Origin of the sequence: Pseudoalteromonas sp. MMG012, from assembly GCF_018100875.1 — a bacterium.
Lineage (GTDB): Bacteria > Pseudomonadota > Gammaproteobacteria > Enterobacterales > Alteromonadaceae > Pseudoalteromonas > Pseudoalteromonas aurantia.
Genome location: NZ_JAGJEF010000031.1, coordinates 1 through 50,706, shown reverse-complemented (window position 1 = coordinate 50,706; position 50,706 = coordinate 1). Strand labels below are relative to the sequence as shown.

At 41.9% G+C, this 50,706-nt stretch carries 16 protein-coding genes; 8 read left to right on the top strand and 8 right to left on the bottom strand.

Annotated features, from left to right (window positions below; translation table 11 throughout):
* The 5 genes from J8L97_RS12060 to J8L97_RS12040 all read right to left on the bottom strand — a co-directional run.
* The coding region (locus tag J8L97_RS12060) for a hypothetical protein (RefSeq protein WP_211050000.1) at positions 1-194 on the bottom strand (194 nt) is incomplete at its 3' end.
* Complete coding sequence (locus tag J8L97_RS12055; RefSeq protein ID WP_211049998.1) at positions 194-10,474, bottom strand: non-ribosomal peptide synthetase; 10,281 nt, start codon at positions 10,472-10,474, stop codon at positions 194-196. The genes J8L97_RS12055 and J8L97_RS12060, both read right to left, overlap by 1 nt.
* On the bottom strand, positions 10,474-29,520 hold the full coding sequence (locus J8L97_RS12050) for a non-ribosomal peptide synthase/polyketide synthase (RefSeq protein WP_211049996.1): 19,047 nt from the start codon (positions 29,518-29,520) through the stop codon (positions 10,474-10,476). Before J8L97_RS12050 ends, J8L97_RS12055 begins: the two co-directional genes overlap by 1 nt.
* 39 nt (positions 29,521-29,559) lie before the next feature.
* The gene (locus tag J8L97_RS12045; protein WP_211049994.1) at positions 29,560-31,260 is read right to left on the bottom strand and encodes a cyclic peptide export ABC transporter; all 1,701 of its coding nucleotides are present in this window, start codon (positions 31,258-31,260) and stop codon (positions 29,560-29,562) included.
* A 63-nt stretch (positions 31,261-31,323) separates the two neighbouring features.
* Positions 31,324-33,753, bottom strand: a complete 2,430-nt coding sequence (locus J8L97_RS12040; protein ID WP_211049992.1) for a penicillin acylase family protein — start codon at positions 33,751-33,753, stop codon at positions 31,324-31,326.
* Between the two features lie 575 nt (positions 33,754-34,328).
* Here J8L97_RS12040 and J8L97_RS12035 point away from each other — a divergent pair.
* From J8L97_RS12035 to J8L97_RS12005, 7 genes are all read left to right on the top strand, one after another.
* Complete coding sequence (locus tag J8L97_RS12035) at positions 34,329-35,594, top strand: efflux RND transporter periplasmic adaptor subunit (protein ID WP_211049991.1); 1,266 nt, start codon at positions 34,329-34,331, stop codon at positions 35,592-35,594.
* A 10-nt stretch (positions 35,595-35,604) separates the two neighbouring features.
* The gene (locus J8L97_RS12030) at positions 35,605-36,318 is read left to right on the top strand and encodes an ABC transporter ATP-binding protein (RefSeq protein ID WP_211049990.1); all 714 of its coding nucleotides are present in this window, start codon (positions 35,605-35,607) and stop codon (positions 36,316-36,318) included.
* A 10-nt stretch (positions 36,319-36,328) separates the two neighbouring features.
* On the top strand, positions 36,329-38,749 hold the full coding sequence (locus J8L97_RS12025; RefSeq protein ID WP_211049989.1) for an FtsX-like permease family protein: 2,421 nt from the start codon (positions 36,329-36,331) through the stop codon (positions 38,747-38,749).
* Between the two features lie 44 nt (positions 38,750-38,793).
* Entirely contained in the window at positions 38,794-39,795 is a 1,002-nt protein-coding gene (locus tag J8L97_RS12020) for a hypothetical protein (protein WP_211049988.1), read from the top strand.
* Between the two features lie 306 nt (positions 39,796-40,101).
* Complete coding sequence (locus J8L97_RS12015; protein ID WP_211049987.1) at positions 40,102-41,484, top strand: sigma-54 dependent transcriptional regulator; 1,383 nt, start codon at positions 40,102-40,104, stop codon at positions 41,482-41,484.
* 99 nt (positions 41,485-41,583) lie between these two features.
* On the top strand, positions 41,584-42,798 hold the full coding sequence (locus J8L97_RS12010) for a PAS domain-containing sensor histidine kinase (RefSeq protein WP_211049986.1): 1,215 nt from the start codon (positions 41,584-41,586) through the stop codon (positions 42,796-42,798).
* A 250-nt stretch (positions 42,799-43,048) separates the two neighbouring features.
* Positions 43,049-43,504: a hypothetical protein gene (locus J8L97_RS12005; protein ID WP_211049985.1), complete on the top strand. Its 456-nt coding sequence runs from the start codon at positions 43,049-43,051 to the stop codon at positions 43,502-43,504.
* Between the two features lie 98 nt (positions 43,505-43,602).
* On the opposite strand, the gene J8L97_RS12000 is transcribed toward J8L97_RS12005, so the two are convergent.
* The 3 genes from J8L97_RS12000 to J8L97_RS11990 all read right to left on the bottom strand — a co-directional run bounded on the left by J8L97_RS12000 (position 43,603) and on the right by J8L97_RS11990 (position 47,745).
* On the bottom strand, positions 43,603-45,726 hold the full coding sequence (locus J8L97_RS12000) for a TonB-dependent receptor (protein ID WP_211049983.1): 2,124 nt from the start codon (positions 45,724-45,726) through the stop codon (positions 43,603-43,605).
* A 28-nt stretch (positions 45,727-45,754) separates the two neighbouring features.
* Positions 45,755-47,215 (bottom strand): PepSY domain-containing protein, encoded by a 1,461-nt coding sequence (locus J8L97_RS11995; protein ID WP_211049981.1) that lies wholly within the window; start codon positions 47,213-47,215, stop codon positions 45,755-45,757.
* A 152-nt stretch (positions 47,216-47,367) separates the two neighbouring features.
* The gene (locus J8L97_RS11990; RefSeq protein WP_210998470.1) at positions 47,368-47,745 is read right to left on the bottom strand and encodes a hypothetical protein; all 378 of its coding nucleotides are present in this window, start codon (positions 47,743-47,745) and stop codon (positions 47,368-47,370) included.
* A 1,889-nt stretch (positions 47,746-49,634) separates the two neighbouring features.
* On the opposite strand from J8L97_RS11990, the gene J8L97_RS11985 reads away from it, so the two are divergent.
* Positions 49,635-49,865: a helix-turn-helix transcriptional regulator gene (locus tag J8L97_RS11985; protein WP_211049979.1), complete on the top strand. Its 231-nt coding sequence runs from the start codon at positions 49,635-49,637 to the stop codon at positions 49,863-49,865.
* Positions 49,866-50,706 lie beyond the last annotated feature (841 nt).

The window sequence follows — 50,706 nt, the reverse complement described above, 5'->3', positions numbered from 1 at the left end:
GCGGTGATAGCCGAAGCACCATTTTTTTGTTGCGCTGTAAGTAACGCCACTAGTTCTGTTTTATGCGCCACTAACTCTGCTTTTAGCTCAGCACTGAGCTTGCCTGACTTTTTCCGAAACTTCAGTTGACCCTGATCATCCAGAAATAACGTTACGCCCTGTTGTTGTGCTTTTTTTAGCGTATCTAAAACCATTACAATACTCCCTCATCCTCAAACTCTTCATTATCAACGCCTGTCGTCAATAAAACTGATAGCTGCTCAATCAGCTCTGCCTGCTGCCTAACCGTCTGATAATTAAACAGTTGGCCAATTTGAATGACACAAGAAAATTGCTTTTGAAGCTCTACACTCAAGGTCATTACCAATAGTGAATTTCCACCAATATCAAAGAAATTACTATCAATACTCGGAGATTGCTCAAGTCGTAGTAGCTGTTGCCAAACACAGCAAAGCTGTTTTTCCAGTTCATTTGTCGCCGCCGCAAAAGGCTGAGCATCTTTTAAAGTTACAGATAGCAATGCCTTTTTATTGATTTTTCCATTAGCACTCAACGGTAATTTAGGTAAATCGACTAACTGTGCCGGACATAAGTAGTGTGGTAAATTTTGCCTCATTCGGGTTAACACCTGCATTAACACAGTCTCATCTTTAACTAACTCTGATCGCACCACATACGACACTAAACGCCGGTGTTCGCCTTCACCCACAATCAGTGACGCTGCCGCCTTAATTTCTGGTAGTGCCAGCAATTGTTGAGTAACCTCTCCTAACTCGATTCGAAAACCATGTAACTTAACCTGATCATCTGTACGGCCAACATAGTGCAGTTCGTTGTCAACAGAGTGTCGTGCAAGATCGCCAGTTCGATATAAACGCTCACCCAACTTAAACGGGTTAGCTACAAAATTGTGCTCCGTCAGCTCTGGGCGATTAAGGTAACCATTCGCTAAGCATTGCCCTGCAATATATAACTCTCCCACGACCCCTTTTGGCACAATTTGCATCGCTTCATCAAGTAAATACAACTGCGTATTCTCCATTGCATAGCCGATAGGCAAAGATTCTGTTCGTTCAAAATCTCGTCCGCTTACTTGGGCAATACAACAACCTATTACCGCTTCACTCGGTCCATAATGGTTATAAATGACGGCATTCGGAAAAGAGTGAGCAAGCTCTGCTAAAAGTGACACGGGAAAGAATTCACCACCAATCACAAATACATGTGCCTTTTGGTTTGATGTCGAGGTCATTAAATTAAGTAGTGCTCTGACATGCATTGGAGTTAATCTAAGTAACAAGCAGCCAACTCCTGACCCTGATAACAAATTAGCCAAATAAATCAACACATCCTCGCCTTGCGAAACATTCACAAACCCACCTCTCATTAGCGGTAGCAGTAATGCAGGAAGGCTAATGTCAAAACCATATGAGGTGGCTAGAAATGCGCCATTCAGATGCTCTTCATAGTAATTTTGCAAAGCGAACTGACAATAGTCTACAAGCGCCCGGTGAGCGACTTCTACGCCTTTAGGCTTACCTGTTGAGCCTGACGTATAGATAATGTACGCAGGTGCATCTGGCATATTTTCTAAAGGCGTGAGTATTTTACTATATTCACCAAATTGCCAATTGGATATGCTCAGTTCACATACTGTACAACGCTTTTCTTGCCAATGAGAGCTGTGTACATTAGTCACTAATACAATATCTAGTTCGGCATCTTCAATTATGCAGTCTAGCCTGTCCCCTTGATTTGATAGATCAATAGGCACAAAACACGCATTGATTTGGAATGCTGCAATAATAGCAATGACTATTTCAGGCCCGCGAGTTAAATATAAGCCAATACGACTGCCATGCCCCAATTGCTGCTGACGTAAATAGTCAGCCAATTGTGCCGACTTATCTGCGAGTGAACGATAGCTTAAATTCGAGCCATCATCGATTATTGCCGTTGCCTCTGGGGTGAGCATTTGCTGTTGATAAAAAGCATCTAATAATGGTACACCTCGACCATCGAGGTTAATTTCACCATGCTGTATGGCTAAATCAGCCGAGTTTTTCGTCAAACTCAATTTTGACAATGGCGTCATTGGGTGCGATAGCGTCTGGGACAACACATGTCCAAAGCTATTAACAACTCTTTGCATCGTTTCCTCTGCAAACAAACTCACATCATAATCAAACTCTAATTTGACGTGATCATCGTACTCAATGGCTCGAAGTGAAAGCTCAAATTTACTTTGTTGATTATTAAACTCAATCGGCTTAACCCATTGATCAAAATTCTTGCGGTCATCATTGTTTGCCTTTTGATAATTAAATAAAACTTGGATGAGTGGGTTGTAACTGGTGCTGCGCTTCGATGACAGCTGTTCAACCAACCACTCAAAGGGGGTTTCTTGATGACTTAACGCCGCAACAACAACCCCCTTCACGTGCTGCAAATACTCATTAAAGTTATCACTCGCATTGTAATCCGTGCGCAGTACCAATGTATTGACAAACAGTCCGACTAAATTATCCAATTCTTTACGGGGGCGATTCGCTACAGGTGTCCCAATGGCAATATCATCAACACCACTATAGCGGCAAATCACCACACTCAAAATAGCATGCAAATACATAAAGGAGGTTGTATCACTGGCTAATGTAGCCTGCTTCAAGGCTAGAAATTGATTACCATCTAACTTCATCGTCAATGTTTTACATTGATGAGATGCGAACTGCCCTCGACTGAAATCAAGCGGCAATGAGTTCAGTTCTGATAGGTTGTTTAATTGTTGTAGCCAATAATGGTTTTGCTGATCTATTTTCTCCTTCTGCTCGTGACTCTGCTGCCACAAAGCATAATCAGCATAATCTATCGGTAATTCGTTTAATTGGCTTTCACCGTTCTGACAAGCCGACGCATATAACGTACAAAATTCCTCTGCCAAAATCGCCATAGACCAAGCATCAGTCGCTATATGGTGTATACACAACATTAAGTAGCTACTTTTATCACTTTTATCACTTTTAATGTAGGTTGCTCTCAGTGGCAGTTGTTCTTGCAAATTAAAAGGCACTAACGCAAGCTCTGTAAAAATGTCACATATTGAACTCCACGACTGTGCTTGCGTTTCATCCAACAATAACCGCGTAATTTGAAAATGGGGCTTTGGCTCAATGACTTGCACAACGACACCATCCAAAGTTTGATACTTGGTACGTAATGTCCTATGTCGTAGAATTAACTCACCCAATACATGCTGCGCCAACACTAAATCAAACTGTTGACCCACTTCTAATACAACTTGCATGTTGTAATGTGCACTCTGGCCCTCATACAACTGATCAATAAACCACAAGCGCTGCTGCTGTAGTGATAGAGGCAAGCGGATCTCACTATGTTTGCGTGCTGAAATCATTTCATAAGGTGCTGTTTTTTGATTATCAATACACGTACTCAGAGCCGCTACGGTACTATTTTTGAAGATATCCCGCACAGTCAGCGCGCTAGAAAATTCTGCATTCAGTTCATTAACCAAACGAACACTCAGTAACGAGTGCCCACCTAAGGTAAAAAAACTATCATGTATAGACAGAGCAATAGTATGTTCCAACACGGCTTGGAAGTGCTGCATCACCTTTTTTTCGGTCTCTGTCGTTGCAGCTGCCAACTCTCCTGATCCTGCAACGACCTGATTCGCTAAAGACCGTTTATCGATTTTACCATTGGGCGTTAATGGGAAAGCATCTACACGTTTTATTCGTTCAGGGATAAGGTAACTCGGTGCCAGAGTCGATAACTTAAATCGCCATTGTTGCACCCAATCATCCGTTTCTCTATGCTCAGCCACGAACACCACAAATGCGACAAGCTGTTCTGAATTACCCATGCTTTGCTTTACGACCGCTACTTGCTCGCACTCTGTAAAACTACCGAGTAATCGTTCAACTTCCCCCAGTTCAATTCGATGTCCATTCACTTTGACTTGTTCATCATTACGGCCCAAACATATCAGCTCACCATTTGCATTCCAGCGAGCTAAATCGCCTGTTTTGTAAATACGTTCATTTGAATCTAACAATGGCAATGCCACAAAACGCTGCTGAGTAAGGTCAGAACGATGTAGATAACCAGGCGTAACGCCTTCTCCAGCTATACATAACTCCCCCACAGCTCCCAACGGGGCCAATTGCTGATATTCATCAAGAATGTATACCCGAGTGTTACCAACGGGCTTTCCGATACTCACAGCGTCAATAGTTACAGCGCCAACGCACGACCAAACCGTGCACTCTGTTGGGCCGTACATATTAAATACACGCTCAGGTAATAGTATATAAAGTTGTTGCGCAAGCTCATCACTGAGCGCTTCGCCACCTACCAGTAATAAATCAAGTTGACTTAACGCAAGCCGGCCCTCTTGGCTTTGTAGTAGTTCACGAACGAAACTCGGGGTTGATTGCAACCGGGATACATGCTGATTACATATTAAAGTAGCTGGGTTCCAATCTTGGCTAAATCGTTTAGCCATCATATCAGCTTGGCATTGGTATTGTTGCCGCCGCTCATCTAAAAATTGGATCCGTTGCGTGCGCTCTAATTGAGCATCAGAGCATGGCAACTTGCTGCCAACAACCAGAATATCATCAATGCCAATACGCGCAAAATCAGCAAGTTCTACAACACATGCTTCACGGTCTTTCAATTGGCCCAAAGCGCTTATTTTTTCATCCGCGGAACCATAAGAGATAAACAAAGAGATTCTAGGTTCATTATTATGTTGCGAGCTAAAAGCAGAAACCTTGTCTTTTAAATCAATCAACTCAGAACCTTGATAAAATATACCAAGTGAGAGACCACGTTGTGCAGCCTGCACATACTCCGTTAGCGAAGCAGTGCATGACAACACGACATCCCCCCCCCCCAACGACGAAGTATATCTAGTTACGCTACTTTGCGATCTTAGAGCCGCACAGTCGCTGGCCTCTAGCAAAGGTTTGTCATATTCATAAAACCCAAGCTTTGCCAGCTTATCCTCGATGTGTGCATGTGGGCGATCTGGTTGGATGATTATTTTCGAACCACACCTTAAGCTCCAAAATAACTCTAGTACTGAAATATCAAAACTAATGCTGGAGCTCGCCAACCAAGTATCTTGATGCCCAGTAGCTGGTAAAGCATTATCCATCGCAGCAAAAAAGTTAATGACATTGCGATGTGTCACTTTTACTCCTTTTGGTTGGCCGCTAGAACCACTTGTGTAGATAACATAAGCTAAATTATCTGCCGTACACTTCACTGGGTTAAGCACCATTTCAACACTTTCCTGCGGATTTAAAGCGTCAACCAAGTGCAGCTTGACCGCGGACTCATTACCAAATAACGGTCGCAAGTTTTCAGTAATAATAAGGTGTGCTAGAGCACTGTCATGAATAATGTAATTTAGGCGCTGTGCTGGGTAGCATGGATCTAATGGGACATACGCTGCCCCTACCTTTAAAATAGCCAACAGATTAACCAGCATTGACAATGAACGCTCTTGACAGAGCCCCACTAACTGACCAGGTAAAACACCTTGACGCCGTAATTGAGCTGCAACATTATCAGCTTGCTCGTTCAATTGAAAAAATGTCAGCGACTGCATATCAAACACTGCGGCTGTACTATGTGGATTAGCTAAACTCTGTGCTTCAATCCCATCTTGCAATAAAGCATCAGGGTTAAATTCTAATTTTGTTTCATTCAGCCGCTGGGTTAAATATACTCGCTGTGAAGCAGGCAATAAATCATAGCGATAACACGGTTGCTCAGCCGTTTTTGTCACCCCTTCAACTAACTGAACAAATTGACCCATGAGAGCATTAATATATTGCGCCTCAAACAGCTCGGTACGGTACTCAACAGTGAACTGTAAACCATTTTGGTCTTCTCGAGCATGCCAAGTAAGCTCATATTTTGCGACCGATTCCTGCTGAACTAATGGTTGAAACTCGAAAGGCAACTTAGCATCGTTTAATTGCTGTGCTTCAGTATTATCGAGAATCAACATGATTTGGAATAATGGCGAACAGTATAAGCTGCGTTCGGGTGCTAACTTTTCAACCAACAGCTCAAAGGGCGTTGTTTGCCGCGATAACGCATCCAGATTAATTTGCTTGACGTACGCTAACACTTCTTTGAAACTTAAAGATAAATCGCAATCTAACTTCAATATTAAGTTATTCACAAAAAAGCCAACTAAATTATCTAGTTGAGGGTGATTTCTATTTGCTACCGGCGTGCCTATTACAACTTGTTGATGTTGAGTATGCCGGCTAATCAAAATACTGAGCAAGGCATGCAGAACCATAAACAAAGTCACATTATGCTGAACAGCTAACTGCTTTAACCCATCTAACTGCTTCACCGAAAGGTGTGATTGCAGATTATTACCTGCAAATGTTTGTTGCTTTGATCTTGCCTGATAAATCGGTAGCTGATGCACGGCGTCCAGATCTTTAAGGTGTTCAAGCCAGTAATTTACCTGTTCAGCCTGAGCAGGTTTTGCCAGCTGGTCTCGTTGCCAGGCAGCATAGTCACTGTATTGAATCTCTACTTCCGCAAGCCCCTCTTTTACCCCATGCAAATTATTGTTATACAGTGCAAAGAAGTCCCGCAGCAGCAAATTCATTGACCAGCCATCAGTGGCAATATGATGGGTTGTAAGAAGTAAAACCCCACTTTCATCACTTCGGTTAATGTAGGTGCCACGTAATAGCACATCTTTCGTTAGATCAAATGGTACTGCTATCTCTTGCTGCTGCAAATTAGCAACAATGTGCTGTTGTTCCTCACTCGTGTAATTGCCAACCTCTACACGCGATAAAGCAAAGCGCTCTTTACTTGGTTGTAATTGTGGCTGTCCATGATGCGTTAGAATATTCATTTGTAATACTTGATGGCGCGCAATCAATGCCAGTAACGATTTTTCAGCGACATCAGTATCGAAATTACCTTTAATAGCAATGGCAAATGGCAAGTTGTACTGTGCTTGCTGAGTATCTATTTGGGTTAGTAACCAAAGTCGTTGCTGCGCCACAGATAAAGGCTTATTATCATCAGAGTCAATCACAGTGATAGGCTCAAATACTTCACTCTCACTGCTATCAATAAATAATGCTAAATCTTTAATACATGAATGACTAAAAATATCTTTTAATTGTAATTTCTTTCCAAGCAGCTTAGATACTTGGTTAATCAGTCGAACCGCCAATAAGGAATGGCCGCCTAACACAAAGAAATCGCTGGCAGCTGTTAGTTCATTAGTAGCAAGCAAGTCGCTGAAAATTTCAATCAGTTTAATTTCAGTGACACTTTGCGCGGCTTGCAGTATAGGCTTTTTAACTGTGTAAGGGCTAGGTAATGCTCGACGGTTTATTTTTCCATTTCGACTCAGAGGGAATGTAATAACAGACACATAGTATTGTGGCCTCATATAGGGTGGAAGTTGTGTGACTGCATGGTGCTCAAGTGTATTCTGTGTCTGCTCGGTATCATCACCACTAGACACAAAGTAGCAAACTAAATATTGATTTTCCTCATTTTCATGTAACAAGGTAACAGTTTGCTGTACCCCCTCACACTGGCTGAGTTGGGTATCAATTTCACCGAGTTCAACACGATGCCCTCGAATTTTGATTTGTTGGTCATTACGCCCTATAAACTCCAGCTGGCCTTCACAATTCCAACGTACCAAATCCCCTGACTTATAATAACGTAGAGAACTCCCTATATTTAGCACATCTGTTTTAAAGCACTGCTTATTAAGTTCGGCCCTTTGCCAATAGCCTTTAGCCACGCCAACACCACCAATCCACAACTCACCTATACCACCAGGCACTTGCAATTGTTGTTTGTCATCCAATACAACTAGCTGAGTATTCGTCATTGGCTTACCAATAGGTACCTGAGAAAAGCTTGCCAATGTCTCTACCTCTAAAGGATATAAACAACAGCCAACTACCGTCTCTGATGGACCATAGTGGTTAAATAATTGGCTATTAGGGAAAGCATGACACAATGCCGTAGCTAACTTTTGTGGTAGCGCCTCCCCCCCGATGACTAATACACACGTAGCGTGGACAGTTTTTCCTTCTAATATATGCAAAAGAGCGTGGCAATGGCTGGGGGTCATTCTCAGTAACACACCATTACCTTTTAGCTCCAAAAGCGTTGCTGCCAATTCAAAAATCACATCTTCTTCTGACAAGAACGTCACACAATCGCCGTTAAGTAGAGGAAGGTATAAGCTGGGTACACTGATATCAAAAGCCGGCTCTGTCACGAGCAACGCACCTAATAAGTTGCTTGTATAATAGTATTTATTCGCAAAAGCACAGTAATCCACTAACCCTAGCTGAGAAATTTCAACCCCTTTAGGCTTACCCGTTGATCCTGAGGTATAAATCAAATAAGCGATATCATCTAACTTAGGTACTGTTAAAGAAGCTTGCTCGAATTCGCATAACCAATCTGAGTCTAAACAATCATCCATTAACATGACATCGCAACCTTCACTCGATACCAATGTCATTAAGTTGCTTTGTGTTATAAGTAGTTCAGCATTAACGTCTTTCAATATTCCACCAAGCCGAGCTTCACCACTAGATTTATCTAACGGAACATAGGTTGCTCCAGATAACTGTACTGCCAATAATGCAATTAATAAGTCCACCTCTTTTGGCAGTAAAATCGCAACATGATCATCTAAACCAATTTCTTGATCCTCTAAATACCAGGCTAAATTTTTTGCTTTTTGCACTAGCTCTGAGTAATTTAATGAATTGTCGCCTGATCGAACGGCTATATTCTCTGGTGTTAACAATGCTTGTTGTAAAATTTGTTGGCTTATCGGTAAGTTTATTTGTTGTTGTTCTTTTCCTGTGCCCATCGCTAGTAGTGCTTGACTAGCTTGCTTGCTCAACAATGACGGAATAGGTTCGCCAGACTGATGAGTGGACAATGCTGACAAAAGCTGCACCATCGAGTCAGATAAACGTACAATAGACTCTTCATTAAACAGCTCGCACTTATAGTTCCAATCGAGCTGAAGTACACCATGTTCTTCGAACACAGTAAGGTCTAAATCATACCGTACTGAGTTCTCTTGCGACTTTAACGGCCGGATCTGTAAATCAGGTAAACTGAATTCAGACTGCTGATAATTTTGTAGTACAAATTTCACTTGTGCTAAAGGGTTATATGCCAAACTTCGTATTGGTTGTAGTGCGTCAACAACCTGATCGAAAGGTACTTCTTGATGTCCGAATGCTTGTTGGATCTGGTTTTTATTTGCAGCCAAGTATTGCCAAAAATCTCCTGCTTGCGGAATTGTCGAACGCAAAACTACCGTGTTCAAGAAACAGCCAATCAGTGACTGCACCTCTTCTCTTTCCCGTCCCGCAACAGGGGTTGCCATTACAATATCTTGCTCGCCACTAAAGCGAGACAAAATATAAGCAAATGCAGTCTGTAACAATATGAATAAAGTAACACTATGCGCCTTCGCCAACTCTCCTAATTGCTCGGTCAACTCAAGCCCTAATGGCACTTGCATCGTTTTTGATGTAAAGCTTTGTTGCTTAGGTCTCGGTCTATCAAGGGGTAAATTATGGATATCAGGTAAGTCAAAAAGGTATTCACGCCAAAAATCTAACTGCTGTGCTAAAGTTTGTTCATCCATTCGCTGAGTTTGCCAATGTGCATAATCAGCATATTGAATAGATAATGGCGTTAAACTCGACACTTGCCCTGTACTAATTTTCTGGTAGAGCTCTAAAAACTCTTTTGATAAAACCTCAATTGACCAACCATCAGAGGCGATATGGTGCATTGAAAATAATAAACAATGCAGCCCAGTCCCTCTATTTACACACGTCACCCGTAACATTATATCCGAGCTCAAATCAAACGAGTGGTACGCCTCAGCTTTAACCACATCTTGTAGCTGTGCGTGATAGTCCAAAGGCGTTAAATGGGAAAAATCCAAGACCTGTAATGGCACCTCAAAGTTATGATGTAAAAACTGTTGCGCTTGCCCATCCTGTTCATAATACCCGCATCTGAGTACCTCATGCCGTATAATTATTTCACGTAACGCAAGGCGAACTACATCAAGATCTAACTGGCCCTCTACATCAAATGCTGTAAATATGTTGTACTCGCTGCTGTTCCCTTCGCCCAGTTGGTGCAAAAACCAAAGCCGAGACTGAGATAACGATAAAGGCCTGTGCTCAATGTTTGGTCTAATCGAAATTGCATTTGTGACAGGTCGCTCTGCACTGTGATGCAAATAAGCAATGATTTGTTCTTTATGCTCTCCTATTGCTGCCTTTAACTCTGGTGTAAGCGCACCTTTTGGTGCAGTAAACTTCAGCTTTTGCTTTTCTAGGTACAGCTTAACGCCAGCGGCCAGTGCCATTTTTATTATTTTTTGAACCATTAAAACTCTCCAGATTCCATGTCTTCTTCAAGCTCAAACGCGTTATCTAAGCTGTTATTTTTTTGTGCCAGTTCAATTGCTAAAGCTATTTCAGCAACAGTTGGATAAGTAAACAAAAACAATAATTCCAACTGAGTAACAAAATGGGCTTCAATGGCATTTTTAAATGCAATCAATGAAATTGAACTACCCCCTAATTCAAAAAAGTTATCATGAATGCCTGGAGGCTCATGTAACCCAAGCGTAAGTTGCAATAGGTCAACTAATTCGACTTCAATTTCATTACTAGGAGCAACATAGCGACTGCCGCTACTCGCAATTGGGGAGGGTAAATTTGCTTTATCAATTTTGCCATTATTAGTAAGAGGTAACACTTTAAGGACGGCCCAACGACTCGGTTGCATATAGTTAGGTAATTGTGATTTCAACCAAGCTTTAATTTCATCAACCAACGCTTCCGTATCGCCACCTTCCTTGTTAATTAACCAAGCATCTAAGTGTTGTTGTGACTCGTCCACTTTAACAACCGCGCCATCCAAACGGTCATGTAAGGCCAATCGCAACTCAATTTCTGTTAACTCAATTCGGAACCCTTTAAATTTAACCTGAGCATCACGTCGCCCAAGAAATTCGATATTACCATCGCTTCGATAGCGTGCCATATCTCCGGTTTTATAAAGTTTACCCGCTTCTGATTGACACCATGGATCAGATAAAAAAGCCGCCGTTGTTAATTCGTTCTTGCGCCAATAACCTCGACCAACTTGCGTACCACCAATATAAATCTCTCCTTTTATACCAGGCGCTTGCAATCGTTGCTGTTCATCCAAAATATAAATTCGGTTATTCCCATCCGCTTGACCTATAGAGAGGAGTTCACCATAGTCTTTATCCTTCTCAACGATTAAATGTGAAACCGTCACTGTGGTTTCAGTTGGGCCATACGTATTCGTCAGCTGTGGTAATTTACCTTGCTGCGTAAACCACTGGTTAACACTGTGCAACTGTAACCCCTCTCCGCCTACAATGACGGTCTGTAACGTACTAGGAACAGATTGCGTTGGCACTTGCATCAGCTGGTGAAAAAATGCAGTTGGCAGGCTAACTAAGTTTATCTGATACTGTGCACAGAGCGCCCAAAACCCTGCGGTATCAGTTAGCCAAGTGTCATCACGTAATACGAGGGTCGCGCCAGTACTAAAAGTACCGAACACATCTTCAATAGAGATATCAAAACTGACAGCACTAAACTGCAAAATACGCATACCATTTTTGAGCTGATATCGGTCAACATGACCTGAAGTAAAATTCACCAGTTGCTGATGTTCAATCATTACTCCCTTAGGATTACCCGTTGATCCCGAGGTATACATTATATAAGCAAGTTGCCTACGCCCTATGTTAATAGCCGGTGCTTGACCCAGCTCGGAGTCAAATAGCACATTATTTTCATTCAAGCGCAATACTTGATAAAGCTTCTCTGGATGGATGTAACGCGACAGTTCAGCCTCTTCATTCAACAATAATAATGCTGGGTCGCAATCTTCTAATGTATACCGTAAACGGATATCAGGTTGCGTGATATCTATAGGTACATAAGCCGCACCCGCTTTCATTATCGCGAAGATAGCCACCATGAACATGGGCGTTCTCGGCAAGCAAATCGCGATTCTATCTTCTGATTGCACACCTTTACTTAGCAAATGATGTGCTAGCTGGTTTGATTTTGTCTCTAGCCAGTCATAGCTTAATGCGCGCTCACCCTCAATTAAGGCAATGCGTTCAGGGTAACGTAAAGCAATACATGTTAACTGCTCATGAAGTAAAGGAGCTAGATTATTTTGTACAGGCCTGTGATACGTTGATAATACATGCTGTTCTTGCGCAGGCGACAGCAATGACAATTCTGCCAGTGTGACATTCGCGTCCTCTGTACAATATTCCAGTACATTAAGAAAATAATCCCGCCACTGCTTCACAGCACAGCTGGCGTATAACTCATCTAAAAATTCAATTGTACAATTAAGGCCTGTGTGTGTTTCATCGACTATCAAGGAAATATCAAACTCAGATCGCCCCCCTGTTCTTGCCAATTCGGTGATGTGTAAATCAGGCAATTGAGTAGCTTCGTAAGCATAATGTAATGCAACCAGAGTTTGAAATACTGGGTGTTGATTTAAATTACGGTCTGGGTTTAAACGCTCAATTACTTGCTCTAATGGCGCATTTTGGTGTGCAAATGCTTTTGTACTGGTATCGCTAACTTGAGAAAACAGTTCAGATAGCGTCAATGTTGGCGTTACGTCTACTTTAAGTACAACCGTATTGACAAACAGTCCGATTAAATCAAAACATGCACGGTTATCTCTACCTGCAACTGGGATACCGATCTGTATCGTTTCGTTATCACTGAGTTTACTCAGTAATATTGCCCAGGCGGCGCTTAGTAACATATTTAAAGTTACTCCGTGCCTTTGAGCTGTTTGTTTTAAATCAAAGTACATTGAGGGTTCTAGAGTAAAGTGCTCTCGACTAGTAGTACCTGCAACTTTCGCAGACCGAGCGACGTCTGTAGGTAGTTTGAGGTCTTCACCCCGGACCTTCAAGGTTTCGCTCCAGTAATCCAAACTCGCTTGCAAAGCTTGTTTGTCTTGGTATTGCTGTTGCCACTGCGCATAATCAGCATATTGAATTGATAAAGGCGCTAATGTGGCTTTTGTTGCACTGCGCAGTGCTTGATAGTATTCAGTAAATTCTTGATGCAATACCTCGACCGACCAACCATCTGCAATAATATGATGCATGCTAATGAGCAAGACCGCCGCCTCTGCTTCACATTGAACGAGGCTTGCTCTGATCAGCCCTCCTGCTTGTAAGTCAAACCCCCGAACAGCTTCACTCTCTCGTAATATAGTCAGGTGTGCTTCTTGTGTTTTTGCATCCTTGTGCGTTAAATCATGCTGACGTAACGTAAATACTGAACTCTCCAGTACTTCTTGTCGTGGCGCTCCATCGCAGGTAATAAAACGACTGCGAAGTATGTCATGGCGTGCAATGATAGCCTGCAACGCTTTTTCAATGTACGCCGCGTCAATCTTCCCTTTAAGCTGCAATGCCGAACTCATTACATAGTGCTCACTCCCTGGCTGCATTTGCTCAATAAACCACAACCGCTGCTGTGCGTACGATAATACGCTGGGTTCGTTGCCCTCTCTGGGGCTGATCACCACTTGTTCCGTTTGTTCTTGTGACTCTATGTCTACCACTAAACTGTGTAAATTATGCTGACTAAAAATATCACTGAGTGCCAGCTCAACCCCAAACTCCGTTCTGATCTCTGCTTGTAGCTTCACACTCAACAACGAATGCCCACCCAATTCAAAGAAATGCTGATCTAAGCTAATTTCATCCTCTGACAATGATAATAATTGTGCACATATCTGTACCAACTTACACTCATTGACTGTTTTCGGCGCGACTCGTATGCGCTTCTGGCTATTTGGTGTCGGCAGTGATTTACGATCAACCTTGCCATTAGGAGTCAAGGGTAGCTGTGGCAACACCACCACTTGCTGAGGGATCATATAACTTGGTAAGTGTGTCCCTAATTCTTCTTGCACATAGCTATAACAGTATGAAGGTGATTGAGTCGTCACCACATAAGCCACTAAACGGCTTTGTTCATTCTCTCCTATAACTTGAACCACTGCTTCTTCAATTGCTACCAATGACAACAGTTGCTGCTCAATCTCACTCAACTCAATACGATGACCACGCACCTTAACTTGCTGATCTACGCGACCGACAATATCAAACGCTCCATTATCTGCCTGACGCGCTAAATCGCCTGTGCGATATAATGGTCCCTCATTATTCCCTAACGAAATCCCATCAATAAAACGCTCTGCTGTCAGCACATCTTGACCTAGATAACCGCAACTGACCCCATCGCCACCAATGTATAATTCACCGATACTGCCTTTCGGCTGGAGTTGATAACTGTCATTAAGGATATAAAACTGTGTATTCGCTATCGGTTGTCCAATATTCACAACCTCGCCTGATACACACTGTGCTGCAGACCATACGGTCGTCTCTGTGGGACCATATAAATTCCACACCGTGTGACCTTGTCCCTGTAACGCCATACTCAAACTGCTATCAAGCGCTTCCCCCCCACACAATATGTGCAACTGTGACGCAGCTTGCCAACGCCCCTCTGAAAGCAACATTTTCCATCCTGCTGGCGTTGCTTGCATCATGGTAATATCGCCTTGATTTAAGCGTGCCACTAACGCTACCGCATCCTGACGCATCGCATTATCGGCTAAGTGAACCGTCCCACCGACTAACAAAGGAAGATACAACTCCAATACATGAATATCGAAACTGATGGGCGTCACCGCCAACAATTGCGTCTCACTTCCACAGCGTAACTGTGCTGCCATCGCTGTTAAGAAGTTCACTACATTATGATGACTTACAGCAACACCTTTAGGCAAACCTGTGGACCCTGAGGTATAAATCACATAAGCACATGCCGTTGCAGCGCTCACATCAACGCATGACTGCACTAACGCTTGTGGGTACTGCTGACATTGCGCAATATCATATAATGATGCTTCCGCTGGTAAACGTTCATACAATGCCGGCTCACTGAGAACCAATGAAAGCCCACTATCATGTATCATATGCGCTAAACGGGCCCTTGGGTAATCTGGATCAAGCGGTACATAAGCGGCACCGACTTGCCATACACCTAATAGAGCTGGCAACAACGCCGTCGAACGTAATAGGCAAACTCCAACAAGATCACCCGCTTCAACTCCCGCTTGCTGTAATCCATAAGCAATTTGTTGAGCCTGTCTGTACAATGCTTGATAATCTATTGTCTGCTCAAGGCAACGTACTGCGGTTACAGCTGAGTATTGCGCCCCTGTATCACGCAACAACGCCAATACAGACTGTGCAGGGATTTCTTGTTTAGGTCCTTGCCCTTGCGCGATAACATGCGCTTGCTCCGTTGTATTCAATAATGCCAACTGACCAAGTTTCATCTGGGCTGGCATGGCCACTAACTTATCAAGTATATGAGTAAAGTGCCTAGCTAATGTCGCGATACGCTCCACACTAAAGCGTGCCGTGTTATAAATTAAATTAACAACTAGCCCTTGCTCTTCCCAGAACACATTAAAAGTCAGATCATATTCACTGTATAGCGTATCGGGTTCACATTCACTCACCTCCACGTTCGCCAGATCTAAAGATGTTTTTCGCTGACTGTGTAGGTTTAGCATAATTTGAAATAACGGTGCATGCGCTTGATTGCGCTCACTTTGCAGTTGCTCAACTAACCATTCAAATGGGGTTGCCTGATGTGCCTGGGCGCCCTGGTTAACCCGTTTAACTTGGTTAAAGTACTCTGCAATAGACTGCGTGCCCTCACAATTGAGTCGCAGCACGAGGTTATTAATAAAGCAACCAATAAGAGGAGCTAACTGGGGAGATAGGCGGTTAGCCACAGGGCTACCAATAACAATATCATTATTATTACTATGACGACTCAGTAAAATGCCGAGCGCACCATGGAGTAACATGAATAAAGTCATATTCTGCTGTTGAGCAAAATCAGTGAGTTTTTGGGCTTGGTAGGCACTGATGTCGATCGTATGTTGCTGACAAAGTAGCGATTGTTCAACCGTTCGCGGTGCATCACAAGGCAAATCATGCCGTTGCGGCAAATTTTCTAGTTGTGCCAACCAGTAATCCAAACTCGCTTGCAAAGCCTGTTTGTCTTGGTATTGCTGTTGCCACTGCGCATAATCAGCATATTGAATTGATAAAGGTGCTAATGTGGCTTTTGTTACACTGCGCAGTGCTTGATAGTATTCAGTAAATTCTTGATGCAATACCTCGACCGACCAACCATCTGCAATAATATGATGCATGCTAATGAGCAAGACCGCCGCCTCTGCTTCACATTGAACGAGGCTTGCTCTGATCAGCCCTCCTGCTTGTAAGTCAAACCCCCGAACAGCTTCACTCTCTCGTAATATAGTCAGGTGTGCTTCTTGTGTTTTTGCATCCTTGTGCGTTAAATCATGCTGACGTAACGTAAATACTGAACTCTCCAGTACTTCTTGTCGTGGCGCTCCATCGCAGGTAATAAAACGACTGCGAAGTATGTCATGGCGTGCAATGATAGCCTGCAACGCTTTTTCAATGTACGCCGCGTCAATCTTCCCTTTAAGCTGCAATGCCGAACTCATTACATAGTGCTCACTCCCTGGCTGCATTTGCTCAATAAACCACAACCGCTGCTGTGCGTACGATAATACGCTGGGTTCGTTGCCCTCTCTGGGGCTGATCACCACTTGTTCCGTTTGTTCTTGTGACTCTATGTCTACCACTAAACTGTGTAAATTATGCTGACTAAAAATATCACTGAGTGCCAGCTCAACCCCAAACTCCGTTCTGATCTCTGCTTGTAGCTTCACACTCAACAACGAATGCCCACCCAATTCAAAGAAATGCTGATCTAAGCTAATTTCATCCTCTGACAATGATAATAATTGTGCACATATCTGTACCAACTTACACTCATTGACTGTTTTCGGCGCGACTCGTATGCGCTTCTGGCTATTTGGTGTCGGCAGTGATTTACGATCAACCTTGCCATTAGGAGTCAAGGGTAGCTGTGGCAACACCACCACTTGCTGAGGGATCATATAACTTGGTAAGTGTGTCCCTAATTCTTCTTGCACATAGCTATAACAGTATGAAGGTGATTGAGTCGTCACCACATAAGCCACTAAACGGCTTTGTTCATTCTCTCCTATAACTTGAACCACTGCTTCTTCAATTGCTACCAATGACAACAGTTGCTGCTCAATCTCACTCAACTCAATACGATGACCACGCACCTTAACTTGCTGATCTACGCGACCGACAATATCAAACGCTCCATTATCTGCCTGACGCGCTAAATCGCCTGTGCGATATAATGGTCCCTCATTATTCCCTAACGAAATCCCATCAATAAAACGCTCTGCTGTCAGCACATCTTGACCTAGATAACCGCAACTGACCCCATCGCCACCAATGTATAATTCACCGATACTGCCTTTCGGCTGGAGTTGATAACTGTCATTAAGGATATAAAACTGTGTATTCGCTATCGGTTGTCCAATATTCACAACCTCGCCTGATACACACTGTGCTGCAGACCATACGGTCGTCTCTGTGGGACCATATAAATTCCACACCGTGTGACCTTGTCCCTGTAACGCCATACTCAAACTGCTATCAAGCGCTTCCCCCCCACACAATATGTGCAACTGTGACGCAGCTTGCCAACGCCCCTCTGAAAGCAACATTTTCCATCCTGCTGGCGTTGCTTGCATCATGGTAATATCGCCTTGATTTAAGCGTGCCACTAACGCTACCGCATCCTGACGCATCGCATTATCGGCTAAGTGAACCGTCCCACCGACTAACAAAGGAAGATACAACTCCAATACATGAATATCGAAACTGATGGGCGTCACCGCCAACAATTGCGTCTCACTTCCACAGCGTAACTGTGCTGCCATCGCTGTTAAGAAGTTCACTACATTATGATGACTTACAGCAACACCTTTAGGCAAACCTGTGGACCCTGAGGTATAAATCACATAAGCACATGCCGTTGCAGCGCTCACATCAACGCATGACTGCACTAACGCTTGTGGGTACTGCTGACATTGCGCAATATCATATAATGATGCTTCCGCTGGTAAACGTTCATACAATGCCGGCTCACTGAGAACCAATGAAAGCCCACTATCATGTATCATATGCGCTAAACGGGCCCTTGGGTAATCTGGATCAAGCGGTACATAAGCGGCACCGACTTGCCATACACCTAATAGAGCTGGCAACAACGCCGTCGAACGTAATAGGCAAACTCCAACAAGATCACCCGCTTCAACTCCCGCTTGCTGTAATCCATAAGCAATTTGTTGAGCCTGTCTGTACAATGCTTGATAATCTATTGTCTGCTCAAGGCAACGTACTGCGGTTACAGCTGAGTATTGCGCCCCTGTATCACGCAACAACGCCAATACAGACTGTGCAGGGATTTCTTGTTTAGGTCCTTGCCCTTGCGCGATAACATGCGCTTGCTCCGTTGTATTCAATAATGCCAACTGACCAAGTTTCATCTGGGCTGGCATGGCCACTAACTTATCAAGTATATGAGTAAAGTGCCTAGCTAATGTCGCGATACGCTCCACACTAAAGCGTGCCGTGTTATAAATTAAATTAACAACTAGCCCTTGCTCTTCCCAGAACACATTAAAAGTCAGATCATATTCACTGTATAGCGTATCGGGTTCACATTCACTCACCTCCACGTTCGCCAGATCTAAAGATGTTTTTCGCTGACTGTGTAGGTTTAGCATAATTTGAAATAACGGTGCATGCGCTTGATTGCGCTCACTTTGCAGTTGCTCAACTAACCATTCAAATGGGGTTGCCTGATGTGCCTGGGCGCCCTGGTTAACCCGTTTAACTTGGTTAAAGTACTCTGCAATAGACTGCGTGCCCTCACAATTGAGTCGCAGCACGAGGTTATTAATAAAGCAACCAATAAGAGGAGCTAACTGGGGAGATAGGCGGTTAGCCACAGGGCTACCAATAACAATATCATTATTATTACTATGACGACTCAGTAAAATGCCGAGCGCACCATGGAGTAACATGAATAAAGTCATATTCTGCTGTTGAGCAAAATCAGTGAGTTTTTGGGCTTGGTAGGCACTGATGTCGATCGTATGTTGCTGACAAAGTAGCGATTGTTCAACCGTTCGCGGTGCATCACAAGGCAAATCATGCCGTTGCGGCAAATTTTCTAGTTGTGCCAACCAGTAATCCAAACTCGCTTGCAAAGCCTGTTTGTCTTGGTATTGCTGTTGCCACTGCGCATAATCAGCATATTGAATTGATAAAGGTGCTAATGTGGCTTTTGTTACACTGCGCAGTGCTTGATAGTATTCAGTAAATTCTTGATGCAATACCTCGACCGACCAACCATCTGCAATAATATGATGCATGCTAATGAGCAAGACCGCCGCCTCTGCTTCACATTGAACGAGGCTTGCTCTGATCAGCCCTCCTGCTTGTAAGTCAAACCCCCGAACAGCTTCACTCTCTCGTAATATAGTCAGGTGTGCTTCTTGTGTTTTTGCATCCTTGTGCGTTAAATCATGCTGACGTAACGTAAATACTGAACTCTCCAGTACTTCTTGTCGTGGCGCTCCATCGCAGGTAATAAAACGACTGCGAAGTATGTCATGGCGTGCAATGATAGCCTGCAACGCTTTTTCAATGTACGCCGCGTCAATCTTCCCTTTAAGCTGCAATGCCGAACTCATTACATAGTGCTCACTCCCTGGCTGCATTTGCTCAATAAACCACAACCGCTGCTGTGCGTACGATAATACGCTGGGTTCGTTGCCCTCTCTGGGGCTGATCACCACTTGTTCCGTTTGTTCTTGTGACTCTATGTCTACCACTAAACTGTGTAAATTATGCTGACTAAAAATATCACTGAGTGCCAGCTCAACCCCAAACTCCGTTCTGATCTCTGCTTGTAGCTTCACACTCAACAACGAATGCCCACCCAATTCAAAGAAATGCTGATCTAAGCTAATTTCATCCTCTGACAATGATAATAATTGTGCACATATCTGTACCAACTTACACTCATTGACTGTTTTCGGCGCGACTCGTATGCGCTTCTGGCTATTTGGTGTCGGCAGTGATTTACGATCAACCTTGCCATTAGGAGTCAAGGGTAGCTGTGGCAACACCACCACTTGCTGAGGGATCATATAACTTGGTAAGTGTGTCCCTAATTCTTCTTGCACATAGCTATAACAGTATGAAGGTGATTGAGTCGTCACCACATAAGCCACTAAACGGCTTTGTTCATTCTCTCCTATAACTTGAACCACTGCTTCTTCAATTGCTACCAATGACAACAGTTGCTGCTCAATCTCACTCAACTCAATACGATGACCACGCACCTTAACTTGCTGATCTACGCGACCGACAATATCAAACGCTCCATTATCTGCCTGACGCGCTAAATCGCCTGTGCGATATAATGGTCCCTCATTATTCCCTAACGAAATCCCATCAATAAAACGCTCTGCTGTCAGCACATCTTGACCTAGATAACCGCAACTGACCCCATCGCCACCAATGTATAATTCACCGATACTGCCTTTCGGCTGGAGTTGATAACTGTCATTAAGGATATAAAACTGTGTATTCGCTATCGGTTGTCCAATATTCACAACCTCGCCTGATACACACTGTGCTGCAGACCATACGGTCGTCTCTGTGGGACCATATAAATTCCACACCGTGTGACCTTGTCCCTGTAACGCCATACTCAAACTGCTATCAAGCGCTTCCCCCCCACACAATATGTGCAACTGTGACGCAGCTTGCCAACGCCCCTCTGAAAGCAACATTTTCCATCCTGCTGGCGTTGCTTGCATCATGGTAATATCGCCTTGATTTAAGCGTGCCACTAACGCTACCGCATCCTGACGCATCGCATTATCGGCTAAGTGAACCGTCCCACCGACTAACAAAGGAAGATACAACTCCAATACATGAATATCGAAACTGATGGGCGTCACCGCCAACAATTGCGTCTCACTTCCACAGCGTAACTGTGCTGCCATCGCTGTTAAGAAGTTCACTACATTATGATGACTTACAGCAACACCTTTAGGCAAACCTGTGGACCCTGAGGTATAAATCACATAAGCACATGCCGTTGCAGCGCTCACATCAACGCATGACTGCACTAACGCTTGTGGGTACTGCTGACATTGCGCAATATCATATAATGATGCTTCCGCTGGTAAACGTTCATACAATGCCGGCTCACTGAGAACCAATGAAAGCCCACTATCATGTATCATATGCGCTAAACGGGCCCTTGGGTAATCTGGATCAAGCGGTACATAAGCGGCACCGACTTGCCATACACCTAATAGAGCTGGCAACAACGCCGTCGAACGTAATAGGCAAACTCCAACAAGATCACCCGCTTCAACTCCCGCTTGCTGTAATCCATAAGCAATTTGTTGAGCCTGTCTGTACAATGCTTGATAATCTATTGTCTGCTCAAGGCAACGTACTGCGGTTACAGCTGAGTATTGCGCCCCTGTATCACGCAACAACGCCAATACAGACTGTGCAGGGATTTCTTGTTTAGGTCCTTGCCCTTGCGCGATAACATGCGCTTGCTCCGTTGTATTCAATAATGCCAACTGACCAAGTTTCATCTGGGCTGGCATGGCCACTAACTTATCAAGTATATGAGTAAAGTGCCTAGCTAATGTCGCGATACGCTCCACACTAAAGCGTGCCGTGTTATAAATTAAATTAACAACTAGCCCTTGCTCTTCCCAGAACACATTAAAAGTCAGATCATATTCACTGTATAGCGTATCGGGTTCACATTCACTCACCTCCACGTTCGCCAGATCTAAAGATGTTTTTCGCTGACTGTGTAGGTTTAGCATAATTTGAAATAACGGTGCATGCGCTTGATTGCGCTCACTTTGCAGTTGCTCAACTAACCATTCAAATGGGGTTGCCTGATGTGCCTGGGCGCCCTGGTTAACCCGTTTAACTTGGTTAAAGTACTCTGCAATAGACTGCGTGCCCTCACAATTGAGTCGCAGCACGAGGTTATTAATAAAGCAACCAATAAGAGGAGCTAACTGGGGAGATAGGCGGTTAGCCACAGGGCTACCAATAACAATATCATTATTATTACTATGACGACTCAGTAAAATGCCGAGCGCACCATGGAGTAACATGAATAAAGTCATATTCTGCTGTTGAGCAAAATCAGTGAGTTTTTGGGCTTGGTAGGCACTGATGTCGATCGTATGTTGCTGACAAAGTAGCGATTGTTCAACCGTTCGCGGTGCATCACAAGGCAAATCATGCCGTTGCGGCAAATTTTCTAGTTGTGCCAACCAGTAATCCAAACTCGCTTGCAAAGCCTGTTTGTCTTGGTATTGCTGTTGCCACTGCGCATAATCAGCATATTGAATTGATAAAGGTGCTAATGTGGCTTTTGTTACACTGCGCAGTGCTTGATAGTATTCAGTAAATTCTTGATGCAATACCTCGACCGACCAACCATCTGCAATAATATGATGCATGCTAATGAGCAAGACCGCCGCCTCTGCTTCACATTGAACGAGGCTTGCTCTGATCAGCCCTCCTGCTTGTAAGTCAAACCCCCGAACAGCTTCACTCTCTCGTAATATAGTCAGGTGTGCTTCTTGTGTTTTTGCATCCTTGTGCGTTAAATCATGCTGACGTAACGTAAATACTGAACTCTCCAGTACTTCTTGTCGTGGCGCTCCATCGCAGGTAATAAAACGACTGCGAAGTATGTCATGGCGTGCAATGATAGCCTGCAACGCTTTTTCAATGTACGCCGCGTCAATCTTCCCTTTAAGCTGCAATGCCGAACTCATTACATAGTGCTCACTCCCTGGCTGCATTTGCTCAATAAACCACAACCGCTGCTGTGCGTACGATAATACGCTGGGTCCTACTCTGTTTAAATGTTCTATAACCGGCACTTTACTCTGATTGGCTATTTGTTCATCCACCAGCTGTGCTAATAACTTCAAAGTAGCCTGTTGATATACCTCAGCAGCAGGAATAGCGACTTTAAAATACTCAGTAAGCACTGATGCCATTTTTATCAAAGAAAGCGAATGCCCACCAAGACCAAAAAAGTTGCTGTCACACCCGATTTCATGTACATCAATATCGAGGGTTTCAGCCCATAATTTTGCAATATCTGCTTCTGTCGTTGTTACTGGTGGTAGTAATGTGCTTTTCTGCTCATGATTAGGACTAGGAAGCTGTGTGTGGTCTATTTTACCATTGTGAGTAAGTGGCCAACTTTCTAATGTTATCCAAATTTGAGGTAACATATAACTAGGCAGCTGTTGTGCCAAAAAGCGCTTTACTTCGTCCAAGCTGTCGTGCTTTACAACGCCTTTAAACTGGACATAAGCAACAATACGTTTGTCTTCACCTTTTGCCTGTATCACCACTAAACTACTTGCAATAGCCTCATGTTGATTTACATAATTTCTGATTTCATCCAGTTCAATCCTAAAACCACGGATCTTAACCTGCTGATCAGCACGCCCGACAAATACCATGACGCCAGATGCTTGATAACGTACTAAGTCACCGGTACGGTAAATCACTTTCGGGGTTGAACTGCCTTTTTGGTAAAGTGGATTCACAACAAAACGTTCACGCGTGAGCTGTGGCTCATTTAAGTACCCCTTTGCAAGCCCATCGCCACCTACGCACAATTCGCCAACAGCACCGAATGGTGCAAGTTGTTCCCCTTGCAAAATATAAACATGATCACCAGCCAACGCTCGACCAATTGGAATCGCATCCAATGTTGCCTCTGTGATTAAATGACATGTCGTGAATGTCGTATTCTCTGTTGGTCCATAGCCATTTAAGAGCTGTACGTTAGGAAAAGTGGTCTTAAATTGATTAACCGCAGCAATATCCAATACATCGCCACCCGCAAGTACCTGTTTAAGTGCGTGCTTCTGCGGAAGCTGACGTGTCCACTGAGCAAACAACCCGGCGGTTAACCATAATGTATTAACTTGCCATTGCACGAGTAATTCATTTATAGATTCTAAAGTCACCAAAGGCCTTGTGTACATCACACATGAACCACCATTTAATAATGGGCCCCAAATTTCAAACGTTGCAGCATCAAATGCAACACTTGCGCAGTGCAAAGTCCTAGTTTGCGAATTTAACTCTACATAATCGACATCACATACTAAGCGGATTATTCCTAAGTGCGGTGTCAATACACCTTTAGGCTTTCCAGTCGACCCTGAAGTGTAAATTACATAAGCCAATTGATCTGATGAACCGGGTAAAGACAAGTTCTCATCTGAATATTGCAGCTCACATAACTGATGAAAGAATTGCTTATTCAAGACTAGTTCACAGCCTTGTGACATAGTAAAGCGTGGCTCATCTACTTGGTCAGTTACAATTAATTTAAGGTCCGCATCTGCCACTATGTTGGCAAGACGCTGCTGTGGCTGATTTCCATCAAGTGGCACATAAGCTCCTCCTACTTTGAGGATCGCTAACATCGCAACCACCATCTCTAGACTCCGTGAAGTACAAAGGCCAATGCACATTCCAGGGGTGATGTGATGATGCTCTAGCAAAAAATGAGCGAGACGGTTGGCCCGTCTATTAAGATCATCAAAACGATAGCTTTTGTTATCTGAAACAAGTGCTACATTTTCAGAAAACTGTTCTACGATACTCTCAAAGCGTTGATTCACATTGAGCGTTTTGGGATATTCGATGGTGCGTTTATTTAACGTGTGAACTAAATAGTCTTGATCTGATTGGCTCAGCATTGGCAAGTGATTGATTGTTTCATCACTATCAACTCGATTTATGACGCCCGTTAGTATATGCCAAAAATGCTGATCTAAAGTCTTAATATATGTGTCATCAAAACAATGCTCGTCGTATAGCCAAGTAAGAGACAATGCCCCATCCATATAATGGAACTCTAATTGTAAGTCGTATTTGGCTTGACTTGAATATGGCTGCTGCAATGACAATGTCACACCATCAAGCGCGAAGTGTTCAGGCCCTTTCCCTTGACCGAATCCTTGTATTTGCGTGAGCATAACCTGAAACAAGTTTCTTTCGCTATCTCCCCCTAATCGCTCAACTAACTGCTCGTAAGCAGCTTCTTGGTTTACCTGAGCCTGTTGGTTCACCAACTTAATATGTTCTAAGTAGTCAATAACGGGTTGATTAGCGACTGTCGTTCTAAGTACCAATATGTTTACGAAGAACCCGATCAACGATTGCGTCTGTTCAACAAGCCGGTTTGCAACAGCAGTACCAACAAAAACATCTTTACAATTTCCGTGCCGTGAAAGTAATAACGCCAATGCCCCATGAACAAACATAAACGGTGTTAACTGGCTATCATTTAAACTCTTAATTAATGGCTTTTGCAATGTGTCTGGCAAAACACTGCTATATATTCCCTGTTGCCCGCGTCGTGCTTCGCGTTTTGACACAGTTAAGTGCTCGACGTTTGTCACGTCTGCCAATTGCTGCTGCCAATACTGATATTGTGCAGTTAACTCACCATTAATTTCTTGTTGTTCTTGCCAATATGCATAGTCCCGATACTGTATAAGTAACGGCGCTAACGGTGGCTCCTTTGATGACAAGAATGCATGATAAGCCAATGACAGCTCTCGACAAAATACCTCTACCGACCAACCATCAGCAATAATATGGTGAAGCTTAATCACCAAGGTTCCCTCTTGTGCTATTTCTGCTGACAGGCTACGCCGTACTAATACACTCGCTATGAGGAGCATATCCTTTTCCAAGTTAAAGCTATGATCTTGTTGATGTTGAATATACGTTTGCTGCTTTACTCGGTAATCATTCATACTCAAATGGGTATAATCTAACACGCGACTATCACTGTTTGGCTGAGCTTGGCAAACTTGTACTGGTGATTGTGCTATCTTCACTATATTAGTACGCAGTATTTCATGGCGCTTGACCATGTACGCAAGCGCTTGATTGAAGCAAGTAATGTTGAGTGAACCTGAAAATTCAAATGCCGCAAGCATATTATACGCTCGACTATCCCCTTGTAACTGATCTAATGTCCAAAGTCTAAGTTGGGCTAGTGACATGGGGTACGAATCGGCCTGTGGTATTGCTTGTATGATTGAATTTGTTGCTAAGGCTGTGCCAGTCCTTATTTGCTCAGCTAACATCGCTAAAGTGGATGCAGAAAATAACGTTGATAAACTGATGTCGATCTGATGAGTACGCTTAATTTCAGACAGCATGTTAATTGCTAGTAACGAGTGGCCACCAAGAGCAAAGAAATCACTACTCGGTGTCATTCCTGACACAGGAAGCTCTAGTAACTTCGCCCAAAGTTCAGCTAAAAAAAGCTCATTCGCATCCATTTTCGTATTATTTTTATCTCTGTCATCAACCTCTATATCAGGCAGTGCTTTGCGGTCAACCTTTCCATTAGCTGATAAGGGCCACTGAACAACAAGTTTAAAGGCAGCAGGTTGCATATAACTTGGTAACTGCTTAACTAACCCTTGTTTGACTTGATGTATCAAATTTTCTGCCAAGTCTCCCAAGGGTTTAATATATGCGTGTAGGTATGACTCTCCTGCTGGTGACTTTATATGTACAACAATCGCAGAGTCCACCCCATGTACTTGACAAATATGGTGCTCAATTTCCCCAAGCTCAATTCGGTGTCCCCGTATCTTTACTTGGCTATTATTTCGGCCCAAAAACTCGATATTACCATCGCTTCTAAATCGGCCGATATCTCCCGTTTTATACATACGAGCATCAGGGTGTTTACTCCAAGGGTCTCTAAAAAAAGCTTGTTCCGTAAGATCTGGACGCTGCCAATACCCTCTTGCAACCTTACTACCACCAATATAAATCTCACCAGGCACACCAAAAGGGACAGGCTGTTTAGCGTCATTGAGAATATAAAGTTGCGTATTAGGATCGGCAATGCCGATAGGAATCCCAGCTCGTATATCTACTGTGTCGTCAATGTAAAAGCAACTCGCGGACACGGTTGTTTCTGTTGGGCCATAAGAGTTTATCAGTGGTGGATTGCGGTGCTCAGCTCCAAACCACGTAGCCACTTTATCAGTCGCCAGGGCTTCACCGCCGAGAATTATCAACTCAATACAATGAGGTACTCTACATTGATGTTCAACAACTAACCGGTGCCAAAATGCCGTCGGCAGACTTAGCAAATTTATTTGATATTGGTCGCAATAGTGCCAAAATATTTGTGCACTCCCTAGCCAAGCTTCACTTCGCAAAACCAGCGTTACGCCATGAACAAGTGCTGCAAATATTTCCTCAATGGCTGTATCAAAACTGACTGACGCAAATTGCAAGAACCGCTTACCTACATCAAGCTGATACTTTTGTTGCAAAGGTAAAATAAATGAAGATAACTGCCGGTGCTCAATCATAACTCCTTTGGGCTTTCCCGTAGATCCTGAGGTGTACATGAGGTAAATCAAGTCATCTGGTGACACCCCAACCTTGACACCTCTATAATTATATTGCTTAAGATCCAATTGTTCACAGTTAATGATCTCACAAATGAGACCATCTCCATTTTCTATATTTAATGCGCCATTCGTGTCGGTAAGACAGACTTTGGGACGCGCATCTTCCGCCATTGCTTGCAATCTCGGCAATGGCACAGCCATATCACAAGGGATGTACACTCCGCCAACTTTGGCAATCGCCAATATCGCGACAATTAGCGCAATATCACGCTGCTGATACACCAGCACTCTATCTTGTTTGCATACTCCCCTTGCTAACAGGCATTGCGCCATGACATCTGCATTGTATTCTAATTCTGCATAACTAATCTCGCGCTCTCCAGCAATGACAGCGGTGTGCTCAGGATAATCTGTCGCATAGTGAGAAATCTGATGATGAAGCAATACATCTGAATTAATGTTAGCTTCATCCAATGCTTGTGTAGACGTTGCTATCTTGGAGTAGTCTTGTGAACACAGAATTTCTAGTTCAGAAATCATCGTCATGTCGTCACGCAACGCGACGTCTTTTAGCACAACCAGAAGTCGTTGCAACAGTAAATCAGCCTCACTCTCATTAAAATAAGCAAGGTTATGATCAAGCATCAATGTCGGTAATTGTTTATCCCCGTACTCCCAGTACGTAATTGTGACTGGGGTGACTTCATGCTGATGAGATACATACTCTAGCGTTTCTTTTCCATCTTCAAAGTTAAGCTGACTATCTAGTTTTAAATAATTGAACGCAATATCAAACAACTGGTTATCTTTGCCTGAAACCCCAAGTGCTTTGATTAAATGGCCAAAAGGAAAACGTTGATGACGAAAGCATTTCTTCTGCACATTTGCTATGTATATAACAAAATCAAGTAACGCTTGCTGACTTGAACAACCCAATGTTGCTGGACTAATACTTGTAAATGCTCCCAACATACGCTTTTGTTTCGCACCATTTCGACTATGAAATGACAACCCAACATTGAGCTCACTTTGCTGATAAACTCTCGAAAAATAAATACTGACCCCAGCCAATACTAATTGAGCTATGCTTATGTCCCACGCTTTTGCTCGAGCTGTTAATACCAGCCGTAATTCTTCACTGATCGTAACTTGAGTCCGTTTGCTCGGAACCAGTTGCTGCTCCCCCCAAATAGCCATATGGGTACGACTAAATAAACGAGGCAACGATTTTATACCTTGTCGTAACCAGAATTCTTTGTCGGCATCATACTTATGGCTCTCTACATAACGCCTATCTTTGTCAACAACCTCAGTCCACTCGCCACTATCGACTTGCAATGAAGCAGTATCATCACGATAGTAATGGCTCAATAAATTAGCCCAATTTGCAAACCCCCAGCCATCCATCATGACATGATGTGCAATAGCAACATACCAATTGAGGTTTTCATTAATTTTAACTAAGTACGCATTATAGAGCGGCTGTTCATTCAATTCGAATGCCAGTGAAAATCGAGTTTCTAGCCAACGCTTCGCACTATTTAGTGGTTCCTGATGTTGAGAAAAGTCCAGCACCTCAAATCTAGATGGTCGATTATCACAAAAATACTGTGATAATCCTGCCTCACTGTTACAAATACGCAGGCCAAATATTTCGTGATTATTGACTAAGCGCTCATGCGCAACCTTTAAGCACTTTTCATCAACGGTACTGAGCTTAATATAACCGCCTACATTATAAAGAGGATGGTTAACATATTGCTGCTGATCTAAATAAATATCACTTTGCGTAAAACTCAGGGGCACATGTTTTTTTGGCTTATGCTGTTGTCCATACATAACTTTCTTTTCCTAGCTCTTTTTATCATCGCAATACGATTAACCATTTAGCTCTGCAAGCTCAGGTGATGTTGAAGGAACAGTTGTAACTGGCTGCTGCATAGAGAGCAGCCCTTGCTCCATTCGAATTATTTTATCAGCAACTTTAAAGTATCTATCGTCATGACTGATAACGACCACAGCTTTATTTTCGGCTTTTAATTGCGGCAAAATCTCGGTATAAAAAACATTTTTAAACTCGGGGTCTTGATCGGCTGCCCACTCATCGAAAAGATATAAGTGCTTATCTTCCAATACACTCACTAACAAAGCTAACCGCTTTCTTTGTCCATCCGAAAGTGACGTCGTAGAAAATGCGTTATCAACAACATTGACTTTGTCAGTTAAATCTAAAGCTGCAAGCAATAGTTGGATCCGTTCAGGCTCAACTTTCAATCCAAATAGGCGCTTAAACAAATGATAATCTGAATAAATAGCCGTTAACTCTTCGCGACAACTGGCCAACGTTTCTTCCGTTACCTTGGTATTACCGAAGTAAATATCACCTTCACTGGGTTGATAATGCAAAGTGATTAACTTGCTTAATGTTGATTTACCGGAACCGTTACCACCTATGATAAAAACAATCTCACCTTTTTGAATTTCAAAGCTCAGCGGGCCCACCTTAAAACCAGGGCTATCATCATGTGCAGTATACTGAAAACTCACTTTATCAAATCGGATCTGATGCCAACTATCAATCGCTTGAACATGCTCAATACAAGTTTCCTCTGGTAAGGTATTTAATAATGCATTAACCTTTCTGACTGATACTTTAGCGATGGCTATTTGCGGAATTGAATTGAGGATCACAGAAACGGGCCCAGCAATATAAAGCAACACCATGACGACACCAATTAACTCCGACGAGGAAACTTGGTGATAATTGACGAACACAAAGCTGATCATACCAATGACCATAAAACTCAAAATATCACCATAATTAACAGCGACTCGAAGTACACTCTGCGCAATTTTGTCCGATGCAAGAATTTGCCTCTCTTGCTGATAAAGTGCATGATCAAAATAATCATCGCTTTTTGCTTTATTTAACTTTAGTTCTTTTGCACCTTGAATAATGCCGCGTATACCCTCTTGTAAATGGTCAACATGCTTACGAGATCGAGTAATATAAATACGGCTTACGTACATAGGCAGTTGATACGTCACGACCCCAAACAAAATACAATAAGCAACGAAGAAAAAGACATCACTGTTTAAGTAAAATAAGAAAATCATCATACCTAGTAAAGTAACACCATTAGTGAGCAAATCAGGCAACACTCTTGCCCCCATTACGATGCGCTGAACATCTGTCGTCAATGCTGCAATTAGTTTTGCTGACCCCACTTTTTCTAGGGAGAAAATGGGAGCTTTTCGGATCCGATAATACATATCTTTACGCATTTCAGTTGTAACCTCTAAAGCAATATGCGTCAGAAGGACTTGTGATAAAGACCGTGTAATAAAGATAAGTCCACATAAAATGCAAAATGCGATGGCAAATTTGGCACTGCTTATCACCCAGCCAAAGACCTGTAGTTTATCCGAGTCAGTCGCTAACCCCCCCAAGGTAGGTTCTAATGCTTTTAATACCAGTGGGATCAATAGCGAATAAGCAATACCGGCTACAGCACCTAATAAGATCGCAATAAATACTTTATTAGGTGCTTTTTTCGTAAATACATCAAACAGTTTCATAATTATCCTTATTAAGTAGTCATCCATATGGCATACGCCATATCCCAATCACATAATTTCTGACTAGTGACTCGTAACTAACTCAACATATTTGAGCTTTGCAGGCTCAGGGTTAAATCTTTCAAATTGCAACTGATTGAATTTTATTACCATGTCGTCATAATGTTGACTAACAGGATTACCAGATTGCCCCGTTGAGTTCATATAAAAATGTTGATTAGGATCTCCCACGACAATGATTTGTCGCATCCCTGCACCAAAATCCTGCACAAACCCTTGAGATTTGTCGTAATAAGAATCAGCAACATTAATTGAATGAACCGATCCTCCGTTAGGTACTAAGCGTTCAAAAATGCCATCCAATACTTTAACGTTACTAAATGGTGTATGAGCGTATTGCGTATGTTGTAGCGCCCCCCAATGCCAATCATCCATATCCTGACCTAATTGGTTTTCCAATATATTGAGTGCTTGTTGGAGTGCTTTATTGACAAGTTGTTGGCAACTTTCATCTAATGACTCAGACTCTGACGTCTTACACCATGTCGGTTGCTGAAGTAACTTAGCGATTACCGATAAAGGCACAGTACTGGCAATATTTTGCAACGTACTCCGCTGCCCCCGCTGATTCCAGAAACCAACCAATTCGTCTTTCAGCAATAGCTTACGGATCTCACGCTGCCACACAATGAAAATACTCGGCGCCTGACTGGCCTCGGACATATTTCCATTCCAGTTTTTTACGATACCAAGAGCTGCTTTTTCTCGCTCTGTGTTTACTTCAATATCCCTTAATAAAGGTAAAAAATGTTGCACCGCTATATCTACCGTATCACCCTGAATATTAATCATATCGTCCACGACTAATGGCCGTTCCGCTTCTTTAAGTAGCGTACTAATACGTTCACTGCGGTAGCTAGGGGCAAACGCATGGCTAATAAAGTATGGATAATCCTCAACAAGTAAACCGTCATTTGCAGACACAATAACACCACTGTCTGGGTTATATATTTTTGGCATATCTTGATAGGGAATGTATCCATCCCAATCAGTATTCACTTCACCTGCTGGTAGAGGTAACAGCCCTTCACCTGCTACGCGTCGTGGCACTCGACCCGCCCCAACATAACCTATGTTACCTTGCGTGTCGGCGTAGAGTACATTCAACGCGGGAGCAACTAAGAATCCAAGCGCATCTTGAAAACCTTGCCAATCGTTCGCGTAGTTAAGCCTGAAAAATGCTTCATAAGAAGTATCATCAGCATCTAACCCAGTCCAACGCAATGACACTGGATGCATCATTGATTTCTCAACATCACTGATCAAAGGTCCACGTTCAGTTTCCCTTACATAAATCTTCACAGGTTTAATTTTCTTATTAAGTAACTCTGGGACATCAGGTTTAACTTCAATCGTTTCTATACGCTCATGCAGCGGTACCCATTCTCCGCCTGACTTATACAACCCTTTTTTATTGATATTAAGTGTTTCAAAATAGAGGTCCTGAACATCTGCCATCATGTTTGTACCACCCCAACTGATCTTATCATTTTGCCCAAAAATCACTAAAGGAGTACCAACCAATGCCATGCCCTCACTTGATAAAATATCGCCTTGCTGAGCCATTGCGTACCAAAATGAAGGAATTTGTAACCCTAAATGTGGGTCATTTGCTAAAATGGCTTTGTTGCTCTCGGTATGACTACCACTTACAACCCACGCATTACTCCCTACATATTTACCCCCTATATTAAACTGCTGCTGTAACTGTTGATTTCGTTTATTAATACTGTCTAATATCGGTAGGGTTTTGTCAGTATCCAGATAAGTAAGCTTTTCAGTGTTGAGCTTCTCTGCTATATCCGCAAATAATTGTGTCAATTGTTCGCTGGGTAACGATTGTGCTGCAACATAATTGGTAATTTCATCATTCATATTACCTGCTAAGTTAAGTGCAAACATTTTTACCCAAGCAATAGTATCAACCTCGTCCCATGGCTGAGGTTCAATATTTAGTAGAGTAAATTCTATCGGGTAAACATCTTGCTGTAATATCCAATAATTGATACCTGCAACATATGATGTAATAGATTGCTTTGCTGGTATAGATAAGTTTTGCCACGCTACCTCTGCCGCTGAGTGTATGCCTAAGCTTCGTATCCAAATATCACTATCGAGTGCTTCGCGTCCCAGTATTTCACTTAAACGACCTTGAGTCATACGCTTTTGTAACTCTAGCTGCCACAGCCTATCTTGAGCATGTACGACACCCGTGGCAAAAAATACATCTTGATCGTGCTTACCTTTAATATAAACAACACCGTGTTTATCTCGGTGTATTTTTACACTATGAGCCAATGTCGGTGCATTCAATGTGCCTTCTGCCGGTGGCAAGCTCGATTGTAAATAGGTCAACCCATAAACAACCACGACAGCCAATGGTATCAAAATGAAAAATATCACTCTTGAAATGAGAGGTTTACTCTTAAACACGAGTCGTCAATCCTTTTTTTATTGTTATTATTAATTATTATCAATGCTTGCGACTCCTTAAATTACGGGTCGACAACAACTAAAAACCGATATTTCCATTACTTATTACAACAATTTCCGGTCAATAAACACGTCCAAAAAGCGCAAAAAACAAACAGGGCAAAAATTAACCTGAAAAATAATCTAACCTTTTGTAAACATAAAATCAACCAATTAACACCAAAAATAACACTTGCAAACAAACATGAAACAAAACAGAATAATGCTTCATTTTTAAGCTTTTTGTTGTCTTCAGCAAATGAATTAGAGGAAGATAAACGTCAAGGAATTGAAATTGTACTAGCAACAGAAAGAGCCAATTTCAGAAATATACATACAATTGCTTTTTCTAATTAATGTGTCATTTTCGATACAAAAATAGAGTTATGCTTCGAAAACGACACAGTAGTGCTTCATCAATGAGTTCCATTAAAACAAGCTTAAAACTATGATTTTTATATATATTTTTAGATAAAAATAATTTGGCACGAATAATGCCATGTTTAGTCCACAGCAGACAGTTCACGGTAGAGTTCATGGATATTACAATTGATAAAAAAGGCCAGAAAGCAACTAACAAGAAAAAATGGTATTTAGCTGCTGCCGGTATAGCCGCAATAACTATATTTTATATCTTTCTTAGTAGTGGTTACTCAAATGCTTCTTACATTGCAAATAATCGCAGCCTCCTTTTTGCCGATGTACAAAGAGGTCATTTCGACATTAGCGTCAGAGGCTACGGCATCTTGGTCCCAAAAGAAATTCATTGGATCTCTACAGACATCAACGGACGAGTTAAACAAATTTGGCGTATGCCTGGTGACAATGTAAAACGAGGTGATGTTTTAGTCACATTACAAAACCCACAGCTAGTGCAAAAAAGAGAAGAAACTAAATGGGAACTGGAAGCCTTAACAGCAGAAAAGAAGGCGGAACAAGTCGCCCTAGAGTCGAAGTTATTTCAGCTAAAGGCAACACTACTCGAAACCGACAGTGAATATGATACAACCAAGCTAGTACTTGATGCACAAAAAGCCCTTATCGAAGCAGGAAACTCAACAATATCAGCTCTTGACCACTCAAAAACAAAATTGAGTATGAAGAAAATTGAATTACAACAGAAGTTACAAGCGCAACAATACAAAAAAATGGAAGAAAACCTCGCTGCATATAAAGAAGGTGCGAAAGCACGATTAAACAAAATGCACAAAATACTGCAGCAAGTTCAGGGCCAAGTGGATGCACTATCTATTATTGCTACCTCTGACGGCGTTGTACAAGAAATGGATCTTGAATTAGGTCAGCAACTAGCAAGTGGGGATGGCGTTGCTAAAATTGCTCAGCTAGATGATTTTAAGGCAGAGCTGAAAGTACAAGAACTTCAAGTACAAAACATTCAACTAGGTCAAACAGTCAAAGTAGATACGAGAACTTCGACTGTAAACGGCGTTGTGGTACGAATAGATCCAAACGTCGTTGAAGGTACGGTGCAAGTTGAAGTGAGCCTACAAGGAAAATTACCGCCCGAAGCCAGACCCGACCTTAGTGTCGAAGGCACTATTTCTATTGCAGATAAAGAAAATGTGTTAAACGTGAAGCGTCCAGCTTTTGCATCAGAGAATAGCCAAGCTTATGTATATAGAGTAAATAATGACGCAAAAACTGCGCAAAGAGTGAAAGTCGAGTTTGGTCAAGTATCAACAAATACCGTAGAAATCATCTCTGGCTTAAATGCCGGTGACAAGATTATTATTTCGGACCAGTCTGCTTGGGAGCAGCATTCGCAAATTATTCTCAATTAAGGAGAGCCTCATGACAAGTAACACAATTATTCAGCTAGATAATATTGAAAAAAAGTTTGCAACTGAGGATGTTGAGACTTATGCATTAAACCAAATTAATTTAGAGGTTAATTCTGGGGACTATATCGCCATAACGGGTCCTTCTGGCTGCGGAAAATCAACGTTACTGTCTTTAATTGGATTACTAGATATCCCTTCAGCAGGAAAATATATCTTAAGTGGTCACGATGTCAGCCAGATCACACGAGACGAACGCGCTGCGATACGCAATGAGCATATTGGGTTCGTGTTTCAATCTTTCAACCTAATAAGTGATATGACCGTAGAAGAGAATATCGCTCTACCGTTAAGCTATCGAAATAATGTAGAGCAAAAGGAAATTAATGATCTGATCGACTTCGCACTAGAAAAAGTCGATATGCAGCATCGTCGTAAACACTTTCCTAGCCAGCTCTCAGGGGGTCAACAACAACGCGTGGCCATTGCCAGGGCGATAGCGGGTCGACCTTCATTAATACTGGCTGATGAACCAACGGGTAATTTAGACTCCAAAAATACCGATGCGGTGTTAGATTTACTCAAAAAGCTTCATAGCGAAGGCACAACCATAATTATGGTCACCCATGACCCTCGTTCTGCCGGTCAAGCAAACCGACTGGTAGAAATGTTTGATGGAAAAATTATGTCTGATCAGGTGTTAAAAGAAAAGAGCTCTGCAGCTTAGGGAGTAAAACATGAATTATTTGCTTGATATAAAGTATGCATGCCGTTTATTGGCCAAGTCCCCTGTATTTAGCTTATTAACAACAGTTGTACTTGCTGGAGGCTTAGCGGTTAGCATATTCAGTTACTCGTTCTTACACACTTTTGTATTCTCAGACCTCCCCATTGACGAAGGCCATTCAGTTGTAAAACTACAAGCGACAGAACAAGGCTACGATCGTATGTTTGATGCAGTTGACTTCGCTGAAATTAGACCGGGAATTTCCACCTTGAGTGAATTTGGTATGTATTATTCGACATCCGTGTTATTGGATATCAATGGTCAATCTCAATCACACAGTGTCACCTTTACTGAATGGAATATGTTTCAGTTTTCTCGTACACAACCAATAAAAGGACGCGCTTTTCGTTCAGACGACAGTTCACCAAGCTCAGAGAAAGTGGCGGTGATCAGTTATGCCATGTGGCAAAGTAAATTTTTAGGTAAACAAGATATTATCGATTCTTTTGTTAAAGTTGATGGCAAAACTACACGGATCATTGGGGTCATGCCCGAAGGTTACGGGTTTCCCGTCGCATCAAGGTTCTGGCTTCCTATTGAGCAACCTCTTTTTACTACGCAAAAACGAGATCAGGTCTACGTCGATATTTATGCCCGCATTAATCCATCTACATCAGAGAAAATGGCCAATAACGAACTGTCTCGTTTAGCAAAAAACACCTATAATGCTCGTCGTCAAAATAGTGAAGTTGCTATTGATGATATCTATATTACCACCTTTCAAGCCGCGCAAACAAATGGTGCTGATGGCATCATTGTTTTTACCATTTTAAATATTGTCACAGGTTTTATTTTTCTACTTGCCGCAATTAACGTTGGTAACTTATTACTAGCAAGAATGAATGAACGCGCTAAAGAGATTTCAATCCGGGTTGCGCTTGGCGCACCACAAAAAAGGCTTATCGTACAGATGATGTGGGAGAGCATCATCATCTGTGTTACTGGTGGGATAATTGCGTTATTGTTGTCTGGCTGGGCACTGCAACAAATCAATCAATTTTGGATAAATATGGACCTTGCCGACGGTCTCGCTTATTGGTGGCACTGGGGGCTCGACATCAATACCATATTGGTGACAATTATTTTTATCATCATCGCCATTATCATGACCGGAGTGTTGCCTGCATTACATGTTACATCAGGTGACTTTAACGCAACATTACGAGGTGGGACCCGAGGCGCTGCTAGCAGTAAAGGCAACCGAGTAACTAGAGTACTGCTTACAACAGAAATTACAGTCGTCACCGTATTAATGTATTTAGGGATTATTTCGAGCTTTTTTGCTAACCAATTGATCAATTTAGATATTGGACTTAACACCACTAATATTTTGTCTGCGCAAGTTCAGTTAACACCTGAGCGCTATAACGCTCAAACTACGCGGAATGCTTTTTATCGAACTATCACATCTAAATTACAGCAACAGAACAGCATCACAGATGTTGTCGTTACCGCCAGCTTCGGTAAAAACACTTTTATGCAACAAGGCGTCAGTTATCAGCTTGAACAAGATAAACCACAAGCGGTAATAAGAAGCATCTCTGAAAACATTAATTTTACTGGTGTTGAAATTATCGAAGGTCGCTATATTGATACCAGAGATCAAATAACTACCATGCCCGTTGTGATGATCAGTAAAAGCGTCGCTGACACTTTCTGGCGTGAAGGATCTGCTATTGGCAAGCAACTGAAAATCTCTGATGAAGTAGAAGGAGAAAAAACATGGGCAACAATTGTTGGTATCGTCTCCGATCGCGTTGAAGGTACCCCTATTAGTGATCCCAAAAACCTGATGACGCTCTATCGCCCACTAACACAACTCGATAGTAACAATGTAAATATTGAATATAAATTTGTTGGCGCGGAACCACAAGCTCGTTCACTCATTTATGAAATACTGTACACGGTAGATTCAGAAATTAAACTTACAGCATTAAAAAGTATGGAAGAGTTACTAGCAATGTTAAGAGATTTAACACATTCAGCCACTCAGCTTTTCCTCAAGTGTGGCTTATTTGCGCTCGCGCTTGGTGTCACGGGTATTTATGGTCTGACTGCCAATTCAATTACCCAACGTCAACATGAAATCGGTATTCGTAGAGCCCTTGGGGCCAATGATAGCAATATTGTACGTTGGCTAATAAAGTTGGGCGCGAACCCGCTTATTAAAGGTCTTGGGATCGGGTTAGTACTGTCAACCCTGCTTAGTATTGTAACGTGGCAATTGATAGCGCTTGATGTTTATCTGTATTTTATCAGTGCAGCCATCGTCATGCTGATCATCATAGCTTCAGTATCAAGCGCTATCTATGTGCCCGCACGCAAAGCGATTCAGCTAGAACCTAGCGAAACGCTTCGTTGCGAAGATTAAAGGTAAGACGAAAAGTGCAGGTTCAACTATCTAAGGAGAAGACTATGTTTAATAACACCACTAAACGTGTTTGCTGCATGATAATCACTTTTTTTGCAATAAATGTACACGCTGACATTTCACAATCGCAATACGAGACGCTTGAAACGATGTTTCATACTCGCCAATATGAGCCGCTGATGCATGATTTAGCGAAGCTCGACAGTAGTGATGTTAAAGTTAAAATATTAACCGTTGCTGTTGCAATAGCCCAAGATAATGATGATAAAGAAAAAATGTTAGAAGCCTTAGTAAGGCGTTATCCAAACAATGCCAAAGTTCACTATAACGCTGGCGAACTTTGGTATCAAATTAAAGAGCAGTCTAGCTTATTCAATAAACTTGGCTTTGTTGATAAATCGAACCAAAGTTATATTACTGCTGCTGAGTTAGCGCCTGAAAACCCCAAGTACTTAGTCGCCGCATCAAAAGCTTTAGCCATAGAAAGTGGGTTTTGGGACTCTGATAAAAAACAATCAAAAGCAATTGTTGATAAGCTAAAACCAGTGAGTGAACGCTATTATTACCTCGCGTTAATGGACTATCTGCAAAATACGCAAAATGAACCTGAGGCGCTGAGCACAATCACCACAATTGGCAGTCAATTCAGCCAAGATGTAACACTCATGCACCGCGCAGCTAATTTGTTATGGACGTTCTCTGAAGAAGAGCAAGCTCAAAAGCTCTTCGTTGATACATGCAAAATAGCTAAGCGAACAGCTGATCAACTGCCTCTTTGGCGCGATGCATGTATTTCCTCCGCCTATCTAGCTTTACAAGGACATGGTAAAAAGCAGCTAGCATTAGAAGCGCTTAATTTGTTACTTGAAAAAGAGCAAGTACAAGACGCGCAACATATTGAGTACTTAATGGTTTATGCTCAGGTAAACAAAGAAATTGAGAATAAGGCCACGGCTAAAAAAGCCTATCAACAAGCCCTTGCTTTAGCGGAAGACCGCTCAACACAAAAAGATATTCGCCGAGCGCTCAAAAAGCTCAGCAAATAAGTACTCTTTAATAATGGTCTATGTATACAGGCCATTATTAAAAGCCATCTGAACATAGACTCGGTAAAGTGTACCTGTTTATATATGGTAATTGCCTGATCCGATATGCTTTTTCATATCTATTCTCTTAAATTTAAGTTTAGTCAGCATATTTGTTAAATAAACTTGAAAAAGCGTCTTTAATTCATCAAGATAGAATTAAGAAATCATTTATCTTGTTGTGTTACAGTCAAAGGAGTTGCCATAAATGACTAAGAAGTGCGCACTATATGTATCCCGACCTATGTTAGGTAATAAGGTTTGGCAGTGACAAAGTCTATCCTTGTCGCGGACGATAACCTTGATATCATCACATCAATTGAATTATTGTTGGCCGAATATGATTATATTGTCTCTAGCGTGACTACGCCGGTTGCACTGCTAAATATAATTAAAACATCGCACTTCGATCTAATCCTAATGGATCTAAATTACCAACTAGACAGCACATCAGGGCAAGAAGGATTAACATTACTAGCAAATATTCGCGATATCAGTGATGTTCCTGTGGTTGTTATGACAGGTTGGGCAACTGTAGAGCTGGCCATTACAGCATTACAGCAAGGGGCCAATGATTTTATTCAAAAGCCGTGGCAAAATGAGCACCTTGTAAATAGTATTGAAACACAACTGGCCCTAAGTTCCAGTCAGCAGCTAAGTAAAAAGCTCACTGTCGAAAACCAGCACCTGCGTAACAAACTCGAAGCAATGAGTTGTAAAGTCATTGCTCAATCTGTACCGATGAAAAACCTATTAGCACAAATAGAACAACTTAGAGAGAGTAATTCAAGCATTTTGCTGACGGGTGAAAATGGCACTGGCAAAACACTACTGGCACGCTACATTCATCTTCATTCCCAAAGAACACAACAACCCTTCGTTTCTATTAATATGGGTGCCGTCGCTGATGGTGTATTTGAAAGTGAGTTATTTGGCCATAAAAAGGGCGCGTTCACTGGTGCACTTGGTAACCGTAAAGGTCGTTTCGAATTAGCTCAGCATGGTACCTTGTTTTTAGATGAAATAGGCAATACTCCTCTATCTCAACAAGCAAAGCTCTTAAGTGTTATTGAAGAAAAAACGTTTACACCTGTTGGCGATAATCAAATACATAATGCTGATATACGAATTATTTGTGCAACGAACGTAAACTTAGCCAACGCAATTGCAGAAGGTCAGTTTCGCCAAGATCTATTTTATCGGCTAAACACCATCGAACTTCACATTCCGTCATTACGTGAGCGAAAAGAAGATATAGTGCCACTGGTCGAAAATATGTTAGAAAAACTCATTGATGAACATGATTTTGCGCCGATCCGCCTTTCATCTGCCGCAATGGAAAAACTACAAAACCACCATTGGCCTGGTAATATTAGAGAGCTCAATCATTGCATAGAAAGAGCTGTCTTTATGAGTCAAAACAATGTGATTGATGCACAGCACTTACACATAATACAAGATATACAAGCCAGCCAAGGCCCGCTTTCAGACTCACAAGCTCTCCCTATTGATCTAACACTTGATGAGTTAGAACGCCAAGCGATAATTGAAAGATTAAAGTACTTTTCTGGTAATGTTAAAAAAACGGCCACGTCCTTAGGACTTAGCCGCAGCGGATATTACCGTAGAATTGAAAAATTTAACCTGTAACTGAAAATGGCTAACTTTCTCTCATTACGAACTGCGCTTAGAATCTCATCCTGCTTGCTACTTTTACTGAGTCTATCTTTCTGCTTCTTATTATATTTAATGAACGTATCAGGTTATCTCATTACATTAGCGGGACTATTTATAGTGCCTTTGTGTGTTTTACTTACGTCCACAATTAAAGCCAATTACAGCAATCAATCCCGTAATATCGCCATCTTATTAGAAGCCTTAGTGGATGAGGATTACAGTATGCGTTCTGCGATTAACTCACAAAATGATGAGATGTTAGAAATAAAGCTACTGCTCAATACATTATCAACGCGGCTTGCACAGCAAAGTGTTGCAATCAAAGAAAGCCAACTGCTGTTAGAAAAAGTCATTTCACATATCGATGTTGCTATTATTGCTTCTAATGAGCATTACGATATTACATTTACGAACCCTGCCGCGAATGATTTGCTCGATATTTCCACAACTTCTGTTGGCCTAAACTTAACCCACACTTCTATACCGGTTACAAAAATAACTACACAACCACAAAGTTTCACCATAGACGTGGGTGGGATCAGCAAAACCTATCGCATTTCCACCGTAAAATACATTCATGAACAACAACTTAATTATCTATTTTTTATTAGTGACGTTCAATGGCTACTTATCGATAAAGAAAGAGATAGCTGGCAACGGCTGCATCGAGTGCTCAGTCATGAGGTAAATAACAGCCTGACGCCTATTACGTCGATAAGCGCTACTTTACTAAAATTGGTCACAAAGCCTGAGGTATCAATGATAAACTTGGAGCAAGGGCTTAATGTCATACATAGCCGCTCTGCTTCCCTAAATACATTCATCAGTAATTTCCAACGAATAAGTAAATTACCTCCTCCCACAAAAGTGCCTTTTTGTTTAACTGAGCTCATTCAAAAGTGTGCATTATTGTTCCCTCATACGCAAATCAACATTGTTAACCCTGAAGTACATCACGTTTTCGCCGATCCCCAACAACTTGAACAAGTTTTAGTTAACTTGCTTAAAAATGCTAAAGAGGCAATGGCTCAAACCACTGGTAAGATAACAGTGGCGATCCAAATAAGCGACAAATATACCAGTATACATATTACCGACGAAGGTACAGGTATAATCAATACTGACAACCTTTTCATTCCATTTTTCTCTACCAAATCAAAAGGAAGTGGGATCGGTTTAGTTTTCAGTCGCCAAATACTATTCAACCACTTAGGTGATTTACAAATTAAGAATAGAAAAGATAGAAAAGGGACGATTGCTACCGTTTCGCTGCCTAGAGTAAAGTAGCCCTACCCTATTTCAGTACTGACTCTAAGACCTATTAAAAACAATGACCATAATGTCTTAACATAATTAAAGAGTAACTTCGCACGGCTCCGTCATCATCACATAGCTCAGGTTCCAAAGCCCTTAGAGCCCAAATAACTGACCTCGTCCAGTTAAAGCGTTTCAAATATCTATTATTGGTACGATTAGTGCTTTCTGTTCTGATATAAACATTCAGCCAATTTTCTGTCGCGTAAGGACATTGTACCGTATGAACTTTAATTCGTTACCACCACAAGCATATTCGAATCTAGACATTAACACCTTAACTAATCCTTCTACGAAAACAGCACAAGACGGTAGCACTAAAGACACTCAGGCAACAGACACCAATAAAAAGTCAGTATCCACCGCCACTGAAGCTGAAAAAAGCCAAGGTGAGTCAGATAAAGTGACAGACCAAAGTAAGAAAGCGGACATAAGCGACCAAGAAAAAATAGTCGGCAATATAAGAATACTGCAAGCAAGGATAGGAGAAGTACGCGCGGATAAAACGCTGTCTAAAGATGAACAAACAGCACAAGTAGCTAAATTGAAAGAACAGCTTGATGAACAGCTACAAAATGTTCAATTGGTCATAAAAAAACAAACCTCTACGCTCGTACAAAGTTTATTTGCGAGCAATGGTTCTAGCCATTCAGGCATGATCTTTAACAATCGAGCTTAATAAAAACAGGCGCATACTATCACATACGCCTTGTTTCAATACGGCTGCGCGTAATGGCTAACTCGTTTTATCTATGTTGAACAAACCAACACGATTTTTTAAAATGAGTAATTTAACCCTGCATACATGGTACGCGGCGCACCAGGTTGAATTCGCTCTTTGCCATACCTTAATTCACTTTGTAAGGCATATTTTTTATCCGTCACATTTGCAATGCGTACATGCAGTTTAAGTGCATCAGATAAATCATAGTTAAACTTCAAATTGGCGACTGTATAGCCTGAATACTTTTGCGTATTTTTAGCATCCATCCAGTAATCACCAATGCTTTGTAGCTCTGCAATGATATTCAGTCCTTCAATAACACGGCTATTATAGTTAAGCCTTAAATTCGCCACATACTCAGGTGCCATTTGTAAACTGTTGCCTGACAAGTCGTGTGCTTTACTTTCTTTTGACTTATAATCCACGCGGCCTTGGTCTTCAATATAATGATCAAATTCATGATCCGATTGACTGTATGCAAACGCAACCGATACAGAATCAGAATATTGATAATTCACACCAAGCTCTATGCCCTGATGCTCAACACTTGCAGCATTTACCCGATAAGACGCACCAAAATCATCATACGCTGTGACAATGGCATCATCTACAGCCATAATATAATACGCCAACTCTAGCGAGAACGCGTCAAGATTTACCTTATAACCCACTTCGTAAGTATCTGACGTTTCCTCACTTAAAGAACTCAACTGAGCGCTGGTTTCCTTGGTTTTTAAATGATACAGCTCAGACGCAGTTGGAATGCGAATTGCGTTCGCAAAACGCACATACACATTACTGGTATCATCTAATTGATAGTTCAAACTCGCCTTCGGGCTCATATGGTCAAACGTGTCTGTTCTGTCTGCTATCGAGCGATTGCCAAACCCATCGTCATCGTAAACCGCTAAGTTGTTTTCAAACTCATATTCATTGCTATCGTATCTTAACCCTAATGAATAACTCAGCTGGCTCGTGATAGAACCCACATGCTGAATATAAGGTGCTATGCCTTTAAAGCGCGTTTTATCATCATAAAATACATGCCCTTTTGGATACGTTGCCGCCCCCCAACCCGATGTAGTTCTGGTGGCTGCTTGAAAAGAAAATGCATCACCTTGCGAATATTCTAAGTCAATACCAATGGTGGTTTCAAAATCATCACTGTGGCTAAAATTACTTAATGCAAGCACGCCTATCGTTTTTACGCTTGACTCAACTTGCGGCATATTTGGCTGCCACGTTGCGATATAATCGTTACTGCGATAACGCGCATAAGGAATAATCGACGCAAAAACACCATTTCCTTGATACTGATACTCTGAACTAATACGAAAGTAGTCAGTTTTACGCCGTGGATCTATTTTTATCACTTCAGCTGGTAACCCTGATTGCGACGGGTCTTGTGCAAACATATCGGCCGTCAAGGCGTTCAACATTTGTTGATCAAGAGATGAGGCCATTATGCTGGTTTTAAACGAATGTTTGTCGGCAACACTCACTTCGTACAACACGTTGAACTCGGTTTTTTCAACGCGACTATTGTCACGCCAACCATCATTACTCAAGTACGCTCCTGATACCCTCACCCCATTTTGATCTGATAAATGATGTGTCGCACTGCCTTGATATCGTGCGTACCCATTTTCACCCAAAGTGATACCAACCTCATTTTTATCTGAATCTACTGGGGCCGATAATATATTGACCGTTGCTGCAACTGCACCAGACCCATACAAGCTGGTTCCCGCACCTTTCATTACCTCTAGGCGTGAAAGTGATGAATTACTGCTTGCCCACCAAAGTGCGTTGTGATTATAAAAAGCAGCGGATTGTAATGGCACATTATCTTGTAGGTAAAGCGTATAGCCACCATAATTTATAGGCATTCTAATTGCCGCATTGTGCCCCTGACCACCCGATAATTGGTTTAATAGTACGCCTGGGATGGTTTGCAACGATTCTGATAAATGCTGGCTATTGTCATTGTTTAAAACGTCTTCTGATACACTGCCTATACTCAAAGCCAATTCAGTACTCGATTTAGCGGTACGGGTTGAGGTAACGGTTATTTGCTCTATTTCATCCATGCCATCATCATAGTTTGCCATTGCATTCAGTGAACACGCTGACAAAATTGACAACGAAATAAGCGAATAACGAAAGCGTTGCTTCATGCTAAATATTCCTAAGTTGTTATTTTAATTAATTACTTTTTACTGGGGTTATTACAGGATGTAATAATCGGCGCGCACAAGCTTGTTTTTGGCGATAACGACGACCTATATACAAACGCACGCCAAACCCTGCGGTAATGACAAGCCCAATACATATAAAGGTCATTATAATATCACGCGTGCCTCTGCCTAATGGGTTTAAAAAATGGTATTTATGAAGATACCCAAAGTGCCAACTCCGTGCAGTTTGCCAGTCGCCATCAATACTGGCAATAAACCCAGTGTGGGGCTCAACACTATAAAGTACATCTGGCATATGTGCGTAGCTAACTTGAATAACGGGCAAACGCTTATTAATAAACCCATATGTCGGACCAAATTTATCAACCTTTTGCCAATGAGACACCGCACCTGCTACGTTGAGTTGCCTTGAAAGTAGTGAGGTGGCCACATCAACACTTGTCACATCAGCGCGTTCACCACGCCAATAACTAAAATCAAGCACAGGCTTATGTTGTGCCTTCACTTGCTTAACAACCTGAGTAAAAATTTGTTCACCAATAACCACTAACTGAAAGTTGTCACCTTGTGCTTGGAGCAAATCATTAACAGGGTCGTGGGTTAAAGAGGCTGTAAAAATAGCGTTGCCAGGTGACAACGCCCTAAATGTCTCGGGGAAAAACTTATCAACTAATATATGTATACTGCTAGTCGAAAAGCCCAACATACATACACTTAAAACCACACCGAATGAGCGGTGTAATACCGGTGTATTAACCCGTTTGTTTTTTAAACGTCGCCATAGCAAGCTATAACTCAACAAGCCAAAAATAGCAGTGCCAAACAGTAATAATGAGATAGCCAGCATGGGTATAATACGCCATAAATCATGGCGCCCACCAACAAACTCAAAAGTATGAAGTTGCTTAAACCAAAACGATAAACTTTCTCTTAAGGGTGTATTATGTGCCGCAATGCGCTTACTTAAGGTATCAACATAGAGGTTATTTTTATTCGATAAGGTGACACGATACACCGGCAGCATACGATTTATTTCAGCATATGCAGGGCTAAATTCATTAATTAATGCGACTTCTAACGCCAGCTGACCAGACCAGGTTTGTGCCAAATAACGAGCATAAAGTTCATCATTCAAGGCCCTATTTATTACACCTGTACGGGTTGAATAATAAACCGTACGCCTATTCTCGATACCAGCGACAATCACTTGATAATAATAATTACCGATATATTCAACAATACTTGCGTGACTTAATTGAGTGATATGATTATCCGTTAAAACCTGCTTAAGTGGCAGCGCAGTTGCTAACACATGATCAGGCACCACCACTAAAGGCACTTTTAAGCGTTCAGCTTTGGCAAAGTGAGACATAGCAGGATGTAACAAACCACTTAGCGCCCACACAATAAAGGGAATAACACACAGCAAGGCAAGGCGCCTATGCCAAACAAGTAAAGACTTGATCATATCATTATTGTTATTATTTCAAAAAGATGGGAGTAGTATAATTCGAATAATCACAGGAAGGGTGTGACATAATGTCGCAGTGGGTACAATTCACCCTTTATACTGATTGGCCCCCACGTGATAGACAAGACTATAAGCACTAGGCCATGCGATTAAAACTGGCCTAGTAACGCACCACGTATATTACGAGATATGGTATGTAAATCAGTCATTCTCTTTTTAGCTTCAAGCATATCAATGCCTTTAATCGCTTCGGCATCTTCTAAGAAAAATGCCATATCAAACTTCTTGCGGCGCTTGTTAAATACGTACACCAAAATATAACAATACCCGTCGACCGCATTCGTCGTCCTAAAAAACTCAAAATCGGTATAGCTGAGTTTGGGCTTTACAATATCTGCATCGAGGTTTTTTATAAACACATGCTTTATATATATTTTTTTCGTTGCAATAGAGTACTTAGTCACATCTCGCAACCCAAATTTATTTAACGATTCAGATGCCACATCCAGTGGTAACAAACTAGTCATCAATGACATATCCTTACTTACTATGAAAACCGACTGTAAACATAATTAAGTAAATGATGTGAAAAAATCTCCCCACAATATAAATAACTTGTGAAATAGCACAATTTACTGTGAATTAATGGGGTTTATCGCGCAGATTCGCCTAGAAAACCACCTAGATTGATGCGAAATGGCCCTTTAGTCCTCCAGAGGTAGATCAGGGCCCATTTTACTTCCCCTTTACTGCCTTACTCATTTCGTCTTCCTGACGCAGGTCAGGATCCATGCCAGTCGTCACACCATCCACGCCTTCACATAATGGATTCTGAAACAAGTTCAGAACGACGAAGGGTTTGGAGCGTAGGATCCATTTCCACTACCCTTTATCACCCTCTCATTCGTCTTCCTGACGCAGGTCAGGACCCATTTAAGCTACAATTTATTACCGTCTTCCTGACGAAGGTCAGGACCCAGACGCTTATATCCCTATTTCGTCTTCCTGACGAAGCTTAGGACCCAGGCCAGTCGTCACACCATCCACGGCCTTCACATAATGGATTCTGAAACAAGTTCAGAACGACGAAGGGTTTGGAGCGCAGGACCCATTTCAGCTACCCTTTATCACCCTCTCATTCGTCTTCCTGACGAAGGTCAGGACCCAGATACTTATACTCCTATTCCGTCTTCCTGACGCAGGTCAGGACCCATGCCAGTCGTCACACCACTCACAATCTTCACACAATGGATTCTGAAACAAGTTCAGAACGACGAAAGTATGACACGAGTACCAAAGTCCTCCTGACGCAGGTCAGGATCCATTTTAGCTACAATTTATTACCGTCTTCCTGACGTAGGTCAGAACCCAGATGCTTATATCCCTATTCCGTCTTCCTAACGTAGGTCTGGACCCATGCCAGTCGTCACACCACTCACAATCTTCACACAATGGATTCTGAAACAAGTTCAGAACGACGAAGGGTTTGGAGCGCAGGATCCATTTCAACTACCCTTTATCACCCTCTCATTCGTCTTCCTGACGCAGGTCGGGACCCATTTCAGCTACAACTTATTACCGTCTTCCTGACGAAGGTCAGGACCCAGATGCTTATACCCCTATTCCGTCTTCCTGACGTAGGTCAGGACCCAGATGCTTATACCCCTATTTCGTCTTCCTGACGAAGGTCAGGATCCATGCCAGTCTTCACACCACCCACGATCTTCACACAATGGATTCTGAAACAAGTTCAGAACGACGAAGGGTTTGAAGCGCAGGACCCACTTCAGCTACCCTTTATTGCCCGCCCGCTCGTTCGTCTTCCTGACGAAGGTCAGGACCCAGATACTTATACCCCTATTTCGTCTTCCTGACGTAGGTCAGGACCCATGCCAGTCGTCACACCATCCACGGCCTTCACACAATGGATTCTGAAACAGGTTCAGAACGACGAAGGGTTTGGAGCGTAGGACCTATTTCAGCTACCCTTTATTGCCCTCTCATTCGTCTTACTGACGAAGGTCAGGACCCAGATGCTTATACCCCTATTTCGTCTTCCTGACGTAGGTCAGGACCCATGCCAGTCGTCACACCACCCACAGTCTTCACATAATGGATTCTGAAACAAGTTCAGAACGACGAAGGGTTTGGAGCGCAGGATCCATTTCAACTACCCTTTATCACCCTCTCTTTAGTCTTCCTGACGCAGGTCAGGACCCATACAATCTCTTCCTTTGCGAACCACACCCAGTATAAATACCCACGCATTTATTTTATCAAAACACCAACAACCCCTTCACTAATTCGCATATAAATATTATCATATCCATGCTAGTTTACATTATGTGATTGCAATGTTATATTTACGTTAAATATAATTAAAATAACCTTTCCATCGATAATTTAAGGATAGGACGTGATCAATGGTGATGACCTTAAGGCCATGCGGAAACAGGCCGGTATTACACAAGCGCAAATGGCAGAAAAGCTGAGTTGTGACAGAAAAACAATCAGTAATTACGAGTTTGGTGTCGGCGAGCCAAAAATGGGGCAACTGTTTAAATGGTTAATGATTTGCAAAGTAGATGTAAAACCTCTGCTTAAGCAAATTGATAATATTCGAGATAAGTTAGAGCTAGATGAGTAAAGCTCTTTCATAAATTATAAGTAGGTAGTGTGAGTCATGAAATCATTAACTAAAAGTTTATGTAAAAAAGTATCTGGTGGAACATTCCCATGGAAACCTCTAGAAAGTTCAACAGAAAAAGCTCCCCTACCACAGTTAAAATTACATAAAAAAATAGAAAGCAACATAAAATTATGACAAAATCAAGATTAATTCTAGGTCTAATAATATCACTATCTATATTTTATATAATAATTGAAAACGCCCACGTATCAACATACATTTACTTGTCAATTATTGCATCTAACCTTGCTTTTAGTGTATTTACAAAAAATAAAAATTCAGCTCACATATGCATTTTCTTACTAATAATAAACACTGTAGGTTATTTGTTATTCGGGTTGGGCGCTATAAATTCTTTACTTATAGAAGGGAGTAAGATTGCAAATGGCTTGATTATTTACGGGATCCAGTTGAGCCTTAATATTGCAATGTTTTTTGCTTTCATATTTCGAGTTCAAATATCACGCCTAATTTCGGACTCTAACGACATCTATTTAAATGATTTCGATGGGCTATTCCATTGGCTATTTTTATACTTTTCATTAATCAGCCTACTAGCTCTTATAGAGTTTATTCTCAGATGCGTATTTGACCAATATTTTTTAAAAGTCATATATGATAACTATGAAAATTTAGTTTATATTGGCTGGTCAGTTACAAACGGGTTACTTTTTACTATGCAACTTGTATACAATAAAAGTAAAAATTAAACACTTGATGGGAAACCAATCTTAGCTTTATAGAGCAACTATTAGATTAATAATAAATGTTAAATGGAAATGACTTAAAATCCATAAGG

Excerpts from the sequence above, each read along its gene's own strand:
- J8L97_RS12045 (WP_211049994.1), bottom strand. The coding sequence starts at position 31,260 with ATGAAACTGTTTGATGTATTTACGAAAAAAGCACCTAATAAAGTATTT.
- J8L97_RS12025 (WP_211049989.1), top strand. The coding sequence starts at position 36,329 with ATGAATTATTTGCTTGATATAAAGTATGCATGCCGTTTATTGGCCAAG.
- J8L97_RS12020 (WP_211049988.1), top strand. The coding sequence starts at position 38,794 with ATGTTTAATAACACCACTAAACGTGTTTGCTGCATGATAATCACTTTT.
- J8L97_RS11995 (WP_211049981.1), bottom strand. The coding sequence starts at position 47,215 with ATGATCAAGTCTTTACTTGTTTGGCATAGGCGCCTTGCCTTGCTGTGT.
- J8L97_RS11990 (WP_210998470.1), bottom strand. The coding sequence starts at position 47,745 with ATGACTAGTTTGTTACCACTGGATGTGGCATCTGAATCGTTAAATAAA.
- J8L97_RS12005 (WP_211049985.1), top strand. The coding sequence starts at position 43,049 with ATGAACTTTAATTCGTTACCACCACAAGCATATTCGAATCTAGACATT.
- J8L97_RS12050 (WP_211049996.1), bottom strand. The coding sequence starts at position 29,520 with ATGTATGGACAACAGCATAAGCCAAAAAAACATGTGCCCCTGAGTTTT.
- J8L97_RS12035 (WP_211049991.1), top strand. The coding sequence starts at position 34,329 with ATGGATATTACAATTGATAAAAAAGGCCAGAAAGCAACTAACAAGAAA.
- J8L97_RS12055 (WP_211049998.1), bottom strand. The coding sequence starts at position 10,474 with ATGGTTCAAAAAATAATAAAAATGGCACTGGCCGCTGGCGTTAAGCTG.
- J8L97_RS12000 (WP_211049983.1), bottom strand. The coding sequence starts at position 45,726 with ATGAAGCAACGCTTTCGTTATTCGCTTATTTCGTTGTCAATTTTGTCA.
- J8L97_RS12010 (WP_211049986.1), top strand. The coding sequence starts at position 41,584 with ATGAACGTATCAGGTTATCTCATTACATTAGCGGGACTATTTATAGTG.
- J8L97_RS12030 (WP_211049990.1), top strand. The coding sequence starts at position 35,605 with ATGACAAGTAACACAATTATTCAGCTAGATAATATTGAAAAAAAGTTT.